This window comes from Bacillus sp. XT-4 (genome assembly GCF_050864245.1).
In the GTDB taxonomy this organism is placed as follows: Bacteria; Bacillota; Bacilli; order Bacillales; family Bacillaceae; genus Bacillus; species Bacillus altitudinis.
The window spans coordinates 56,146-113,816 of the sequence record NZ_JBPAFI010000005.1; the positions used below are offsets into that span (position 1 = coordinate 56,146).

The following is a 57,671-nucleotide window of genomic DNA, read 5'->3' on the forward strand; positions in this document are numbered from 1 at the left end:
CTTTCGCTAATACTTCTTTTTCTTCCGCACCATTTTCTCCGCCTTGTAAATCAAGCGAGTAGACGATAATTGAATCTTTAAGCAAACGCTGATTTCCTTGAATGAAATCCTCGATTTTCGCCTCTTCTAGATGCTTCAAATTATAGTTCACACCGATATTCCATGTGATCTCTTTTTGCTTTGCATCATATGTTCCATTCTTGAACCCATTGGACTGCGTGTATGTGTCAGGCGTAAAGACAGATTGGTTTTCCTTCGTCAAATCCTTGCCATCTTCATTTACCCATTCAAGTTTTACATGGTTACGCAGGTTCTTTTGATCTTTATCTGCTCTTTTTTCATAATCAAAAGACGTTGTATATGTGATGGTATGTTCTGTCTTGATTTCTTGCGTAAATTGAATATCAAATCCATTTGCATGTTCAACGATTTGATAATCTGTGCCTTCTTCAAGCACTGTATTACCTGTCGTCACCTTTAAACTATCTTTTTGCAGCGTCAATCCTTCGTTTGTAAACGAATCTTTTAATATTACGTTGTTCATGGTTTGTTGATCTTTGTTGAAGATGATACGCCATGGAATGGTCTTGTTCTTGTAATCCGGTGTTCCATGATTTTTCGTTAGGATTTGCTGGTCAATTCTTTGCTTCCCTTGTTCGCTCTCTTTGCCAGCTGTTACAGTATTGATAATGTCTTCAGCTTCGAAAATTCGCTCGGTTGCTTTTGTTTGATATGTGATCAGGTAAGCCGATTGGATATCTTGATTGAATTGCAAGGTAAACCCGTTTTGTTCATCCTTTTTTTGAGGTTGAACCACATAATCTTCAAACGCTTTTGTTCCTGATTCTTTGCCATTCTCATCAATTGTGACTTCTTTGACTTGAATTGAATCAGATATTAGCGCCTGTGTACCGTTAAAGAAGTCTTCTATCAAAGCATCCTTTTGAGCCAGCTTTTTTTCGTTATAGTTATACCGAATTTCCCAAGTAATCGTTTGAGTGACTGGATCGTAGTGGGCGGCTTTTTTATTTAAAGGACTGCCTCTTGTCACATTCACGGTTCCTTCTGCTGAACTAATCTCTTTATCAGCAGAGACAAGGGACGCTTTATTACGAAACACAGACTGATCTTGATTCGTAATGTCCGTTTCATACATTAAACGGTAAGCGAGATGCACGTCATCTTTAAATTCGATCGTGAAATCTTGACCATCTGCTGTTTGGCCGATGGTGTAGTGATTTTCGTCAAGCAGCTGTCCAAGCGATGTTTCACCATTTAGCTTTGTATCTACACGATAAAGCTTGATTGAATCTTTTTTTAACGCTTGACCTTCTTGAATCGGATCTAACAGTTTCGCTTGTTTCACATCATCTAAGTCCATATTAAAATCGACTGTCCATTGAATGGTTTCAGCATTGTAAGATCGATTGGGTTCTCCCTTTTTAGAGACATTCGGACCATTTGGAATGTATTGAATCGGAATCGATATCGTATCTTTGCCTTCAATCGGGGTAATCACCACTTCTTTTTCTTCAGTGATCACTGTTTGTTTATCTAATTGTGTCCAAACTTGAAGTGTTCCTTGGATATTTGAATATTGTTTAATAAAATCTGTGAATTCGATAGAGGCATTTCCGCTTTCATCTACAGAAAAATAACCGATGATCGATTGATTAAATTTCATCTCGAGACGATCGATTTTTTCGTAAATGACTAATTCCTCTGGAACCTTGAAATGGAATTCATCCCCGCCATTATAGTTATGACCATTCGGGATGGCCCACTTATAGTTAATGGAAATCAGTGAGTTGACGTCAGGCTTATCAACTGAATTACCTTCCTGATCTTCAAAAATTAATTTCGCGTCAGTAAGGAGATTTTCTTGTATCTGCATTTGTTTTGAAACACTTTGCAGCCCTACACGCTTAGACACGTTCACTTTGTTTTTTAGTAACTCATCTTCATCGCTTTGTGTCTTTTGAACAGTTTCTTGATTGTTAGCAGCTTTGTCTTTCTCCGATGAGGTTGAATCATCTTTTGAAAGATTTTCTTTATGCTCATTTTGCTTTGTTTTCTCTTTTTTCTCAGCTATACTGGTGACGTCAATATCTATAGATCCTTCTAAATTCGGATCAAGCTCAATATCCTTATTGAATGTGACCGTCACTTCATTTTGTTTTGAAACGGTATACTCACCAACAGGGATGTCATCGACAGTAATGAGTTCTTTCTGCTCTTTCTCTACCTGAATGACTGAAGGAAGAGAGAGAATATACGGATATTGCTTTTTGAGATCAATTCCTTTGATAGACCAATGCACAATGGCCTTTCTAACTTGCTGATCTTCTATGTTTGATAACTTGTTGCCTTCGCTATCAGCAAACTCAATATTCCCATAGATATTCTCTTGAATGTCTTTAGCTTGTGCCCCTGCTAAAGGCAAGATTCCTAATATACTAGACTGTATGACTAACACGGTCATCAGTGCCACCGATAATATTCTTTTCAATACATCCACCCTTTTCTACAATTATTTTTCAACAACAATTAAAAAATCATTTGTATACTGTCTGATCAATCACTCCGCTTCTGATCAAATTTTTCTAAAAATTGCATCTTAAGACCCTATGAATAAAATGAGTTGATCAACCATGAGTTTGAAAGGTCATCATGAGTAGTAGATATAGTAGCTGGATAGGGGTCTATAGCAATGGGGAATAGTGAGAGGGAACATGAAAAGAATAAATGTGAATTTTTCTATTTATACTGGAATGAACAACAAATGATTAGTACATGCATATATAAGCATGTATTCACATATAGAACGTTCATATAAAACAAGCATGACTCATATGGTATGTATGGTGAGATAGTTCAGCATCATATAGATCGCATTCCTTCTACTCCCTTCCATATGGTAATCAAAAAGCCGATGCTTTTTATTCTTACATTTACCGTTTGAGCAGCAAAAAAATAAACAAAATATCTAAAATGATCCATTTTTATAGGATTCTTGGCATATTTATCACCTTTCAATAGAAAAATATGGAGAATCAGGGCATAACATTTGTTTTCGTCTAATTTTTTTCTCTTTTATCATGAAAAGTGAAGACAAAACGATTTAGCCTAAACATTACAATCATTTCATGCCTATTTTGAGAATCAAATGTTCTTTAAGTGAACTTCATAATATAGAGGCAAGCTAAAGGAAGGAGTTAGTTGTTTGATGGAGCTCATTGATAATAAATCAAAGAGATGGATAAACATTTTAAAATTGCTTGTATCCAAAAATAAGTGGTGGAGCCTTCAAGAGATATCGAATGAACGTATCGGCTCGGTTCGTGCGATTCAAAGCGATTTAGAACAAATGAAATCGTTCCAAACAGAGAATGGAGAACCGTTAATCCACATAAAGCCAAGACAAGGCATATCCATTTGTAATACGCAGACGATACGCGTGGATTACTATATCAAAGAAATTCTAAAGGATACGATTGAAATTCGATTGATTGACGGCATTTTTTTTGAAGAAAACAGATCTTTCTATGAATGGATGGAAACGCTGAATATCAGTAGATCCACATTGTATAACACGATTCATAAAATCAACTCGATCCTTACATCCTATGACATCGAGTTACGCCCAGATAGTATGCAGTTTCATGGAAATGAGAAGGAGATTCGTCAATTCTTTGTTGAATTTTTATTTGAAGTGTATGGAAGCCGCCTTTGGCCATTTGATGATATTCAAAAACAAGACGCAGTGAATTTATTACAAGAACTATTTCAGGTGCTCGAAGTCAATGTACCAGATGTCGCGATAGATAAATACTGCCTGTGGCTCGGCGTTTCCATTCACCGAATGCGAAAAGGTTTTACAATCAGCCGTAAATATACATACTCAATGAATGAAGAAAAACAAACCTCTACAGCTAAAGGAATCTATGATCAAATTAGAAGATGGGAAGAGCACATCTGCCGAATGGCCAAAGACGTATTTGATGTGACGCTGGATCATCATGAATTTGTCTTTTTGCTATTGATCGAACCAGCTATTGGACACTTTAAATCAATTGAGTCTGTCGAAGAAAAATTGACGTTCTTTCAGTCGCATACACCACGCCTCTATGATGCCATTCATTCATTTATCACCCAGTTGGAGTCGATTTTTCATCAAGAAATAGCGAATCGTAAGGTGATGACACTCGTTCTTCTCCAATATTATGTGTATTCCAATGAAATTACCGTGAGAGATGGATTCCTTTTCAAAAAGAAATCGAGCTATTTATCAGAGGTGAAAAAACAGTTTCCCTACTTCTATTCGAGGATTAGTCATATCATCCAAGAGTTAAAAACAGACGATATCCTCGCTTCTTTTGTGAAAAATGAACGGGAATTGATTCGTATCATTACATCTTCCTGGAGAGGGCTTGTTCATTTGGAGATGGAACGGAGAAACGTGCTGAACATTTTTGTTACTTCAACATTAGGTTATTATCATAGTTTGTTTATTGCTGATTTAATTAAATTAAGTGTGCCTCCTCTCATTCACATTTTCACAAGTCCAGAAAATACGTTAAATGATGTCACGATGGATCAACTTGGGATTGATATGATTGTGACCGATACTGAGCTTCCTCTTCAGTTCGGGCGATCTACGCTGCTGATCAGCTCTTTTCCAACAAAAAAAGAATTGGACAACTTGCACCGCAGATTGGTTGATATGACAAACTGATGTTCATCATAAAAAAAGCTGCTGAGACAAGCTCAAGCAGCTTTTTGGTTCTGTATTAATGAAGCACGATTTGTTCATTCATCAAATCAATGGCGTAAAGCGATTGCCCATATTCATCTAATAGAAGGTATACTTTGAGCGGGGCAGTGGTTTGATCTGTTTGCTGCGTGAATAGGACACAAGTGAATTTTTCAATCCCATCTGGCAGCTTGCTTTTCAGAAAAGGATGAAGAATAGGAGAGATTCGAAGGGTATCAACATCTTTCAGCCAAAGCTCATCTTGTAACGCAGGATAATGGTCAACCAAAAACTGACGAAACACTTCCAATGTACTCAAGGTAGATATCCTCACTTTCTTCTAACTTGGCTTCAAACTCACCTAAAAACAAACGGAACCAACTCATCATATGATCTCGGTACACGTATTTTCGCATACGGCTTGAGACATGATCACTCACTTTTTAGACTTGATACTGTAGATCAACTGTACTGTCACGAATGTTCAATATGTATAACGTTTCCTATGTCTTCTCATTGACTCCACCACGAATCCAAACAATGGACCTATGATCATATTCTTACCTGTTTTCTTTCGTGATGAAATGACAACTTCCTGCTACAATATTCCATTTTACTTCAAAAAATAGGTGGATGAGACAAAAAAAAGAACAGCACCTGACTGTTCTTTCAATAGCGTAAAGTGCCAATTCAAATATCCTGTAAAGGAATGACTTCCCCGCTCACTGCATCCACTCCATCATGACAATCTAGTTTTCCACATAAGACATACTGCTTTTCTGTAAAATCATATACATAGATGGGGGTCAGCTCTAACCGATCTTTTAATTTTTTGAAGGCTTCTTGTTTTGTCATGGTGATTTTACCAGGAGGTTGGAGTTCATCCAACATGCCACACTCCTTAAACATTTCTTTTCTATCTATGTAATTAACGGCTTCAAATGTAAGGGCATCAATGAATATCAAGATTTTATCTGTAAGCAAGCTTCTCTCTTGTCTATTTGCTTTTACTGTTGCATGAATGTAATGATCACGATGAAGAGAAATGCAAACCCATTTTCCGGTGTCGTTAGGATATTCCTGACTCAACAAGTTTTGAACTGCTTTCAAACACTTATCTTTTTCTTCCTCTGTTATGGGCATTGTATCTGGTGAGGGTTCAATTGAAAAGGCTTGATCATCTGAGATGTCTTCTTGAATATTTAATTCCTTTCTTACAAAAGGTTCCGTTATTGGTTCATCCCATTTGATGATTTGGTTGATATTGAGACATTGGTGTTCCTGTATCGTACCTTCAAACGGGAGGATTCCGGTTCCATCATTCTTTACATACACTTCTTCTAACGCATAAATTGGACGAATTTTATTCTGATCAAAGGAAGGCCATTCGATTCGTTGCACTTGCTGAAGGGCTAAGCTTTCAATCTTCTCAATGAGCAGCGTATATTTTTCAGCCCTGTGCTTTTTTATAGAAACAAATGGGCCGTGAAGAACAAAGTAAATGAGTTGTCCATGTTCATCCCATTTCACATCAATCATGCCCGAAGGGGTCACTGGTACACCAGCAATTTTTTCTTCAAAAATAAGCTCCCCTTTCTCCTCTTTATGCAAGTGAAAGTGCTCTCCATATATCAACCCTGTTTCTTGTTCAATCCATTTGATGGCGTCATTCTGGGCGCTATCAAAGCACACACCCTCCTTTGCATATGTCTTACCCATGACAAAAACAGCACTCTCAACCTTTCCTGTATTCAAATTCACTTCTATCACGGCTGTGCCATCCGGGTTTAAATCTTCGTCCACAGGTTCCGTTTCATGTGGAGGAAACCATTCCATACACAATTTATAAATTGTTTCATTAAACATATCCACATTTCGGTAATACTCGTAGTTTTTTAAACGATAATCATCTAACCCGAACTTCTTTTTTGTATCATCTATTAGATGCTGTAGAGTTTCATTCATTTGTTTCACCTCAATCTGTTAAGTGATTATCTTATGGAAGGACGAAAATAATGATAAAGCCGAATAGGATGATAGCTGATAAAAGGCCTAAAACCAAACCCATCATATTTGATTCCTTTGTATACCCTTTTAATTCGTGTTCCTCAGTAGATCGATCAATTTTTCTAAAGCGAAAAAGCATGCTTACATTCATAATAACTAGAAACATAGCCACTAAGAAAAATAGAAATGCAGGTTGTATTTCAAAGAATGGGTTCGTTACATCTCGGAAGCTAAATGACTGAAAAAACATTAGACCACTCAACACTACTCTCGAAATATTTTCTGTTCTCTGTTCTTTCTCCCACTCTTTTCCTAACTTCTCTTTTTCATAAATAGCTACCTGCTCAAAAATGGGAATGAAAGATTTTGTTGATTTCCTTTTAAAAAATCCTAAAATACTTTGAAAGAGCATGACAATTCCTAGACAAAAAAACAAATGAGTTAATTGAATATGTAAGATTTGAAAAAAGATTGAAAACGTCACGATCATGATGCCAGCTATTAAATTACATGTGATCAATTGTTTTGTTCTCATCTTTTTCAGTGCTACTTGTTCCATACAATACTCCTCTCCGTCTCTATTGGTTCTAATAAAAGCTCTATCTGTACTACGTTTTTATCGAAAAAATGTTTCAATATTTTTCCTTTCTATTGTGAATTTGGTTTTTCACACGAAAAAAGTAAAGAGTAATCCCCTTTACTTTTTCGCTTGCCTCTATGGGTTTAGTCCTATTCTCAAACCGCTGAATTGACTGCTTACTCATTTTCATGGACTGTCTAATCAGTTGATATTAGTGTTTAAAAATTCCCCTTCACAATCGTTCTTTTGGCTTTCTTGACAATTCTGCTAGTTGCTTTTGTATCAGAATCTTTTAACCACTGTTCACACAGGGTTATGACCCAATTTGGTTGTGTTTTACTAGCGTCATTGAGCCAGTTTCCTACAGAATCTTGAACATATGTTGATGGATCAGATTTGAGCAAGTCTAGAATTGGCTGTGCCCTCATTGGCTCTTGTTTTAATGACTCAATATGCTTTGTCCAAACACCTCTTGGGCGAATAGCTTCTACTGAGAATCGGCGAATATTTTCATCTTTACTTTTAGCCCATGCTGTTAAATGTTCTATACTTTGATCGAGCTGATCCGTTAGACTTTCTCTCACTGACATCCACGCAATTTCTCGAACTCCAAAATGATGATCAGCTGCAAATGGCTGAATGTACGCCAATTTCTCTTCCAAAGTTGATAAACGTTGTTTGTTCATATAAGCAGCCCAACAGCGAACGCTATCAGATACGTGGTGAGTAAACGCCTGTAGCACTTCCGTTTGTTTTTCCCCATTCTCTTTCTGCAACACTTCATCTAACAATTGACCGATGAGACGAATTGCTTTCATTCCAGACTCAGCCTTTTGTTGAGTGATCTTAGATGTTAAACCGTCTAAATGATGGTCTAAACCAACTGATGGCAACACATGATGTAATAACGTCAGATGATTGACAGCCAGCCATTCAGTTAAATTCACACTCTCTATTTTTCCCTGATTCAAAAGGAACAAGACGTCATGAGGGATATCAGTCCCCTTTCGAGCACCTTTTCGATTGATGATCTCCTCGCTTATTTGCATTTATTTTCTCTCCTCGCCTAGTGGTGCTTTTGTTTGATATTCATCGTTTTTAAAAGAAATATATGAATGCCTTCAATCTTTGGATATTGCCCCCTATTGTATCAAATAAACAACTTTACTGGTGCATTCTTCAAATCAAAAAGGAACTACCCAAAATAAGTAGTCCCTTCCATACAAAATTGAATTTAAGTTACCTTCCTTGCTCGATCACCTTCAAACTCTTATGTTGAGAAAACCGGTCAAACGCCACCATGAGAATGGTCATGAGTAACGCAAGGAAAACCGTACCAGCGCTGATCCAGCTTAGGTTCAATACAGAGGTTCCGTTTAACACAATCCCCCCTAAACCCGACCCTAAAGCAAATCCGAATTGAATAAATGATGTATTGACACTTAATGCGATATCAGGAGATTTCGGAACAAGGGTTACAAGATATAGCTGCTGAGCTGGTGATGTACTCCATGTAGCGATCATCCATATCATGATAACAGCCACCATGACCACGAGATTCCCTGTGACAAATGCTAGTAGCATGAGCATCATGATTTGCAAAGTGATGCCAGAAAAAATCGTGAAGATTGGCCCTTTTTTATCTGCTGCCATCCCTCCAAGGCTTGATCCCAAAAAGCTGCATATTCCCGCTAGTAACAAAATGCCACTGATTTCTGTGATGTTAAGGTTTGCTGATGCTTGCAGGAAGGGCGTTAAATAGGTAAATAACGTGGAATATCCCCCTACATAGAATAACGTGACTGCCACTGCAAGTAATATACGCTTGTCTTTTAAAATCGATAATTGCATACGAAGCGTCACCGGTTCTTGTTCTTTCATAGAAGGGATCCGCCTATACACCACAATCAGCGGAATAAGCGTGATCACTCCAATGGCTGCGAATAATGCTTTCCATCCGATCATACTGCTTAGAAATGTCCCGATTGGAACGCCTAAAACCAAGGAGCTGCTTAATCCCATTAAAATGATGCCAATCGCTGTTCCTCTTTTTTCCCGTTCTACAAGACGAGTTGCAACCGCCATCGCCACTACAATCGCCGTTCCCCCACTGATTCCTTGTAAAATTCTTGTGATCATGACCATTTCAAACGAATGGCTGATACTTGTGATGAAGTTACTTAAAATAAAAGTGATCAGCGTCCATGTTAATATTTTTCTGCGGTCCATATTGATGGTTAGTGCGATGACAATCGGTGCACCGATTGCGGCCGAAAGTGCTAAAGATGTGACCAATAAGCCAGCAGTAGACGTTGTGACATGTAAATCATGTGCGACCATTTGAATAATGCCAGTAATGATGTATTCGATCGTTCCGATTAAAAAAGCTGCTAAAGCAAGTAAATAGACAACGGTTTTATTTTGCATCGTGACGTTTCTCCTTTGGGCCATGTTTACGATTTGATTTCATTTTTAATAGGAATTTGAATTTCAATGAGTCTGCCTTCTTCATTTTCTGACAATGGGTAATAGATTTCTCGGCCCGGCTGATCATCTTTCACGCGGTATCCGTTATGTTCGATCCATGTCGCCAGGTCAACACAAGCAGATTGTGCAAATGGGGATTGTGAATGAAATAATAGTGTCGCCATGGTTTCTTCAGCTGGTAACGTGCGCATCGTAATTCCCTGAGGAAGAGAGCCCCTTAACGCTTTAGCGGAATACCCAACCTCAAATTCGAACTCACTTTCTTTAGCAAGTGATTCCCTCCACAGCACGATTTGTGGCTCTGAGTTCAATTCTTGCGGGTGTTTATGTAACAAATGATGAAACGTTTGAAAGAATGATGGGATTTCATCAACAGTTCCGTTGGATTGAAAAGACATGATGCGTTTGCTTTCAACCGATTTGATGATGACCTCCTGTTCTTTTTCAACACACCCCTCTCGTTTGATGAGGTGCATCCGCTCCTTAATACGGGCTAATTTCTGTTGTTCTTTTTCGATCAATTGCTGAATCTCACTCTCTTTCAAGAGAAACATGCCCTGAATTTGCTCTACCGAAATATCTTCACGAAGAAGCTGCCCCATTTGCTTTAACGTAAAGCCTAATTCCTTATAGAGAAAAATTCGATTGACCTCAAGCAGCTGCTCAGCTGAGTAATAACGGTATCCCGAATCTTGATCGATCTGCTTAGGCTTTAATAAATCAATTTGGTCATAATACCTTAAGGTTTTGACAGGCACTTTACTTAACATAGAAAAATCGCCGATCTTGAACATCCTGCATCTCCTCCGATTTGTTGATCTGATCAAAGTATAAACCTTTCAGTAAAGGGGAAAGTCAATAGAAGATTTTCATTTGCATAATCATTTGATGAAGTTGAATAAATTTTTCAAAAGCGCAAAAAGCCTAGATTTCTCTAAAATCTAGGCTTTGCCCATTATCCTAACATTTTTTCTAACAATCCCATCTGCTCAACAATCTTCATATCATTCATAAATCGTTCCAAACTTACTTTATTCTCTTTTTGTAAGTCTGTTGAATAACCTAAGCATATATTAAAAATACGATCTAACCTTTTTCCGTCTCCACTATAAAAATAATTCGTCACTACTCCATTATTTTCACTTGCAAGAACCACAACTGTAGCCATCTCTAATACATACTCAATGTCTTCTTTAGAAATCGTTCGATCCTTTTTATTAGCATTCTTGAATTCATGACTATGAATAGAACGAATCCTACCTTCAAGTAAATTGAGTATAGATTTCTTATAAATGACATACACACTGTGAATATGACTTTTATCAGGACAATAGGGATCTTGTAAAATGAATTTTATACGTTCATCTTCTTTTTCAATTTTTATTGCATCAAGATCATATAATAAAATTTGATCAATTTCTTCTATTTTCATAGTAGGAAAAGTATCGACTGCATCTGTTTTATTTTTCATATGATCACTCCAATAATTGAAATAAACCGCTCTTACTCCAAACAATCCAATCTTTCGAGACACTTCAACATGTTTCCACTTTTAAAGAAATTGAATATGGCTCCCTCACTAAACCGCTCAGCTCTCAAAACCCCCATGATGAGAGCAAGTACACACTGCGCATTTAAATTTGAAATGTCCACATGCTCCATATCGTTCGTTCCCCATTCAATGCCATTTTCTTTGAGGATTTCTCTATAGTGGGTAAGTTCCATTTCTTGATGCTGTTCTGCAAAGGTATAGACATCTTCAATAAAGCGTTGGACCGTTTCTGAATAATTCACAAAAGGCATCTGGATTGGGCGTTCAGCTGTTCCATCATTTTCTTGATCGATCACCCATTCTCCGATATGATCCTCCTGAAGCTTCGGTATGTATTTTGTCAGAATCTCAAATTGACTCATCGTTATCCTCCTCTATTTTTTTAGAATGCTTTCAAGTCCGACAATAATAAAAGGAAACATTTTCAGGCCATGTATCGTGCATACAGGAATGACATTAGTTCAGAATTAAGCTGGAGCCTTCAAATAGATCGAAGGCTCCATTTCCAACTAAATTGCTTTAGCTAAAATCATAAATCGGTGTTGTTTTGCGTCAAAATAACCCTTTTGTTCAATGGTTTTATGAATGGTGTATAATTCATCCTTGAAATTACTTATTTCAAAACCTGGCACTTGCCAAGGAATTGCTTTTAGATAATACACCAATGCTCCGATATCATAAAATCTTAGAATGGGGAACTCTTCAGCACTTTTCAACACCTCAAAATGATTCTCCTGTATCTCTTTTAAAGCTAGCTTTAAGTTCCAATCAATAAATTCTTCATTTATTGGTACCCTTAGATTCTCATTAATCTCTATGCAATCGAGTCCACCGACTTGTTGAGTTAGAAAAATACCTTCTTTCGAGATAATTCTTCTCACCTCTTGAGATGAAAATGACTCATGTTGATTGATGATAAGATTAAATTTTCCAGTCTCAAACGGCAAATTTTCATCATTAGAAATTTGAACTACCTTAACTCCTAAAGGGGTTAATCGTTCTTTTGCGACAGGTACATTAGGTAAGTAACCTTCTGTAGCATAAACTGATGTTGGAAAAGGTCTTAATTTTGATAAAAACTCTCCACCACCTGTTCCCATGTCCAGCATTGATTTTGCACTTTGAACAAGAGAAGTAGCTATACTACCATATGACCATGAAAGCAACTCACTTTTCATTCTTCCAGTTTCAGATATGAATGAGAAATCCCACCCAACAAAAGGTTCATCTGCTTGTTTTATAAATGAAGAAAACTGTTTGTCATTCATCATAATCCCTCCAATTATCATTTTGCAGTTTTAATGATTAAATAATAGGTGGGCCTCTTACGAATATATAAAGTTGTTATATTTCATGTTCTTTTAGTCTCATATTCAATAACTCCCTGTAAGAATCTTGATTTTTGACATTCATTCCAAAATTCATTCAACTGATATTTGAGTAAGACATGATTTTGTTTGAGAATCGAGAGTTCATGATGGATGTCTCATTATAGAGGTCTAAGTACAATGATAGAAGAGAATACGAAAAAAGAGCTTAGGAAAAAATAGATTGTTAGTTAAAGTAAAACCCCTCCTGTTGGAAGGGTTTTTTCATTTAGTTACTGCCTTTTCTATTGCTGTTTTCGGTCCACCAATTTCGTCTGCTGTGGGTCCATATATAGTTGGAATCGTTTGAATGCATTTTGGTCTATCATAGCTGTCATTCCCTTTTTATTTAAGAGATAAAGACACTACACACTCCACATGCGCCGTATGCGGAAACATATCCACTGGCTGCATGTATTCGATTTTGTAGTCTTTTGACATGTATTCGAGGTCTTTTGCTAGTGTAGATGGGTTGCAAGAGACGTAGACAAAGCGTTTTGGTTTGACTTGTTTGACGGTGTCTAAGAAGGTGCGCTCGCAGCCTGTTCTTGGCGGGTCGACGACGATGACGTCAGGACGGAAGCCTTCTTTGACCCATTTTGGCAGCCAATGTTCCGCTGTTCCTGTGACATAGGTCGCGTTTTTCATGCCGTGTTTTTTGGCATTTTTCTTCGCGTCATCAATTGATTCTTTGATGACATCCATTCCTCTTACTTCTTTTGCGCCATCTGAGAGCCACATCCCAATTGTTCCAACGCCGCAATACGCATCGACGACCTTTTCTTTGCCAGTCAGTTTGGCCGCTTTTTTCGCTTCGTCGTAAAGCTTTAATGTCTGCTTCGGGTTCAATTGGAAGAAAGCCCGTGCACTCAATTCAAAGGAGACGTCTCCTAAAAATTCTTGGATGACCATGTTGCCAGCTAGGTGCGATGTTTTATGCCCAAAGATGACTGACGTTTTTTCGCCATTGATATTGTGCATAATAGACGTCACTTCTGGCAGACGTTTTTGAATGGCTTCGGCGATTTCTTTTTTCTTTGGAAACTCAGGCTTTGATGTGACAAGGACGACTTGTACTTCACCTGTTTCAAAGCCGACACGCACAACAATCGAGCGCACGTCGCCTTTTCTTGTCCGCTCGTTGTAGACAGATACGCCGAATTTCTCTAAAATTTTGCGGACGACGCCTGTTGTTTTGTTCGTTTTCGGATGCTGGACGATACATTCCTTGATCGGAACAAGTTTATGAGAATTCAGCCCATAAAGCCCTGCGATGATGTCGCCACTATGTGATCTTCCGACTTGGAACTGACTTTTATTCCGGTAGTGCCATGGATCTTCCATACCGATTGTTGGTCTAATGTCGATCTTTTCAACCGACAGCTTTGTATGACGCTCCATTGATTGAATGACAATATCCCGTTTTTCCTTTAACTGCTGCTCGTATGCCAAATGCTGAAGCTGACAGCCTCCGCACTCTTCGTATACTGGGCACGGCGGTTTCACTCGATGTTCTGAGCGCTTGCGGACTTTCCTCACCGTACCTTCTGCATATTTCGCTTGAACATTCGTTGCTTCAACTACTACTTCCTCACCTGGAAGTGCACCTGGGACAAAGACCACTTGCTTTTTAAAATAACCGACCCCTTCCCCATTAATGCCAAGGCGTTTAATGGTAAGCGGGAACTGCTGCCCCTTTTGCAGAAGGGCTCCTTGCTGTTTTTCTTTCACGTTTATTCTCTCCGTTCTATTTAAACCTTTATCGGTTGTCCTCATTTTATTCCATCTGAATAGTATATCACGACTTGGACGAAGAGAGAAAATGCCTTTCAATTATTTGTCTGTCTCAATACTTCTCCATAAATAAAGGGAGGCGTAGCTTAAATACGGTGCCCACTCCTTGCTTAAAACTGCCATCTCTTCTTTTGTTGGCTTTTCTGGCAGGTCAAAGTGACGTTTGATCGCATTTTGAATCCCGATATCTGCCATTGGAAAGAGATTTGGTCTTCCAAGTCCATTCATGAGGACATTTTGAACCGTCCAAGGTCCAATCCCTCTAATCGGAAGCAGACGTTCTTCAATTTCAATATCCGGTAAGTCGTGTAATTCTTCTAAATCCAGAGAGCCGCTCACTATTCGCTTTGAGACATCAATGACATATTCCGCTTTTCGCTGACTGAATTGCAGTTTTCTCAAATCATCGGTTTCAAGTGATGCAATGGTTTCCGGTAAAGGGTCAAACCAAACGCCGTCGATTTGCTCACCATACGTATGAACAAACCGTTTCGTCAGCTCATAAGCAAATGCAAGATTGAGCTGTTGATGAATGATGCATTTCATCAAGCAATGATATAGATGGAAATCCAGCATAAGCGGCGTTCCGATATGACGTTCAAAAATGGGCGCAAGATTTGTTTGAGCAAAATGCTCATGCACGGCATGTAATTGATGCTCCATGCCAAATATCCGCTTCACCTCAGAAAGGATGGCTTCCTCCGGCCCGTTAGCCTGTACCCGGAACGAAGGTGCTTCTTTTGTTCCTGTCGCTTGAACGACTGCAATGTACGGTTTATGATTCAGCCTCATCGGTACTTTGATTTCTCTTTTATCCAGATCGACCGCCTTTAATGGATCGCTCGACAAACGTCTCAGCACTTGATCGAAGTGATAGGGCGGTTCAACCAATAGGTGTTTTTCCCACATGTTTTTCCTCTTCCTTTCTGTCAACACACGCAGATGTGATTGTTTCACTTTGCATGAATGATTCTCTATATTGAATACTTTTAAATATAAAGAGTACAAGAATTTATCAGTTATATCTTCCTTATTTATGGTCATTCTCCTTTTGGATAGATGAAAATTTTTAGTCGAATTCAGCTAAAATTCGACAGCAATCTTCAACATTTTAGGATCATTTTCCTTAAATTAGAAATAGAACCTATGGGTGATATCTTCTATTCCAAAAATATTTGTATAATTATGACATATCAAGGAGGTGAACAAAGGAATTAGCGGATTAGGCAATCATTTGTTTCATCTTGCAGGAACATATTTACCTCATTGATAACCGGCTTCACCTAGTTTCACGTTTTACTAAAAGAAGACCCAAAATTTAAAAACAAAGGAGATCCGACCAATGAAAAAAACAATTCTTTCTGTTGCCCTTGCCACTGCTGTTTCTTCGACACTACCAGTATTCGCTGACGCTGCTGAGCAAAAAACTGCTCCAGTTTCAACAACTATTCAGCAAACTGTGTTAAACAAAGCTGCTGAAGGTAAAGCAACGACAAATGCGACAAATGTTAACATTAACTTTGACGTACTTGGAATTGCCAATGCATTAATTAATGCTGCAAATGCTAACACAAACCGTGAAGGCTTTGTCAAAGGATTAATGGAGTCTGCTTTCTATGCTGCTGGCGCAAAATACAATGTTATGGTATTTAACTTAAGCCAAGGCTATGAGACTCGTTTCAACGGTGTTAAAACGTTTGCTACTGTTAAATACGGAAGCATTACGTACGGAGTTTGGGTATTTGAAAATGGATCTTTCACAAACAAAGGTGATGGCGGTTACATCAACTGGGCATTTAGAGGTTGGTTCGACCGTAACGGTGGTTTCGTCAACTTCCGTCGTCCTTAATTCTCGCTTTATCCATCAATCATACACGCACATTGGACCGATCTCAGCGATGAGATCGGCTTTTTTATGGTGAAAACGTATAAGTTCACCGCTGCTGCTTCATGATATAATGCAAGTCTGGAGGGGTGCACATGCTGAAAAAACTTGCAGTGACAAAAAACGGCGACTTGATTGAACATGCAACATTGCAGCAGCTTTCAAGCCCCGATATTGCCTGGTATTGGATTGATTTTTATGCGCCAACGGAAAAGGAAGCAGCACTGTTAAAGGAATTTTTTCAGTTCCATCCGCTTGCGATTGAAGATTGCTTCCATTATTTACAGCGGCCAAAGCTTGATTTTTATGAAGGGTATTTATTTTTCGTCCTTCATGCCCTCAATCAAAAAACACTTCGATCTGAAGAAGTCGACCTGTTTGTTGGAGAAAACTATATCGTTACTTTTCATTTGAAGGAAGCGCCCTACATTGATCGAGTCATTCGAAAGCTCAAAGGGTCTGACAAAGCACGAGAGAGCGGTCCAGAGCATATGGCTTATATGCTGATTGACCAGCTCGTCGATGATTATTTTCCTATTATTTATCAAATTGAGGACAGGCTCAATGAAATCGAGGATGAAGAAGGGCATAAAACGTATGGTACATTAATGAACGAAGTATTCGGTATTCGATCCGATTTGCTCAAACTGCGCAGAACCATTATCCCGATGAGGGACCTCTTATATCGAATTGTGAACACGAATATGATGAAAAGCGATGCAAACCGGCAAGCATATTTTAATGATATTTATGATCATCTATTGAAACTAACAGAGATCGTTGAGTCAAACCGTGATATGACAGCCGATTTACGAGACAGCTATCAAACACTAAATTCCAACCGAATGAATGCCATCATGATGACACTGACCATTGTCTCGACGATTTTTATTCCACTCACCTTTATTGTTGGGGTGTATGGGATGAACTTTGATAACATGCCTGAATTACACTGGAAATATGGCTATTTTGGCGTACTGATTTTCATGGGTTTGCTTGTCTCAGGGATGCTTTTGTGGTTTAAACATAAAGGATGGTTTAGGATTTTCAAATAGTTTTTTGAGAGAAGTGCTTGAAAGGGAGATACTATGGAAAACTGGATTCCACTGACAGACAAAGAACTAAAGTACGCATGGAAAACATTTGATCAAGAGTTTAAATTTAACCCAAGCATCTCTCGCTTTCCCGGTTTTCAAGCACCATCTTCTTACATCACATATGATATCTCTGCTTATTTCGAGGACCCTTCTCTCCTAAGTACGGATGAAGACCTTGAAAAGAAGGCACTGCTGTCTTTTCAGGAGAATATCACCGGAACCGGCGAATATATGCAGGTACTTGATTGGCAGCACGAATGCTATTGGATCACACCATATGGCTCATTTGAAAAAGATGAATTTGGAGAATGGAGAGTTCCTGTGCTCCCAAATGGGGATTACTATTTCTTTTTATCAAAAGAGATGACCTGGGGTTTACTAGGACATCCTTGGGAGCAAAGCATCACGATTTTCGGTGAGGGCTTGATTGACTCCTTTACTCGTCATCGTCCCCTTTTGTTCCAGCGTAAAATAAGAGAAGGATAAGTCAAAAAGCTTGCAGTGTCTGCAAGCTTCGGATTGTTGACAAAGGGCTAAAATGTTGTTTATTTTAGCCCTTTGTCTTCTTTTCAGCGTGATAGAAAACCTTTGCAGCCCTAGGAAGGACGAGTACTGGCGCGGAGCGAATGTCACATTCGTGAGCACCAGCACGCAGGACTGACAAAGAATGCGAGGGTTTGTCTACACGCTGAAGCTTGCAGATGTCTGCAAGCTTTTTTCTATAGCTGAGGGAGATGCCATACTTTTTCAAGCATGAGATCGTCTAAGCTTTTAAAGGTATATCCTTGTTTTTTTAAAGCAGTGATGGCATCATCAAGTGCCTCGGCATTGTCCCTTGAGACGGTATGAAGTAAGTAAATGGCACCCGGATGCGCCTGTTTCATCATTTGATTGTACGCATACTGTTTTCCTTTTTGATGGTGGATATGCCAATCTACAAACGCTACTGACCAGAAAACGGTTTGGTAGCCAAGCTGTTTCGTTTCCTTTAGTACCCTTTCACTGAACACCCCGCGCGGTGGACGAAGGTAGAGGTTATCTTGTTTTCCTGTGATTTTGTATACCGCTTCATTGACACGATCTAGCTCTTCTTTGATTTCTTTCGTACTCTTTGTTGTTAAATCTGGATGGTGATAGGAATGGTTGCCAATAATATGACCTTCCTCTGCCATACGTTTGACGAGCTTGGGCTGGTCCTTTACGAAGTGCCCAGTCACAAAAAAGGTGCCGGGTACTTGATGCTTTTTCAGCACGTCCAAGATTTTGGGTGTGTACCCATTTTCATAGCCATTGTCGAAAGTAAAATAAATCTCTTTCTTTTTCGTATTTCCTAAATAGAAAGCATCATATTTCTTTAAGAGTGTCGTCAGTTCCTTGCCGGCATCTGCTGGCTTGTGCTCTTTGCTTTTAGCAAATCCCCAATGAATCGGCTGATTGGACACGGCTTCTAAGTTTGAAAAAGGCATCGATACAAAAAGCACACATAGACAGATCAGTATGCATTTTTTCATTTACGTCACTTCCCGGTTTTTCTTCTATTGTGCAGAATATACCGGGTACTCATACACTTTTTGACCTGCCAATTTAAAGAAAAAAGCTCGCATCAGCGCGAGCTATTCTTCCTTCCAATCGGTTTTAAATCGTTCATATTTCGCTTCTAGGTCGTCAATCATCTGGATGAGTCTGTCTATATCCTCAACGTCTGTGGATTCAGGATCTAATGAATCAATCACATTCATAAACATATCTAATCGGTTCTTTAAATAATCAACCTGCTGTTCTTTGCTGTCTGCTGCCTTGCCCATAGATACACTCCCTTTAGCATTTGTTTATAGCTTATCTTTTTTTCCTTTGTAAATCAATTGTGTCCCCTCTTGCGTATAACGGTGATGGGGCTTAAAATTAACTGTTGGCGGGTCTATGTTTGCCCGAATGAAAAGGAGATAGATACCATGAACCAAAAAACAGCACTTCGTCCGATTACACCTGCATTCGACCCTTGGGAAGCCTATCTCGATGTGCAGGATTACGGAGAAATGAAGCTGACAAATATTGAATTGACGACAACGACGTTGTGTAACATGAGATGTGAGCACTGTGCGGTTGGCTATACTTTGCAGCCAAAAGATCCGAATGCACTGCCACTCGATTTACTGCTTCGCCGTTTAGATGAAGTACCGCTCTTGCGTTCCCTTAGCATCACAGGCGGAGAGCCGATGCTGTCTCTGAAATCTGTACGGGAATATGTCGTTCCTTTATTAAAGTATGCCCATGAACGCGGCGTCCGTACCCAAATTAATTCGAATTTAACACTTGATTTGGCTCGATATGAAGAGATTATTCCATACTTGGATGTCCTACACATTTCACATAACTGGGGAACAGTCGAAGAGTTTGCTACGGTTGGTTTTGCAATGATGGACCGAAAGCCAACCTTTGAGCAGCGCGAGAAATTGTTTAACCGCATGATTGAGAATAGTCAAGCCCTTGTGAAAGCGGGTGTAACCGTATCTGCTGAAACGATGCTGAATAAGCGTACGCTTCCTTATATTGAACACATCCATCGTCAAATCGTGGACGAGATGAAATGCCAGCGCCACGAAGTTCATCCGATGTATCCAAGTGATTTTGCCAGCGCCCTTGAATCATTGTCGCTTCCACAAATGCGGGATGCGATTCATCAGTTACTCGATGTTCGTGATGAGAACACATGGATGCTGTTTGGCACATTGCCATTTTATTCATGCAGCACAGATGAAGAAGACCAGCGCCTCTTGACTCGATTGCGTCAAGCGAAAAATGTGACAGTACGAAATGACCCTGATGGCCGTTCACGGTTGAATGTGAATATTTTTGATGGGAATATTATTGTGACAGACTTTGGCGATACACCACCATTAGGAAATATTGAAACCGATACGTTGCAATCAGCTTATACACGCTGGATGAACACAAAATTGGCAAAAGAACTGAATTGTCATTGCCCAAGTGTGCAATGCCTTGGTCCGAATGTTCTTGTGAAAAACAGTTATTATCAAGATGTTGATTTTACTTCTCGTACAGCCAGGGGGTAACCGATAGATGGACGAAACATTTCTGACAGTGGTCAAAAACAAATACATTGAAATTCTCCTTGTTGGACTCATTCTTTGGCTTGCCGTCTTTATGATCAACAAAGCGCTTCAGATTTTCTTCAAACGAACTGAATTCATTGAAGATAAAAAGAAAAAAACGATTGAGAGCTTGGTCAAATCGGTTTCAAAGTATACAGCTTCCATATGTTTTGTCTTATATGTGATTTCTCTATTCTTTCATGACTTTGGGAAAATCCTTGCGGGGGCTGGTGTTGCTGGAATTGTCATTGGTTTTGGCGCTCAGACCTTGATTCGTGATATTTTAGCCGGCATCTTCCTTATTTATGAAAGGCAAATTCATAAAGGTGACTATGTGACGGTCAATAATCTTTTTAACGGAACCATTGAAGAAATTGGTCTCCGGTCTCTGCAAATTAGAGAATGGAGCGGCAAGCTGTTAACCATTTCAAACGGAGACATTCGTCAAATCCAAAACTACAATATGCACTACATGCGTATCACAGAGTCAGTCTTGATCAGCGCAAACCAAAATCCTGACATTGCTTTCAAGGCGCTAGAAACAGCATGTGATCAGTTAAATCAAACGCATCATGATTTACTGAAAAAAGATGAATTCCAAAACGCCATTGAACCTTTTCAGGTTCATGGCATTATGGGGCTCAATAAATTGAATCGCGGGATTGAGATCACCGTAAAAGGAATGGTCGAGGATGAAAAATACTTCGAAGCCGCCCTCGCTGTGCGAAAAGAAATGATCACACAACTTCATCAGCATGATGTGAAATTGCTTGAGGATCTCGTCTATCCACAGCCTACAAAATAACCTCATTTGTGATGAGGTTATTTTTTTGATTGTTTTTAGTTAACCAGTTAATTATAATATTATATAGTTCACCGGTTAACTAAAAGAAAGGATGTTTACATTGAGAAAAACTGAAGCGATTTTTTTTATTAAGCAAATGTATCAAGAGGTGTTAATCCAATTAGATATAGAAAAGGTGGAGACTTATTTTTCTTCAGATTATCAGCAAGTCACTGATGGAAAGGTCTCTTCCCTTGATGAATTTAAAAAGCATCTCTCCACATTAAAAGTCATGACCAAACAGCTCGACATCCCCGCCTTTCATGATATGTTGTTTGATGAAGAGACTCAGCAAGGGTGTTTTCGTTACACTGTACATGTTGAGCTGTCCACAGGAGACCATGGTCTAATAGATGTGATGGCGTTATTTACTTTATTAGATGGTAGAATCATTCGGTGTGATGAGCTGACTAGACCGCATGAGAAAAATAAGACGCTTGAACAACTTGGACATATCAGCTAAGGAATTCTTTTCTTTTCAGCCCTCTTACTTCTATCCTCTTGACTGATTCATGTATAATAGAAAGCAGATTGATTTCATGCAGCATGGGGACCCTCATACTGTGTATTTACTAATTGAAAGAGAGTGAATAAGATGGGTCGTAAATGGAACAACATTAAAGAAAAGAAAGCATCAAAGGATGCCAATACAAGTCGTATTTACGCAAAATTCGGGCGTGAAATCTATGTGGCTGCCAAGCAAGGTGAGCCAAATCCAGAATCAAACCAAGCACTTCGTTTTGTCCTAGAACGTGCAAAAACATATAGTGTCCCAAAACACATTGTGGACCGTGCGATTGAAAAAGCCAAAGGCGGCGCAGAAGAGAACTTCGATGAGCTGCGTTACGAAGGATTTGGTCCAAACGGATCTATGGTGATTGTTGATGCCCTGACCAATAACGTCAACCGCACAGCGTCTGATGTTCGTGCAGCATTTGGGAAAAACGGCGGAAATATGGGCGTCAGTGGATCTGTTGCTTACATGTTTGACCAAACAGCGGTGATCGGTGTCGAGGGGAAAAGTGAAGAAGAAACGCTTGAACTTTTAATGGAAGCAGACATTGATGTACGTGACATTATGGAAGAAGATGATACGGTGATCGTCTACGCTGAACCAGATCAATTCCATCAAGTTCAAGAAGCGTTCAAACAGGCAGGCGTAGAAGAATTTACTGTCGCTGAAATCACAATGCTGCCTCAAAACGAAGTGACATTAGATGATGAATCGAAAGCACAATTCGAGAAACTAATCGATGTATTAGAAGAGCTTGAAGACGTGCAGCAAGTTTATCATAATGTGGATTTAGGGGAATAATCAGCTAAGCCATCGTAGTTGTTGGGTTCATTCAACTTCTGCGTTGGCTTTTTTATTGTCTAGGTAAGGTTTACGTTCTACTCAAGACCATGTAATATGAAGAAAGAGTCGTTTCCACAAATAACCAAGGAGCTGAGTTTCATTTTTAAAACATGGTGGTTTTCGTATTATGGCTTTATGATCCTCCCTTTTATTGGCCTATGCTTAATTTTCAACAACTTGACGATATTCACTAAAGTCTTTCTCTTTCTTTTCTTTGTATGGGTTTTATATAACGCCTTTGATTTTTACATTCATGAAATGAAAAAGAAAAAAGATAGGACATCTTAATCAAAAAACAGTCATCTCCCCTTGGTAAGAGGAGATGACTGTTTTTAATTCATCCCTTGAAACCCAAACGTCAGGTGATCCTGAACAGGAATCCAAGCGCCGATTCCTTGTGAGGTCACATTTTTCACGACAAGTTTGCGTTTATTTCCCTTGAGCACAAGATACACTTCTCCGTATGTGACCTTTCCTTTTTCATTAATCGCTGGTGCATAGGCATGAAGCGATGCTGCTTTTTTCGGAGATACGTGGTAGGACTGATCTCGCTTTGTTCCTGCACCAATCACTGTGTCGAAGGCGAGCGGAAGTTTTGTTTTTTGGATGGCTTTTTGCATCATCAATGTTTTCACATCTTCTGGGTTTGGTACTTTTGCTGTGAGCCCTCCACTTACTTTTACTTGTTGCTTTTGCACATATTTGCCGATGGCTGTTTTGTTTCCGCCTCTATTATCAATGTGATTCGTGTTCACTTTTTTGTATTCCCAATTGGCGACGGTTTCGTTTGAATCATAGCTAAGTGCCCATCTTCCAAGAAAAATCGTTGCTCTGTAGCCAACTGCTAGCGGTGTACCTGAGATACTGGATTCATTCAGCATTTTAATCAAATGTGTATTTTCAATTGGTACACTTGTTGTTTTAAATAATTCGGCCGTCAGCTCGCTCGGCTGGAGCAGCGGTTGATCCTGTGACGCATTTGGATACGTATTTTCCTTTGAGATACTGGCGACAGACGATGGCACCTTAAACGGCTTTGCTGCCTCGGCTGGAAAACTGTATAGAAAACTTAAGGATAAGAGAACAACAAACATGATGCGGGGCATCTTTTTCATATCATCACTCTTTCTCATTCATTTTTCCATAGTATTTTCCCGAAAGACGTCCCTTATCCACAAAAGATTATAAAAGGAAAAATCCAATCGCCATAATGAAATAGGCAGCGAGCAATGTAGCACCTTCAAACCAGTTCGTATCCCCATCATTTGAAAGGATGACCGTTAGTAAAACAGAGGATGCCATGGCAATGAGCTCTGGTAATGAGAAGATCAGTGGCATTTGCTTTTCAAAAAACAGAGAGCTGATCACAAGGATCGGTGCGACCATCATGGCGACTTGAAGCGTAGAACCGAAAGCAATTTCGACCGCGACATCCATTTTGTTTTTATACGCCATAATGACGGCAGATGCGTGTTCTGCTGCATTACCGACAATCGCAACAATGATGACCCCGATAAACAGTTCACTCCAGCCAAACTGTTGTCCGACTGTGTCAAATGTATGGACGAGCCGCTCTGAAATATACGCCACAGCAATTGTCGCAAGGAGTAAAATCGCCGTGGCAAACTTCCCCGACCATTCTGGTGTTTCTTCTTCCGTCGCGGCTTTCCCTTCCGCAATTTCCTGCTTGGCAACATAAACACCTCTGTGGCTGACCAGTTTGAAATAGAGTGCTGCGACATAAAGCAAAATCATCACGATGCTAATGCCGATACTTAAAACAAATTGACGATCTTCTGCCATCCCCATGGAAAAGACTTCTGGAATGACAAATGCCACAATAATCGCAAACATAAGCAGCCCAGAGTTATGCCTTGCATCGTGGACGTTGAACTCTTGTCGTTTAAATTTCAATCCGCCAACGAAAAAGGACAGTCCAGCCACGAGCAGTAAATTGCCAATCACTGAGCCAGTGAGTGAAGCAAGGACAATGGCAGTGAGTCCTTGTTTTAATGCAAAAAATGAAATGATTAATTCCACTGCATTTCCAAAAGTAGCGTTTAACAAACCGCCAATTCTTGGTCCCGCTATAATGGCAAGACTCTCTGTCGCTCTTCCCATATAACTTGCAAGACCGATGATGGCGATACAATAGACGGCGAACATGACAGCCTGCGGGAAATGAAGAAAACTGCCAATTACAGATAATGGAACACCGATTGCGACAATCACTAGAAACAAACGATTCATACAGCCAATCTCCTTTACATCATATCTGACTGTTATTCTTTCGTGAGTGCCGGCATCATATACATTTAGATTCGTTCGTGTGAAAGGGTGATATCGATCGTTCCTTTCACGGATTGCACCATGGAACAATGCTTCAACGCAAGTTTCATTACTTTTTCCAGCTGTTCATCAGAGATGCTGATGCTTTCAAAGATCATATGTAAATGAATATGAGTGATTTTGTTTACAGTTCCTTCTCTTGTCGTTTCAGGTGTAATGGTCAGCCCTTGATAGAATATTCGTTTTTTTCGGCATACATGAATGACCATTTCTCCAAAACAGCCCGCAATAGCCGAGGTGAACAATTGATACGGCCTGTATCCCGCTTCTTCATTTCCCGAAATAGACAGCTGCCTTTGATCAGCATTTGCGACCCACCGATCATTTTCGTATATCAGCTTCATTCCTTTTCCACCTTTCTATTGAAACCCCTATGGTTCCATTGTACGATGAAAGCATGAACTTGTAAGGAGCTTCTTATGTCGAGAATTCATTTTATGATTTTAATTTTACTTGTATCCGTATCTGGTTTTTCACAGGGAGCGTTACTGCCAGTTATTTCGATTATTTTCGAACATGCCGGCACTTCCCCGACGTTAAACGGACTGCATGCCACCGGTTTATATATCGGCGTGCTGCTTGCGTCTCCTTTTATGGAAGCGCCGCTGCGCCGCTTCGGATTTAAACCATTGATCGTCATTGGGGGCGCTGCTGTCTTTTTAAGTTTGTTTAGCTTTGTCTTTATTGAATCTTATGTCGTCTGGTTCTTCTTGCGGCTGATGATCGGCATCGGTGATCATATGCTTCATTTCTCCACACAGACGTGGGTAACCTATGCCTCATCATCTAGAAATCGCGGGCGAAATATTTCATTGTATGGGTTATCCTTTGGACTCGGTTTTGCCGCTGGCCCTTTTTTAACACCACTCATTGAAATCAATCCATCCTTGCCGTTTATTGTGTCTGGTGCAGTTAGTTTGTGTATTTGGCTGCTTGTGTTTGTTTTAAAAAATACATATCCTGATACAGGTGAAATGCAGACGTCAGAGCAGACAAATAGTTTGAAGCGCTTCAAGAAGGCGTTTCAATTTGGCTGGGTAGCGTTTATGATGCCGTTTTGCTATGGCTTTTTAGAAACGACGCTCAATAGTAACTTCCCTGTGTATGCGCTGAGAAGCGGGGTGACGATAGATGCTGTTGCGTTTATTTTACCTGCGTTTGCGATTGGGAGTATTGTTTTTCAGCTTCCTCTCGGGATGCTGAGTGACCGTTTCGGCAGACGCCGCATGATTTTAGTCGTGACACTCGTCGGTTCATTCTTTTTCCTTTTAGCAGGGATTTTCATTCAGTCCGTTTTGGCTGTTGCGATCTGTTTCTTTATCGCCGGTATGGCTGTAGGTTCGACCTTCTCACTTGGCATCAGTTATATGACGGACTTATTGCCAAAGCATCTGCTGCCTGCTGGGAATTTGATGTGCGGGATGGCGTTTAGTGCAGGAAGTATTCTCGGTCCGGTTCTTGGCGGATTCTTTGTGCAGACGTTCGAGGGCATGAATTTACTTTACCTTGTCAGCATTGTGATTTTATTTGTGTTTTGTTGTGTTCGATTTGGAAAGACGCTGGCAGTGGTTGACACTCCAAACGAATCCATTTCTCATTAAAAACTCCCCTGCACCTATGCAGAGGAGTTTTTTCATCTAGTGATACCCATTTTGCCCATTCGCACTTCCGCTTGTTTTGTGCTTTGGCTGATGGCCTTTGTTTTGTTTTGTGTTGCTTCCGCCTTTTTTCGATTGTTTAGACATTCGGTATTCCCCCATCCGTCAAGATTGAACATGTTCGTTCTCCTTTAGGATGCCCGGATTTCTTCACACCTTGCCTGGTACGATTTTACGCTTATGTAAAAGCGCATTGAGCTCGCCGCCGAGGATGATCATAATGCCGGTTAAATAAAACCAGATCATTAATATAATGATTCCCCCAATGCTTCCGTACATCGCACTATAGTTGGCAAATTCGCCTACATAAAATGAGAATAGCATGCTGACGAGAATCCAGCCAACAGAGGCAAATATGGCACCCGGCAGCACAAATTTCAATTTCAGCCTGATGTTAGGGGCAAAATAATATAGGGATGTAAAAACAATCAGTAAAATCAGTGGACTAATAATCCATCTCATGGCGGTCCAAATGGTGAGAAACGCATCTGACTGCCCTACTAATTTGGCAACGAATAAACCAAGCTCTTTTCCAAAGACAGGCAGCATCAAGGCAAAAATAATCGTAAGCACCATCGCAATGGTTAAGATGATCGATGTTAAACGTACGAGAATGAAGGAACGATTTTCCTCAACTTCGTAAGCGTGGTTAAATGCTCTGACCACCGCATTAATGCCGTTTGATGCAGACCAGAGTGCCGCAATAATCCCGAATGACAACAATCCGCCGTTACGGTTATTCAGCGTCTCTTCGGCAATGGATTCAATCATCGAAAGCGCTCCCTCTGGCGCATAACCAGAAATGACACTTAGAACATCCTTTGATGTCAGCGGCAAATAACCAACAAGCGTCAGCACGAAGATGAGAAACGGAAATAATGAAAGCAAAAAGAAATACGCAAGTTCAGCTGATTTTGCTGGTCCTTCATGCAGCAAAAAGCGTCCTATTAACGCTTTAACAAAACCCATACGCCTCATCTCCAATGATCAATCTTTCTGTTTCTTTTGAAAGTGATCCTTTGTTTCTTCAATAATCTCTAATACCTTTGGTGTTGTTTCCTTTAACTGATTCACCTGTTCATTCAGAAAAGACAAATCATCTGAGACCGTTCTCATCAATTGCTTCGTATCTTCCATTTTTTCCTTCACGCAAGCAGACATCTTGCCAGGCTCTAGGCGGTATTCATCCAGCTTTTGCTGGCAGTCATTCCATTTTTCTTTCAGTGCAGTTCTTGTTGGACGATGAAATAATGTCAGCAATATGCCGCAGGCTGCGCCTATAACAGCTCCCCGAAGCACGATTTGTTTGTTCTCTTCCATCTCATCTGATCTCCTTTCAGTTAAAGGTGTTTCTCTTTTTTTACATACGTCAAAAAACGATCAATTCCTGTTTCAATTAAATCATGTACTTCCTCAAAGTTCCCAGTGTAATAAGGATCTGGCACATCGTCTCGATCGTCGTCTTCTACAAAGTCAAGAAGACGGCCAATAAAGTGATGTTTTCCATAGCCGGCTAAACTGCGGAGGGCGCCAACATTTTCAGCATCCATCGCAATGATATAGTCGTATGTGGTGATATCCTTATCCATGATTTGTCTTGCAGTCATTCCTTCATAGCTGATACCCTTTTCATCAAGCAGCTTTCGTGTTCCTTCATGCGGAGGACTGCCTTGATGCCAGCCACCAATGCCTGCTGAATCAATCACAAAGTGTTCACTCAGCCCTTCGTCTTCGACTCGTTTTCTAAACATCGCCTCTGCCATCGGTGACCTGCAAATATTGCCGAGGCATACAAATAATACATGAATCATCCTTCATTCTCCTCCTATCTTTTCCCTAAGAGTCCCTTTGGAAAACCTTTTCTCTATCATATCAAGCCCTTTTTCTTTTGGAAACTTTGCAAGAAAAACTCCCATCGGCATTGACAAATTACACAAAAACAGGAGAAACTTTAGGAGAATTACACAAACAAAGGGGGACATTAGATGGGAATCATTGAGCAATTTGTCACGACGATGAACAATTTTTTGTGGGGGCCTCCCCTGTTGATTTTAATTGTTGGTACTGGAATCTACCTCACCTTTCGCGTTCTCTTCATTCAAATTAGATTACTTCCTTATTCTTTAAAGCTCGCTTTTTCAAAACAAGACAAAACATCAGAAGGAGATATCTCCCATTTCCAAGCATTAATGACGGCTCTTGCTGCAACTGTCGGTACAGGGAATATCGTCGGTGTTGCCTCAGCTGTCATTGCAGGTGGTCCTGGTGCAGTATTTTGGATGTGGTTTGCTGCATTTTTCGGGATGGCCACCAAGTTTGCAGAAGCTGTTCTGGCTGTGAAATACAGGGTCAAAAACGAAAAAGGCGAAATGTCTGGCGGACCTATGTATTATTTAGAGCATGGCTTAAAACAGAAATGGCTAGGGGTGCTATTTGCTGTTTTCGGTGCCAGTGCTGCCTTTGGGATCGGCAACCTGGTACAGTCTAATTCCATCTCAGGCGTCATGAATTCTACTTTTCAAATTCCAACTTGGGTAACAGGTATCATCATTACCGCCTTTACGGCACTCGTGATTTTAGGCGGAATTAAAAGTATCGGCCGAGTGACATCTATTTTTGTACCAGTCATGGCTTTATTTTACGTCATTTGCGGGCTCATCATTCTTGTCATGAATGCTGATCTTGTTCCTGGCGCAGTCAGTCTTATTTTCTCAGATGCTTTTACAGGTCAAGCCGTGGCAGGTGGTGCGATTGGAACCGTTATTCGCTGGGGTGTTGCACGAGGCGTCTTTTCCAATGAAGCTGGTCTTGGATCAGCACCAATTGCTGCTGCGGCTGCGAAAACGGATATGCCTGCCCGTCAAGCTCTCGTCTCTATGACACAAGTGTTTATTGACACCATCATTGTTTGTTCTATCACTGGCATTACGATTGTCATGGCAGATATGTATTTAACAGAAAAAAGTGATGCGCTTACTTCGTTATCCTTTGCTCACTTCCTCGGTCCAGCTGGCTCAACCATCGTGGCAATCGGGCTGCTCCTGTTTGCTTATTCAACCATCATTGGCTGGTCCTATTACGGGGAAAAATGCTTTACATATTTGGCGAAGGATTCGTACGTCATGTATTATCGTATCGTGTTTGTGATAGCTGTCTTTTTCGGTGCCGTGTTTAAGAATGACTTCGTCTGGGGCGTAGCAGATATGCTCAATGGACTGATGGCCATTCCAAACTTAATTGGACTCATCGGTTTATCAGGTGTTGTGGTGTTTGAATCCAAACGAATCATTGATAAGATCAAAGAGGAGAAAAAGGAAAAAAACATTTCAGTGTCGTCATAATAGCCCTTTTATTCTTTTGCTTTTCTGTTAAAATAGACATATTATTCGACACATGCAGGAAAGGACGTGCCGCCCTTGTCACAGCAAAAAGCGGCTGAAGTCAATCAGCTGATTGAAGACATTTCGCAAAAGCTCAATATGCTGAATATTGGAGTCATCAAAGCAGAAGACTTCAGTCCAGATAAGTATGAAGATATTGAATTTCTTCACCAAATGGTGATGAAAAAATCTTCATTCAGCCCAAGTGAAATGCAAGCCATTGCAAGCGAGCTGAAAAGCTTAAGAAAATAATCGTGCACCTGATACTGAATTGCGGTTGACGCCGCTTTCTTATATCCATGCACAGAAAAAGCCAGCACCTCGCAAGGTGCTGGCTTTGTTTATCCTGTCAAAACTACTTATTTGGCGAGCAGTTTTAATGATTCACGGTTAAATGCTGGAATGTCATCAGGTGTACGGCTTGTGACAAGCTGATCCTGACAAACGACGACTTCTTCATCTTTGAATTTGGCGCCTGCGTTTTCCATATCTACTTGAATGGATGTATAGCCGGTCGCGCCTCTTCCTTCCAGCGTCTTCGCTGTAATAAGCAATTGCGGTCCATGACAGATCGCAAATACTGGTTTTTTCTCGTCCATAAAGGCTTTTGTGAATTGCACGTAGCGATCATCCGCACGCAGAATGTCTGGTGAGAAGCCGCCAGGAATCAGAAGTGCATCGAAGTCTTCTGGTTTCACGTTATCGATAGACGCATCGACTCTTACTTCTGCCTCTCCTTGCTTTCCTTTCACTGTTTTTCCTTTTTCGTTTTCAATGACTGTGATCTCATGGCCTGCGTCTTTAAAGGCTTTTGCAGGCTCGGTGAATTCAACATCCTCAAAGTAATCTGTTAAGACAACTGCAATTTTCTTACCCATGAGAAACCCTCCTGCTTGATTATCGTTTACACTACACACTATACCCCCGCCAATTGAAATCAAACATCCTATCCCTATGAGAAAACCCCCTTTCAGAAAAATAAGCATTTAGACTCATTCACATTCCCTTAACAAGGTAATTCGTATGATTTATGTTATCTTTACAATAATCTGCAAAAAATAACTACAAAAGTTAACGAAACATTTCTACAATAGGTATTGTGGTCAAAAAAATTAGAAAGGCGGAGATCAGGTGAAGAAGCAAGCACATAGGTCTAAACGAAGGAAAAACCTGTCTATTCTGCTCACTTCCATTATGTTGATTAGTCTCATTCTCCCAGCAGTACCTACTCATGCAGAAACAGAAAGCGGCAGTGCCGTAAAGGTCAGTATCTTAGCCACAACGGATGTTCATGCGAACATGATGAATTATGATTACTACAGTGACAAAGAAACAAATGAATTCGGTTTGGCAAAAACAGCCGAGCTGATTGACAAGCACCGTTCACAAAATCCCAATACACTCCTTGTTGATAACGGAGACCTGATTCAAGGAACCCCTCTTGGAGAATACGTTTATAAAAATGAAAAAGACAGCATCATCAATCAAACAAAGGTTCACCCCATTATTCATACACTCAACAAATTAAAATATGATGCAGGTACACTCGGCAATCATGAATTTAACTACGGTTTATCTTTTCTTGACGGTACCATTGCGGGCGCCAACTTCCCGATTGTCAATGCGAACGTCAAAAAGTTAAACGGAGAACACCGATTTACTCCTTATGTCATTCAGGATAAAACCTTTAAAGATGCAAACGGAGCCTCCCAAACTGTGAAAGTCGGTTACATAGGATTCGTACCACCACAAATTATGACGTGGGATAAGAAACATTTAGATGGACAAGTTCAAGTGCAAGATATTGTGGAGTCTGCCAATGAAACCATTCCAGAAATGAAAGCAAAAGGCGCAGATGTCATCGTCGCTCTTGCTCATACAGGAATTGAAAAAACAGCTTCACCTAAAGGATCAGAAAATATGATCTTTGACCTTGCCACGAAAACAAAAGGCATTGATGCGATTGTGTCTGGCCACCAGCATGGCACATTCCCAAGCGCTGAATATAGCGGCGTCGACAAATTTGATGTCGCAAAGGGAACCATTAATGGCATTCCTGTCGTCATGTCAAAAAACTGGGGAAGCTACCTCGGAGTCATTGATTTAACACTAGAGCCAGACGGCAGCAACTGGAAAGTCACAGACGGAACAGGCAAAATCGAATCCGTTGCCGGGGTGACATCTCAAAACAGTACAGTGAAAAATGCCATTCAAACAACTCACCAAAACACCCTAGATTACGTCAGAAAGCCAGTTGGAAAAACAGAAGCAGACATTAACAGCTTTTTCGCTCAAGTAATGGATGACCCTTCTATTCAAATCGTGACAGATGCCCAGAAATGGTATGCACAAGAAAAAATGAAAGATACTTCGTACAAAAACTTGCCGATTCTCTCTGCGGGTGCGCCATTTAAAGCCGGCGGACGCAACGGTGTGAACTATTATACAAATATCGCAAAAGGTGATTTAGCGATTAAAAACATCGGCGATCTCTATCTTTACGATAACACCGTACAGATTGTAAAACTAAAGGGCAGTGAAGTAAAAGACTGGCTTGAAATGTCTGCAGGTCAGTTTAACCAAATCAAACCAAATACTTCAAATGAACAGCCTATTTTAAACGAAGAATACCGCTCATATAATTTTGATGTGATCGATGGTGTGACGTACCAAGTAGATGTCACACAGCCTACTAAATACAGCACAACGGGCACACTTATTAACGCTAGTGCGAACCGCATCAAAAACTTGTCTTACAACGGAAAACCCGTTTCTGACAATCAAGAATTTTTAGTCGTGACAAACAACTACCGTGCATCTGGCGGCGGAGGCTTCCCGCACCTCACACAAGATAAAGTCGTGCTTGCCTCAGCAGATGAGAACCGCCAAGTGCTGATGGATTATATTATTGAACAAAAAACCATTAACCCAAGCGCAGATCAAAACTGGTCCATTGCACCAGTAAAAGGCGCAACAGTCACCTTTGAATCTTCTCTACTTGCAAAACCGTTCGCAGAGAAATCAAGCAGCGTCGACTTTATTCGAAATGCCAGCACAGACGGACTTGGCGTGTACAAGCTAGCGTTTAAAGATGATGGTACAACAGAACCACCTGCAACAGACAATTGGCATTTAACGGTGATGCATACAAACGATACACATGCCCATCTGGATGATGCAGCAAGACGCGCAACCAAGATCAAAGAAGTTCGCGCCCAAAGTGAAAACAATATTTTATTAGACGCTGGAGATGTCTTCTCTGGTGATCTCTATTTCACAAAATGGCAAGGACTTGCCGATCTGAAACTGATGAACTTAATGAAATACGATGCCATGACGTTTGGGAATCATGAATTTGACAAAGGTCCATCTGTCCTTCGTCAATTCCTGACAGGTGATGCATCCAGCGTAGATGCTAAAAACCGTCACCAGTTTGAAAAACCGAACTTCCCGATCGTGTCATCAAACGTGAATGTCTCTAAGGAAAAACAGTTAAGCGATTTAGTGAAAAAACCAGCAACATTTAAAGCTGGTGAGAAAAAAGAAGCTGGCATTTACCCTTACATTCTACTTGACGTAAATGGTGAAAAGGTCGCTGTATTCGGTCTAACCACTGAAGACACAGCCATTACATCCAGCAGTGGTCCCAACATTCAATTTCAAGATGCATACAAAAAAGCAAAAGAAACAGTCAAAACCATTCAAACTGAGGAAAAAATCAATAAAATTATTGCGCTCACACATATTGGCTATAACCGTGATCTAGAACTGGCTCAAAAAGTAGATGGCATTGATCTCATCATTGGTGGTCACACCCACACCCTTGTTGAAAAATTAAAGGTCATCAATAAAAAAGAACCAACGATTGTTGCGCAAGTAAAAGACTACGGACAATTTTTAGGAAAAGTAGACGTGGCCTTTGACAAAAAAGGCGTCGTACAGCCAAAAGAATCTTCTTTTGACCTCATCACGATCGACGACTCTGTGAAAGAAGATGCGGACGCAAAAGCGATTCTTGATCAGTACAAGGCAGATATCCAAGATTTAAAAACCGAAAAAGTCGGGACGTCAGATGTCTTTTTAGATGGACAACGTGAACACGTCCGTGCAAAGGAAACGAACCTTGGAAACTTTATTGCAGATGGCATGTTAAAGAAAGCACAAGAATCTGCTGGGGCTGACCTTGCCATTACAAACGGTGGCGGTATTCGAGGCAGCATTGAAAAAGGAGATATCACATTAGGGGATATTTTAACGGTGATGCCTTTTGGAAACACACTATATGTCGCAGATTTAAAAGGCAGTCAAATTAAAAAAGCGCTTGAACAAGGTCTTTCAGGCATTGAAGAAGGCGGAGGCGCATTCCCTCATGTAGCTGGCATTGAATATACGTTTACACTGAGTAAACCGGCTGGCAGCAGACTGATTGATGTCAAATTGAAAGATCAAAATGGCAATCTGACTGACATTGATGATCAGAAAACATACCGCGTGGCGACTAATGCATTTGTCGGCACAGGCGGTGATGGCTACAGCGTCTTTACAGAAGCGTCTCATGGTGAAGACTTAGGCTATGTTGACTATGAAATTTTCAAAGAGCAAATTGAACAGGCAGACGGTCATATTTCTCCAGTCATCGACCATCGAGTGAAAGAAGTATTCCTTCCTCGCTTGAAAGGAAAAGGCGCCTATGACATTCAAGATGATGAGAAATTCCAAACGTATGTGCAGCATACGAACAAAGCATTGCTCTATTTAGACAAAGCAACCGAAGCGAAAAAGGTTCAATTGTCTCTATCAAAAGGGCAAGTAGCTGAACTGAAGAAACGAGAGCACGATCCAAACGTCACCATCTATCATGACAAAGTCGGTCTAGCATTACCGCTCTCCAATTTGTCAGAGCAACAAGCAGATATATCAATGGCAAAAACAAATAAGGTGAAAAACGCATTAACCGACACTTACGATTTCCAAATCAAACAAGATCAGAAAAATGTGTCTACCTTTAAAGATCCCGTCACACTGTTCTTTACATTAGATGCGCCTGAAAAAGCGAAAAAACCAGGTGTCTATTATGTCGATCGTGAGAAAAACCGCTATGCCAAAACAAGTAACGGTTCATTCGTAAACGGGATTGTCTCAGGTAAAACGGAGCACTTTAGTGAATACACCGTACTCAATCAAAGTGAAGCGGCTGGAACAGCTCCAGACCAAACTGGCGGAGACGGTGGAACTTCTGCTCCAGGCGGTTCTGATCCAAATCAGGATGGAAGCGGCTTACCAGGCGGCACACTGCCGAATACCGCAACGATGATGTATACAGCGGTATTAATTGGCTTGCTCATGCTTGCCTCAGGCGGTATCCTTTATTACTACCAGCGCAAGCGCACACGAGACAAAGTATCATCTTAATAGAAAAGGACAGAGCATTGGCTCTGTCCTTTTTCCATCTCACTATCAATCTTGGGATAAATACATCCAATGACGGTCATCAAATTCTTTCACATCCTCTGACCCTATATGACGCAGCATTCTATTAAAGAACGTGATATCATCTTCATCATCAACGGCATATAAATCCTTTTGAACATATTCTCTCGTAATGAAATTCGTTAAGTTCGTGTTATTCACAAATTCAGCAAAGTAGGATTTCACAAGGGTTAAATCTTCTTCATTTAATGTTTCATCACTGATAATTGAAATATGAAACACATTCAAAATCGCTTGAATGTCTTCTTCATCCATATCACATAATGGCTCTAATTTTCTATCTTCTTCCGTAAACGGTTTTCGTGTGTCTTCAATGATGACATAACATAAAATCCTGTGATCTTTCATCACGCTAAAAATTTCTAAATCTCGTAATTTGAGTGGTCTATTCAGTCTGATCATTTGTCCTCCTAGAATGTTGCTCTTGTTTCCCTAAAACCTGAAATAGACAGAGCCTCGGCCCTGTCTACTTCTCTCTTCTAGCAAAATCCACGAATCTGAAACGATCTAGCCGGTGGCGGCTTTCGGTGTATTGGAATAGACTCGTATCCTCCAAGAACACATAATTTTTCACCACCACCACATGATCAAACCCGTTCAAATCGAGATACCTTTCATCCTCTTCTGTACATGGCTCGACCACAAATTCCTTTTGTGCGTAGCTAATCGAAACCCCAAGTTCTCCTTCAATATACTCGTAGATCGATCCTTCACAAATGTCCTTAGACAAGACCTGCACATGTTTTTGCAAAAAGTAATCTTTGTCTAAAATGACTTCTTCTCCGCTAATATTGCGAGAGCGAATGACTTCCCAAACGTCCTCCTGCCCACTGATTTTCAGCTGAGACTGAATATACTGATCTGGCTTGATTAAACCGAACTCATGAACCGTTGTTACCGTCTTGCGTCCAAGCGTTTGGGAAAGCTCTTTAAAGCTGACAAGACCCGAAACTGGGAACTGCATTTTCTCTCGGTTCAGCAATACTGAGCCTTTCCCACGAATTTTTTGGATATAGCCATTTTGCACAAGGATGTTTAATGCCTTTCTCACCGTCTCACGGGATGTGTCATACATGACAGACAGCTCATGTTCTGATGGGAGGATGCCTTTATCCTGCCATTCACCTTGTTCAATTCGTCTTGCGAGCTGATCATAGATCACTCGAAACTTATTCTCTTTCATTTTCCTTCCGCCCCATTTACTAGCGTTTGGTTAAATGATAAACGATTGACTCATATGGACGCAACGTAAATCCCTTGATATCTGCCGGCACATCCTCATAATTGGACAGCAGAACTTGCCCTTCCATTTCATTGACATCCTTTGCAAGCTCATCTGGAAGAGTAAAGTCCGTCTCGCCTGCATAAAAATGGTTGATCACGAGAATCTTCTCATCTTTGCCTTCTCGGACATACGCAAACACCTTTGGATCATCTGCCAGCAGTAAAGTAAAGCTCCCATAGGTGATTACATCAAGTTCCTTACGAAGCCTGCAAAGGGCTTGATAATGATAAAAAATCGACGTCTCATCTTTTAAGGCAGCTTCTACTGAAATGCCGTTTTGAGCTGGTTCAATCCAAGACGTACCTTTTGAGAACCCCACATTTTTTTCCGACGTCCATTGCATAGGTGTCCTTGCGTTATCTCTTGATTTGACCTGTAAAATCGCCAAAGCTTCTTCCTTTGTTTTCCCTTTTTCAAGCATGACTTCGTACATATTGAGTGATTCGATATCGCGGTATGACGAAATATCCTCAAAGCGAGGATTCTTCATCCCAATTTCTTCACCTTGATAAATATAAGGAGTGCCTTGCATCAAATGAATGGTGGTCGCCAGCATCTTCGCTGATTGCTGATGGTACGTGCCATCATCACCGTATCTAGACACGATGCGTGGCTGGTCATGGTTGCACCAAAAGAGTGCGTTCCAGCCGCCACCCTCATGCATTTTCATCTGCCATTCTGACAGAATGGATTTCAACTCTAGAAAATCAAATGGCGCAATGGCCCACTTTTCACCGTTAGGATAGTCGACTTTTAAATGATGAAAATTAAACGTCATATCCAGCTCCTGCCGATCAGGTCTTGTATACCGAATGCAGTCTGCGATATTCGTTGAAGACATTTCCCCTACGGTCATGCTATCGTATTTCGAAAACACTTCCTGGTTCATTTCATGCAAAAATTCATGAATTCTCGGCCCATCTGTATAGTACATACGTCCATCACCTTGCACTGATTGCCCGGCATCATCTAAAAAGCGTTGATCCTTTGAAATGTTATTGATGACATCCAGTCTGAATCCATCGATCCCTTTTTCAAACCAAAAGTGCATGATGTCATATACTTTCCTGCGCACTTCATCATGTTCCCAATTGAGGTCTGCCTGGGTAACATCATATAAATGAAGATAATAGTCACCTGTCGCTTCATCTAATTCCCACGCTGGCCCGCCAAACTTTGACTGCCAATCATTCGGAGGAGAGCCGTCCGCTTTCGGCTCCTTCCAAATATAATAGTCTCGATACGGGTTCTCCTTGGACTCTCGGGAGGCTTGAAACCACTCATGGAAAATCGACGTATGGTTCACGGCTAGATCCATGATGACACGAATCCCTCGTTCATGTGCTTCTTTCAGCATGTGCTCAAAATCGGCCATTGTGCCGTACATGTCATGTATTTTTGTATAATCACTAATATCATAACCGTTGTCATGCTGTGGTGACTCATACATAGGGGTCAGCCAAATACAATCCGCCCCTAGCTCTTTGATATAGTCGAGCTTTTTCGTCACGCCATTGATATCACCTGTACCAGAGCCTGTTGTGTCTAAAAAGCTCTTCGGATAGATTTGATAGACCACGGCTTTTTTCCACCACGGTTCGTTTGTTTGTTGATTCAATTTCCTTCACCACCACTAGTTAAGTTCTTGTGATACATCCTTCTTTTTAAGTTTTGCATATAAAAGGGTACCAATGAATGGGACGATCAGCACAATCACCATTCCGATGGCAAATGCCCCCCAATATTTCGGAATGATCGAGAAGATTCCTGGAATGCCTCCAACGCCGACTGAACTTGCCAGTACCCCTTGTGAGGCAATAAACATACCAGCTATCCCTGAACTGATCAGGGCAAAAATAAACGGGAATCTATAGCGCAAGTTCACCCCAAACATCGCCGGTTCAGTAATGCCCAAGTAAGCAGAAATACTTGATGTCAGCGAGAGCCCTTTTTGCTTTTCATCTTTTAAGACAAACATCATCGCAAGTGCCGCTGATCCTTGAGCAATATTAGACAAGGCGAGCATTGGCCATAGGAACGTGCCGTGCAGTTTTGAGTTAATCAGCTGAATATCGACTGCTAGGAACGTATGATGCATCCCTGTAATGACTAACGCTGCATACAATCCGCCATATAAAAGACCGCCAAGTGCTGCGAATTGCTGGAATACGGTGACGAGTCCAGATGTTAAAACGTTTCCGATCGCAAATGTAACGGGACCAATGACGATAAATGATAAAAATCCAATGAGTAATAATGTAATTGGTGCAACAACTAACAGCTGAATACTTTCAGGTGTCCGTTTTGTTATAAATAATTCGAGCTTTGCGAGTAAATAGGAGGCGACGAGTATCGGAAGAACCTGCCCTTGGTAACCTACCTTTTGTACTTCAAGTCCAAACAAATTCCAAACAGGAATGTCACCTGTCTTTTCCGCCGCTCCATACCCCCACGCATTCAACAGATCTGGATGTACAAGCATCAGTCCAAGGACCATCCCTAAAAGTGGATTACCTCCAAACCGCTTGACAGCCGACCAGCCGATTAATGCTGGCAAAAAGGTAAAGGCAGTACCTGCAATCAAGTTGATCATATTTGCTAAATCCGCCCATGCCGGATACACATCCACAATGGATTTTTGATCAAAGAAAATATCAGGAGCTGTTAAAATATTATTAATCCCCATCAATAAACCGGCTGTCACGATAGCTGGAAGGATTGGAATGAAGATATCTGCAAGCGTTTTCACCGCACGCTGTAAAGGATTTAATTTCTGATCAGAGGCACGCTTGACGTCCTCTTTTGTCGCTTCGCCGATTCCCGTCTGTTTGACCATTTCGGCATAAACCCGATTCACCACTCCTTGACCAATGACCACTTGGTATTGGCCATTCGCTGAGAAAGATCCCTTCACTTCATCAATTTGTTCTAGTGCTTTCTCATCCACCTTACCTTCATCTTTTAGCACAAAACGAAGTCTTGTCACACAATGTGTGGCTTGATCAATGTTTTCTTTGCCGCCAATGGCTTTTACAATCTGATCTGCCGCTGCCTGATAATCAGCCATGCTATCCCCTCCGAGATCGTTTTTTTATAAGAAAAAAGAATCAAAACTTGTATATACATGTTCACCTCATATTTTATATTTGTATATACATGTAGTCAATAAGAAAATGTAGCGCTTTCATAAAAAAAGCTCCCTCAATGTGCTCAGAGAGGCAGCGTGTCATCATCTTTTTTTATGCTCCGTTAGTTTTTCGTAGACCCTATTCTTATAAAAGGAGGAGGCTGGACGAGCAAACGTTTGGCGCTTGGATGTGAGTTCATCGAGGCGTTTCTGTTTTTCCTCACATATGAGAGAGAGTTTTTTTCTTTCTTCTCCATCTATACTCGTTTTCAGTAATTCTTTGACCGTCATTAGTTCTTTTTTCAAAGCGGTTTCTTCCCCGGCAAAGCCTGCATTTTTCATGATTCGATAGCCCATCCTCAGCTCTTCAGGTACATGAGCAGCATCATCCTTTGGCAGAGGTTTCCCAAAGCCTGATAGTCTTTCAAAAGCTCCATGGTCCATCGCCTGCCTTTTTGATCCGTTCTTCTGACAATCTCTGCGCAAAATCCATGACACGTCTCCTTTCAGATCGTCTGATATTTGGTTAAGCATAGCAAAAAAGCTGACTCTCTCACAAGAGCCAGCTTTCTCGTTATTTTTTGTCGATTTTAAAAGTAGATACCATTTGTGCCAAGTCCTCTGACATGTCAGAGAGCTGTTCAATCGCACTTGAAATTTGCTGCATGCCAGCACTTTGCTGTTCTGTTGCTGCCGCTACTTCTTGAGAGCTTGCCGCATGTTCTTCTGACACGACCGAAATTTGTTCAATCGATGTAGAAATTGTTTGATATGCTCGTTCTACCTGCTGAATAGATTGAAGCAAATTGTTCGTTCTGCTTGCAAATTGAGACACTCCATCATAAATACCAGCGAAGTTCTGCGAGGTGCCTTTCATTTGCTCCCGGCCTTCTTCCACCGCTTTACTGCTTTCCTCCACGCTTTCAAGGACACGCTGACTATTTTCCTGTGTGCCAATGACTAAGTCTGAGACCGTTTTAGCTGCATCAGCTGACTGTTCAGCTAACTTACGGACTTCATCAGCCACAACAGCAAATCCTTTTCCTTCTTCTCCTACACGTGCTGCTTCAATAGAAGCATTCAGTGCAAGCAGATTCGTTTGCGCTGAAATGTCCGTAATAATGGAGATGACACTTTCAATTTCTGTTGAATGTGATTGCAATTCTTCTGCCGCTTGCTTGGAGCTTGTCATCATGTCGTGTAACATGTTGAGATGTTCAAGCACATGCTGCACCAATTTTTGACCAGATTCTGACTGCTCTTGTACTTTTGATGAAACAGATTTCATTTCATCCACTTCTTTTGTCACGCCTTCGATTTGAGTATCGATTTCCGCAACAGATGTTGTGCAGTCTGTAATGTTTGCAACTGAATCATTGATTCCTTCACTCATATTCGTCATCGCTTCTGACACTTGTTGTGCACTTTGACTAGATTCCGTTGTCACTGTGCGAAGCTGTGAAGACATTTTCGACACTTCACTTGATGAGTTTGAGATCTGTCCAATAAGCTCTTTGATCCGTCCCTGCATTTTCTGGAAGGAAGCCGCTAATTGACCGATCTCATCTTTACTTTGAACTTCTACCATGCCAGTTAAATCACCATCTGCAATTCGATCCGCTGATTCCATTAATGAGCGTGCTGGTTTTGCAATTCTTCTTCCCATGAAGAATGAGAAGAGTAATCCGCCGATGAGCACAATCGCAGATGCTACTGTGATATAAATTGTCAGCTTTTTCGTTGTTGCTGGAACAACAGAGGCATCTAAGTCAATTCCTAAAATCCCCGTGAGTTCACCGCCTGAATCTTTAATTGGTAAAAAGACGGATTTATGAGTCCCATACGAATCAACGTAAATGTCACTTTTGACCATTTTATCTTCAGAAAGAGCTTGTTTCATTTCATCTGAAAAGACATAATCTTGATCAAAATCATTGTCTTGCCCTGTTAGTACGATGATTCTTTCTTTGCCGCCCTTATTTGATAACACGTATAAGTTCTCAAGCGTATGATCTTTTTGTAGTTCTGTGAATTTCTTTTTGATCTCCACATAAATGGGATCATCCTTCCCGCTAATGCTAAGGACATTTCCATCAATATTATCGATTTCTTTTTTCGCTGTATCAATATCTGTTGTTAATCGATAATCAAATTGCTTTAATAATTGGGAAGATAAATCCTGGCTAACTAAATAAAATGTTAGAACGAATAATGCAACGGTTGCGAGTAATGTTACGACAACGACTGACATGATTTTGGAGGATATCGTAAGTCCTCCAAACTTCCTTTGTTTCGCCATTTTTTTCTACATCTCCACTCTCAATTTTAATTTAAGCCTCTACACTTTCAAATTGTCCACAAACAGATGCAATGACATCTTTTAAATAAGATACGATATGAGGGATATGCTCCGGTAACGTATAAGGTGAAATCACAAAAAATTTACTCACACTTAGATAGAATTCTTGACCTTCTTTGGCATTGACTTGTAAAAACTTCGTTGTATCACCAAAGAACATTTCGTCTCTTTTCTCTCCAAGCTTTTCAAAGAGGATTTTGTTCAAATCATTGTTGCGCTCAATTTCCATAGCAGTTGCTTCTCCAGATATTTCTTCCTTAAAACGAGGAGAGCCGTCTAGGTAAATTCTAAACAATGTAGCCATTCCGACATTGTCATCATTGACGACTTCTGCTTGTGGAATTTCCTGACGAAGTGCTTCTCTAAATGCAAGGTTCACCTCTAAAAATTGACCGAGCAAGCGCTGGTATCCTTCAACTCCAAACGTTAGCAGCACACTTAGCATGCTGATGGAGCTTCCCATTCTTGAGCATTCCAGTGTATAACCCGTATGGTATTCGCCGTATCCTCTATGTCCAACATATGGTGTCTCTTGTTCTTCCAGATCTAAACGCTTTAAGTCAGCAGCGTTTTTCACTAAGAATAAACTAGATGTGTATGGTGTTTGTCCGAGTTTTTGAAAGTCAAAACACATCGTGTCAGCAAGAGAAAGATGCTGGAATTTCGCTTTGATTTCTTTTAGCATACGAAGAACACCGTCTGAGAATTGCAGCGGGTTTTCAGATACATCATACTCATTAAAGAAAGCAAAGAATCCACCAAGCGCCGAATCTGCATGAATATGCGGCACCTTGAGACCATACTTCTCAGCAATGGCTTCTGCCGTTTCACGCACCCCTTTTACATCATCAATTGCAATGGCATCTGTTGTTCCGGTTGTTGCCACAATATAAACGGGAATTCCGCCATTTTGTGCAACACGTTCCATTTGACAACGCAAATCTTCCATATCCATCGAATGATCTTTATTCGTCTTAATTCTGATTAAGTTGTCTGTGCCAATCCCTGTTGCTTCCATTGACTTAAATAAGCTGTAATGTGCTGCATCAGAACAAAACGCATAAAGATTTTGCGGGACGCCTTTTCGTAATGACTCCGGTGCAACTTTCGCAATCGCTAAACGAAGCCCCGAGAAAATAGCCCCTTGACCTCCCCATGTTGTGTAGCCCCCGCTCACATTTGGATCATATCCGATGAGCTTAGACATCATTGAGACCACTCTGACCTCAGCTTCCGCACCTGCTGGTCCATACACATCCCAAAGGTTGTTTCCGTTAACCAGCATAGCCGTCAGCATGCCTAGAATTCCTGGTGTACTTGCCATTGGCAAAATGTTCGTGAAGAAATACTTCGTGTGGTATGGATGATTATGTAAAAGCTTCAGTAATTCTTCATTCACAAGTTCCGCTTGTTGTCCGTTCATCGGAATTTGACTTGTTTCAGTGAGCTTTTTGTAAAAGTCCTCCTCGCGATTCTTTTCACCTTTTAGGTGAGCACGGTTCGGATCCTTCAGGTCATCGACCCCTGAAATGATCTGTTCCATTAATTTAATGAGTTCTTTCCGCTCTTCTGCATTTCCGTCCTCACTCGGAAACCAGTTCTGAACGAGGTTCTGTGCTCGTACAGTCATATACTATCAATCCTTTCAATGGAAGATTTCCTGTCACTGTCTATATCGACCCCATTTCAAAAGTTTATAGTGTCGAACTGTTCACTTAAGTATATTTAGATAATTTGTTCACCCTTCAAAAAGAATAAAACCCTTACAATACACATCAAAACCATTATGTTTGTGAAACAACAATATATATCAATATACTTTCTTGAAGGAATTATTATCCAGACAATTCAGCGGTTTATTCATTCATTTTTTTTACTTAACCTGCATAAACATTAATAAACACTGGAAATACGCCTAAATACACCATTGTAGAAATCAAATTAATTCTTTAGACTTGTGTCTTTTTACCTGTTTTATTGATATAGCAACAGGAAAAATACAGAATTTTCTGTAATTATTAGGATGAATTTCACAAAAAGTTTTTCGGAGATCGAATATTTTCGATGTCTTCCCATTTCTAGCTCGGACAGGTTGCCTTAGGTGCTCACCGGTTATGACTTTTCTATTTGTGCATTTCATGGTATATTCTAATGGTTCGTTTTCTTTCGTTCCGCCTCTTCCGTTTAACGGAGAAAAGGAGTGTTTAAATGAAAACATTTATTCAAAAAAGGGGCCTCGGCTTCTTTGTAATTGCAGCCATCTTGTTATGGCTCAAGACGTATACAGCTTATTTAATCGAATTTAAACTTGGTATATCAAATGTGCTTCAGCATATTTTGCTTTTTGTGAATCCTATTAGCTCCAGCTTGTTCTTTCTTGGCTTTGCTTTATTGTTCAAGAAAAAATGGCAGCCTGCCGCTATCATTGTGATTCACTTTTTCATGTCTTTTTTACTTTACGCAAATATCGTGTACTATCGATTCTTCAATGACTTTATCACGCTGCCTACAGTGATGCAGGCAGGAACGAATGGCGGACAATTAGGTGATAGTGCATTTTCACTCATGCGTTGGACTGATATGTTTTACTTTCTCGATACCATCATCTTGATCGTACTCGCAGTCCGCATGAAAAGACAGCAGCAAACAAGTACAGCGACAGTACCTGTTCAAAAAACAAAATCGTTTAGACTCGTTCTTGTGTCCTCTGTTCTGATTTTTGTTGTCAACTTAATCGCAGCAGAAATTGATCGCCCAGAGCTTTTATCAAGATCGTTCGACCGCAATTATTTAGTCAAATACTTGGGTGCTTATAATTTTACGGTGTTTGATGCCATTCAAAATGTGAAATCAAACAGCCAGCGTGCCCTGGCAAATTCAAGTGACGTAACAGATGTAGAGAATTATCTAAAGGCGAATAGCGCTGATCCAAACCCGGCTTATTACGGGAAAGCGAAAGGCATGAACGTCATTACAATTTCTCTTGAATCACTGCAAAACTTTGTCATTGATTACAAGGTGAATGGAAAAGAGGTCACTCCTTTCCTCAATTCATTAGCCCATGACAACAAAACGTTTTATTTTGATAACTTCTTCCATCAAACAGGACAAGGAAAGACATCTGATGCGGAATTTATGATGGATACGGGGCTTTTCCCATTATCACAAGGCTCTGTGTTTATTAACAAAGCTCAAAACACATATCAGGCACTTCCTGGCATTTTGAAAAAGGACCAATACACGTCCGCAGAATTCCACGGGAATACGAAAACGTTCTGGAACCGAAATGAAATGTTTAAGTCCTTTGGATATGACAGATTTTACGATTCTGAGTACTACGATATGAATGAACAAGATACGAAGAACTATGGATTGAAAGACAAACCGTTCTTCAAAGAATCCATGCCAATGCTTGAAAATCTGAAACAGCCGTTTTATTCAAAATTCATTACGCTGTCAAACCACTTCCCATTTGGTATGGATGAAGGTGATACTGATTTTGAACCTGGCGACTTCGGAGACTCCGTCGTTGATAACTACTTCCAATCTGCTCATTATTTAGATGAAGCCATTGAACAGTTCTTTAATGACTTGAAGACATCTGGTCTCTATGACAATACCGTCGTCATTATGTACGGTGACCATTACGGCATTTCAGAAAACCATAATGAAGCGATGGAAAAAGTGACTGGCGAAAAAATTGGAGACTATGAAAATGCCCAGCTTATGCGTGTGCCGCTCTTTATCCATGTGCCAGGTGTAAAAGGCGGACAGATTCATAAATACTCTGGTGAAGTGGATGTTGCGCCTACCCTTCTCCACCTGCTCGGAGATGATACAAAGAACTATTTAATGTCTGGTTCTGATATCTTATCGAAGAACTTTAAAGAGCTTGTGCCATTTAGAAATGGAGACTTCGTGTCTAAGGACTACACGAAAGTAGGCAACAACTATTACAGCAACAAAACAGGTGAAAAAATCGAGCCGACTGAAAAGGCATCACAAGAAAACGAAACGGTGAAAAAGATGCTAGAGACATCTGATAAGATTGTCACGGAAGATTTACTCCGTTTCTACAAACCTAAAGGCTTTACACCAATTGAGCGAAATGATTATGACTACACAAAGAAAGTACAGGATGAAAAAGATTCCTCTTCCGCCAAAGATGAATCCAGCTCGTCTTCCAAATAACTTTCTCATTTAAGGCCCCAGCCGATCCAAGATCAGCTGGGGCTTTTTACGTTTGATCCGCATGACACCGGGTATAGTTGAAGAAGGAGGGATTGATTAATCATGAAAAAAACAGCAGCTTTTGTTGTGACCGCTTCACTCGCTTCTTCCACCTTATTTGCTTTCAGCCCATCGATTTCAGCGCACGCCATGACCCAAACGCAGGCAGAACAGTCCATTCCTCAAGGGCCGAATGCAGCGCTAAACAGCATCTATCAGCTGGCGCATAAAGGACAAATGCCATACTATGCAGAAGGACTCAAAATAGGGGTTCAAACAAAAAAAGACGTTCGGCATAAACTAGGACAGCCTTATCCAGAAACGGGTCAAAGCGGCTTTGATTTGTATCATGCTGAGATGGGCAACCCTGGATTTGCTTTTCACTATGACAAAAAAGGCAAGATTAACGAAATCCGTTATTTTGGAACAAATGTAGAAAAAGAAACGAATATCGGAGGAATGACTCCTTCCCTATTAAAGAAACATCTTGGACCAGCAGATTCAGTCAGCACCATCCCACAAACAAAAGAGAAGAAATACGTTTATCAGACCGGTGATTATGAGCTCGAATTTATCGTCGGACATGATCCAGATATCAGTCAGCACGAGCTGACTGTGGTGCATATTAACCTCATCAAAGCCAGTTCCTAAATAAAAAGCATCCTGAGTTTTCGCTCAGGATGCTTTCTTTTATTAAGATGCCACTTCTAAATGCGGCTTTCTTTTCAGTTTTCGCTTAAGGACTGGACCTGCTACATAATCAAGGCCAAGTTTTCCGGCATTTCCTTTCGCTGCCATAATGAAGACGGCGATCAGAAGAAGAAGCGGGTTAACAGAAACGGTTCCAGCTAGTAAGAAAGAGACATTCATCACGCTTCCAAAAAAGGCTGCTGTTGTTGTGAACAATCCAACAATTAGTCCTAGACCAACTAAGATTTCTCCCCACATGACCATGGCACTGAAGAGTCCGGCATTTGGCAACGCGACATTTTCTAAAAACCAGACATAGAACGGATAAACAAGATGTCCATCTTTCACAACAGGTTCAGCTATGGCAAATTGCAAATATCCTGATGCATCGAATCCGCCTGTTAGTTTTCCAATACCAGATGTCAGCCAAGTCCATCCGATATAAAGTCTTGCTGCCAAAAGGATAACCGCTGCCCATACATTCGTTTGTAAGAATTTTGTAAACATGATGATGCCTCCTTTTAAATTATGTGAAATATTTCACATTTTCTTTATGATCTTATTATACTACTTAATATACATTTGTGATCCTTTTCACATATATATTCACAAATTGTTCATGAATATCTAGTCGAGGTAAACTTTTCTCTCGTTATCACCGTCTCAGTAATTCAGACAGTGAAAAGGGGTTACATTTTGTATGAAAACATTATTGCAGAGGCTGGGATCTGATCTGGATTGAAGATGATGAGGTAACTAATGAGACTTTTGAAGTCATTGCGCATTGGCTGTTGGTATCAATAATTAAATAGTTGCTAAGGAAAAGCAGGCTGACTGGAGCCTGCTTTTTTGTCTTTGATAACAAAGATCTTATTAATTAAGATTTACTATGTTTTTTTCTTTTATTTTTATATTAGATGACTTTTCAGAATCTTGATTTTTCCACTCTATTTCTATTTCTAATTTGTGTCCTTTTATTTTTTCTTCTGGTATGAAATCAAATGTTGTTATATGATCTGGAGCATTTTCAGATTTATCTGTGGCATATTCCGCCAAGTCATAGTTCTCATTTTCTTCATATACTTTTCCATCTATTTTTAGTTTTAATGTTTTAATTTTTATTTCTTTTTCTATATTTTTGTTTCCTTTCCAATAAAGTTCCAAATAATAGTTTGGGCCTATACTTGTCTTGTCACTTCTCGTTAGTTCTGCTTTCCAATACTGATCTTTACTTTCACCCATGAATTTTGGGTAATTGTTTTTCGCATAAATTATTACGCATGTTGCGGTAATAAATAGAATGAATATGGTTGATAGAAGAATGACTTTTTTAATTTTCATATTTTTCTCCTTAAATTTAATCAAAATAAATACAAATATACCAAAGTTATATTTAAAATATAAGGGTGAATGAGATTTTTTTGCTCCTAATTGTTGAATATCCAAAAACAGCCGTTTCCTTTCAGGTCGGTTCATCGACCTTTCGCATGCCGCTTGTTATCTCGTTTTTGCTGATTGGCTTTTTTATTTGGGTGGCCGAAAATGTCACGACCTTTTTAGGAGCATGGCAATATCCAAATCAGCAGCATGCTTGGTCTCTCGTCCATCTTGGTAAAATCAGTTCATGGTTTTTACTTGTTGTCATCAGCATTGTACTGGTGATCGAACAGCGAAAACAAAAAAACGTTCAGCCCATTTGATCTGGCTGAACGCTTTTTTTAGTCCCGATCGACTTCCTTGCGAAGATCATCGGCGACAAATTCGACATTTGTTCCAATGATGATTTGTACGGAAGTTTTTCCTGACGTCAGTACCCCTTTGGCACCTGCTTTTTTCAATGTACCTTCATTTAATAAATCGGTATCTTCTACTGTTAAACGAAGACGGGTCGCACAATGGTCAATTGTGGTGATATTGCCTTTGCCGCCTAGTCCCTCTACGAGCATACTTGCTCCGGCAGTATGTGTATCATCCCCTGAAATATCTTCGATGTCATCATCTTCCCTGCCCGGTGTTTTTAGCTTTAACAATTTTATCAGGAAATAGAAAACAACAAAGTAAATCACGCCATAGATGACCCCAACCACAAGTAACAGAATGGGTTTTTGCGCAATTCCAAAACTTAAAACGTAATCAATCGCACCCGCTGAAAAAGCGAAACCGCTATGAATGCCTAAGGTGTTGACAATAAAGAGCGAAAGACCAGTTAATATCGCATGAACACCATATAAAAGTGGAGATAAAAACATAAATGAGAATTCAATTGGTTCTGTGATTCCTGTAATAAATGACGTCAGTGCCATTCCAATCATAAGACCGGCTGTTGCTTTTCGTTTTTCAGGCTTTGCGGTCACAACCATCGCGAGACATGCCGCCGGCAGCCCGAACATCATCACTGGGAAGAAACCAGTCATAAAGACACCTGCACTTGGATCGCCTTTGAAGAACCGCGCTAAATCACCTGTCGCTCCGCTGAATTCACCGAATTGAAACCAAAATAGATTATTCAACACATGATGAAGTCCTAATGGAATGAGCAGGCGGTTAAAGAAGCCAAACAGCCCGGCACCCGTTGCTCCAAGACTTAAAATCCACTCCCCTAAATCATTGATCACACTTTGAATTGGAGGCCATACATAACCAAAAACGGCTGCTAATAGAATGGTAAAAAGTGCTGTCATAATAGGCACAAGCCGTCTTCCACTAAAGAAACCTAAGTATTCAGGCAGTTTCGTGTCCTTAAATTTATTGTAAACGTAACCTGCCAAAAGTCCGCACAAAATACCACCCAATACCCCCATATTGTTGGTCGAATTGATCGACGTGGTACCAGCTGACAAAATAAAATAAGAGATCGCTCCAGATAACGCCGCTGCCCCGTTACCGTCCTTTGAAATACCAATCGCTACACCCATAGCAAAAATTAAAGCCAAATTCGCAAAAATTGCATTTCCTGCCGCATGAATAAACGGGATGTTGAATACATCTTCTCGCCCAATAGCCAAAATGATACCCGCTGCAGGAAGCACAGCGATTGGAAGCATAAATGATTTTCCTAACTTTTGAAAAAACTGAAACACCATCTTATTTCTCCCCCCTTCGTCATCACCATGAACAAATCTCTCATGATGTTCATAAAAAATATATCATATGCACATCTAGTTATCTATACCAATTTGTCCACACCTCACCCGAATCTCAGCCTTTACTCTTTTGGCGTAAAATGTGGTAAGCTATTGAATAGAATGAAGTTATAGAAAGCGGGAATGAACAGTGATTGTCAAATATGATCATGAGTTAGAAGCCTTAAAAAAAGTCGGCCGAATTGTCGCTTTGGCAAGAGAAGAAATGAAAAGCCAAGCGAAACCAGGCATGTCTACAAAAGAATTAGATTTGATTGGGAAAAAAATATTAGAAGAGCATGGAGCCAATTCAGCTCCTGAAAAAGAATATGATTTCCCCGGTACGACTTGCATCAGTGTCAATGATGAAGTCGCACATGGCATTCCAAGTGAAAAAACCATTTTACAAGAGGGCGACCTCATTAATATTGATATCTCAGCAGAGCTTGATGGATATTATTCCGATACTGGGATTTCATTCGTTTTAGGTACAGGAGATGCTCGTCTTGAAGCATTATGCCAGTGTGCAGAGGATGCATTCCTTGAAGGATTAAAGCATGCGAAAGCCGGAAAAAGACAAAATCAAATTGGCCGTGCGGTCTACAATACGGCGAAAGAACAAGGATTTACCGTCATTAAAAACCTGACAGGACACGGCATTGGGAAAAGCCTGCATGAAGCACCTAACCATATTTTGAACTATTATGATCCATTCGATAATGCTTTGTTTAAGAATGGGACAGTGATCGCCTTTGAACCTTTCATTTCAACAAATGCTGAATCGATTTATCAAGCAGATGACGGCTGGACATTTAAAACACCTGATAAGAGCCTGGTCGCACAGATTGAACATACGATTGTGATCACAAAAGACGAACCGATTATTTTAACAAAGCTGTAAGCAAGCAGGTCCCCTCCTTCACTGGAGGGGATTTTAGCGTGTAGACAAACCCCCGCATTCGGTGTCAGTCCTGCGCGCCAGTACTCGTCCTTCCTAGACTTCAAAGGTTTTCTATCACGCTGAAGAGAAGACAAAGGGCTAAAATCAAGTTCATTTTAGCCCTTTCTCAACAATCTGCAATCCCTTTCACGAATCTGTCACGACTAAACAAAAATGCCTGTGGTAAAATAGGCAAAGATATGCGAAAGGGGTCTTATTTGATATGTGGTTCATCATCATCGGTGTTATCTTCTTTATTGAAAGTATTATTTTAACGGTTGTAGGTATTAAGAAAAAACAATCCATGATGACCTACCTCGGTATTGTCATCATGATTATGACAGTGGGCATGATCATCGTTACCCTCAACCCGCCAAATTCATAAATAATTATTTCCAGCATATACATGGATCATAGGCAGATAGAATCAGTTTTCATTTCTAAACACCTGCACACTTTTCACGTCCTTTTTTGAGATGTTACAATGCAGGCAGTTTCCATTGAAAGGAGTTTTCTATCATGCATTATGGTAGCAAAGGCTGGTATGTCGAAGAATTAAAGAAGCTTGGTGTGACCAAGCATGAAGGAAGAAAGCTTCAAAGCTTTAAAACTTATTTCCTTGCAAATCTTCTTGAGCAAAAGAAAACGAGCTCTTAAATGTTGAAAAGCCGTACATCCATAGCAGATGTACGGCTTTTTTATATGGGCTGAACACGTTTTTCTAAAGATTTTCTGACCACATCTGCTAAGGCATCTACTTCAAGAACTGCTTTCAGCCTGTTTTGATCTACTTGACGGTATTTGACTTCATTGACTTCGTGGACTGTGATGGGATGGGGCGCTTTTTCGACTAACACAAGAGCTTCATCAGGAGAGACCATTCCTTCTTTCAGCACACGCAAATAAAAACCGGTATATCCCGTTTGCTGCACTTCCTTCACAAGCTTCATGTTTCCATGCTTAAGAGAGAGCTTCACACATGGCTGTCTTGGCTGGCTGACCTCAACAATCGCTTCCCCAAACTGAAATACATCACCAATACGAACTTCTGTCTCTACAAGCTGATGCACGGTCACGTTTTCACCGAAGGCTGCCTCCTGTAACGGCACCCCTAAAAATTGCTCAAAGTAAGTATAGTGATCATATGGAAAGACGCAAATGGCTTTATCATCACCTCCGTGATGGACCAAATCACCCTGGCCATCTCCATCAAAATTGAGCTTACTCAAATAAACAGGCTCGTGAATACGCTTTTTGTTGATGGCTGTTTTGATTTCTTTACCATTCACATAGGTGGTGATAGGTTGTCCTACTTGAATTCCTTCGATGTCGTACCTTGTCTGCCCCACTCTCGCCATCTCCTTTGATTGTCTGATTGCTTTTATTTTACATGGTTTGACAGTCAAATCATAGTCGGTACGTGAAGGACCGAGACAGGTTATGGTACGATGAGAAAAAAGGAGAGATGACATTGGTTCATTATCACGCTATTGTAAAAGGACGAGTGCAAGGAGTCGGTTTTCGATATTTTGTTCAAGGAGAAGCCGTCAATCGAGGGATAAAAGGCTGGGTCCGCAACACAGATGAGGGTCACGTGGAGTTAAAAGTAGAAGGAGAGCAGCAGGAGGTGTTTGACTTTTTAGAGACCGTCCGTAAAGGCAGTCCTTTTTCAAAAGTCACACATTTGGACATGGAGCCGCTCACCAAGTTCGCCCATTATCAAGACTTTCGGATTAAAGGATAGTTGATGTGTATCCTTTATTTCACAACAGTAAATGAGTTTGCAACATAATAACCAATCAAGGTTGTACGTGAAGCATCTTTGTAGAGACTCACATGAACATCATAGTTGACTGATCCACTGTTAGGAAGTAATAAACGAGTAGGTGCTGCGAAAGCGTTTTGTCCAGAGATAGACCCTTCGTGTGTAAAGACTGGTGTCACTGGGAAAGTAAGTTTTCGAATAGCAGCTGTATAATAAAGTGTTTCATTTGTTATTGCTGTCATGTTGACGTTGACCTGAGGATGAAGCGAAGTATAAGTTGAACGATCGGTTGTCACCTTTAAATCGATGTCATTCTGAACCATTGCTCCAGTCGTTGCTTTAGCTCTTTCATCACCTAGTGGTAGAAATCCGTTGAAACTGAATACAGCCAAAAATATGAGCAACGTCATTTTTTTCATCTATATTCCCCCTTTTTGATTTCACCGCCATTAAACCATCATTTTCCAAATCAAACAACATTCCAAAGACTCATTTCATACAAAAAAACCTAGCTTTTCGCTAGGCTCTTTCCGTCCCGTGGTAGGGTTTTTCCTGATAAAAATAATTCGGTTTCACGATCGTATTGTCATAGTGACGATGGAAGATATGCGTAGCAGCTGGTGATACTGGCGGAATCAGCCATGTCCAATCACCAGTCAGCTTACGATCAGCTTTTTCTTCCTGTTTTTCAAACTGCTTGAATTGATGGGCTGCTGTATGGTGATCTACAATGGTTACCCCTGCCTCGCGATAAGAGTGCAGAACCGCGACATTCAATTCGACAATGGCTTTGTCTTTCCAAAGTGACGAATTTTTTGTTGTATCGAGCCCTAAAATAGAAGCGACTTTTTTCAGCATATTGTAGCGGTTTTCGTCAGCTAGATTTCGTGCGCCAATTTCTGTTCCCATATACCATCCATTAAACGGTGCCGCATTGTAATGAATGCCGCCAATTTCTAATTTCATATCAGCAATGATCGGAACAGCATACCATTTCAGTCCTAAATCACCGAACCCATCATATTCAGGATGAGTGATCTCTACCTCTTGAACGATTTCTTTCGGAAGATCATACAAAACCGGCGGCTGATCTTTTAGCTGAAACATAAGTGGCAGAAGGTCAAAATGCGTGCCTTCGCCTTTCCAGCCATGCGCTTCACACAACTTGGTTAATTCAAGTGATGCCTCGTCCCCAATGATGCCATATTCCGACTCATATCCCGCATAACGAACGAGCTGATGATTATAAATAACGACTTCCTTCCGTCCCTTGTTCTCTGGTGGGAAGATGGTAATGGACGGTTTGATTTTACCCCCATTTGTCGCATACTCAATATGATGAAAGAGTGCCTCTTTCACCTCATCTTCTGTTGTCACGTGCCGGCAGTCATGCACATGCAGTGTTGACCAAAACAAGCGCCCAATGCACCGGTTGCTGTTGCGCCATGCCATTTTTGCCCCGTGAGCTAATTCTTCCTGCGTATGAGTATACATGCCGTCAGACTCAATTTCTTGTTTTATTTCATGCAGACGTGCTGCTTTTTCTTCATTTGACTTGCCTAATTCTTCATAGCATACAGAAATAAAAGCTTCTGCTTCATTCCACAACGCTTCTTGGTTACTCAAACATACTCGCCTCACTTTAATACGAATATATCCATTGTAGCGGTTTCTATTGATAAATTCACTTGTTTCAAACCATTTTTTATCATATCGTGCGACGATTGTCCTTAGACAATGGATGAATCAATGACTTCAAGGGTCTTTTGGAGCCAGCGAACATACCCTTTTTCCCTTTCAATTGCTCTTGTCAGCACTAAATAATGCCCGAATTGTGTTGAATGCAGTGATTGGGCAGATGGATCTTCTTCTGTTAAAATGTTCAGTTTCTGTTCAAGCATCTCTACTTTCTTTGTTCGCTCCTGCAGCTGATGTGAGAAGAGACCGGCCGCTTCTTTTTGATCCATAGATGAGATAAAGAACGTTTTTAGCATAAATTCATCTTTTGTTGTGTCTGGAATCGGGCCTTTTTTCCTTAACCACTGATGCAGTTCTCTTTTTCCTGCATCAGTGATTTGATAAACCTTCTTCTCTAGCTTCTTTCCTTGTATGTGAATATCAAATTCAATAAAACCCTCTTCTGTTAGCCGCTTTAATTCAGGGTATATTTGACTATGCTTCGCACTCCAAAACTGTCCAAGGGAATCTTCAAAGTGTTTCTTCATATCGTATCCTGTCAGCTCACGCTGATCTAGTAAGCCAAGAATGGCATATTTCAGTACTCTCATGACATGCCTCCAACGCATATTCTTTGACAATAGTATACCATACACCCTAAAATAAACATGTAAATCATGACATGTTTGAAACAACATCATTTTAATTGAAAGAAGGAATAAACATGGATCAATTCGTTGGACTTCATATGATTTATACGTATGAAAATGGCTGGGAATATGAGATTTACATTAAAAACGATCACACCATCGATTACCGCATTCATAGCGGAATGGTTGGAGGCCGCTGGGTTCGTGATCAAGAAGTGAATATTGTGAAGCTGACAAAAGGGGTATACAAAGTTTCCTGGACGGAACCGACTGGGACAGACGTGTCTTTAAACTTTATGCCTGAGGAGAAACGCATGCATGGGGTCATTTTCTTCCCAAAATGGGTGCATGAACGTCCAGATATCACCGTTTGCTATCAAAATGACTATATCGACCTCATGAAAGAATCCCGTGAAAAATATGAAACCTATCCGAAGTATGTCGTACCAGAATTCGCAGACATTACGTACATCCACCATGCTGGGGTAAACGATGAAACGATTATCGCAGAAGCACCGTATGAAGGCATGACCGATGAGATCAGAGCTGGACGAAAATAGAAAAAGCGGCACGCACTGTGCCGCTTCTAGGATGGTTGACAAAGGACTAAAATGAACTTGATTTTAGTCCTTTTTATTTTATACCTAACGTCTTTTGAGATAACAGGAATCGGTAAACTGGTAGTTCATCGCCTACTTTTGATGCAATAAAACCTGATGACATATAGCTGTCTTTTGATTCTGGTTCAAGGGCAAGTGACAACAAATTGGTCTCTGGCTGTGCAGTCACATATACCTTTGTTCCTTTTGGCAGCTGACGTTTCTTTTCAACGAGTCTCGTTTCAAGCTGAATATCTGTTTTGCTTGTTTCCACTCGTTTTGTTACCTGATAGGCTTGTACAGGTACTTTCATGCCAACAGGAAGTGTCACACTTTTTAACCCTAAAGTTCTGAGCTTTCTATCTACTCCTTCATGTCCTGGGAGAATAAGATAAGCTGTCGGCCGTTCTCTTGTCAATACAGGAACCGCATCACTTGCACTATGAAAACGTACCGGGACATTGGTGGTTTGTCCTTTCTCAATATCCACCATTTCAAGTGAATCGTTCACAGGCGCCTTGAAAGCATCTTGAATGACCACTTGATCATCATCGTTTGATTGAAGACCTTTTTTCACAAGTTTCAGCCGCTCCGTCACCATTTGCTGCTTCACCTGCTTGGCATGCTTCACTGTTGTCTCAATGATTTTTTCATGAGTGGTGACTTGTGCTGCCACGCGCCGGGTAAAGTCCTCTCTGCCAATTCCAATCCCCCTACTTTCTACAAGAAATGAAATAGCTGGTGAAAGCGCTAGGGCATTTCGGCCAATTCGTGCATCAGTTCCGCCTTCATAAAGATCGATTTTTCCGTCCTTCCCTCTTGTGTTTGTATAATATAAATCGTTGGAAAATCCCTTATTCGTCAATGTTTCACGCACTCCGTTGACGTACAATTCATTTGACGTGAAACGAATACTTTCAGGAATGTTCAAATTCTTACCGGATAATATCAGCAAATCGTGATACTTGAGAGCACCTGATGCACCGATGTCTTCAAACTGCTTTTGACCGACATCATATTCATGGGCATCGATGACGACCTCGGGCGCAAAGCGATTAAATTCTTGATGAAGGGCTGTCAGCTCTGGAGATTCTAGTGTCATGTGGTCACGGTTGCCATCCATTCCGTTTGCAAGCCTGCGGTCAAATGCATAAGAACCATCTGGGTTGATTCTTGGGACAATGATGACGTTGACATGGCTCAGTATACGCTCTCCTTCATCACCTGCTAGTCGTTTGGCGATGACAAGGGCAGATTCACCGGAGGCTGGTTCATTTCCGTGTATTTGTGCTTGAAGCCAGATCGTTGGCTTTTTTGACAGTGGAGAGATGTGACGATCCTTTGTAAAATAGAGGGCTGGAATGGATCTGCCTTCAATGGATGTTCCAATCTGTTTCTGCGTGGCGTAAGGACTTTTACTGACAATGTCACGTAAAAAATCTTGAAGCTCTTCTTGTGTGGTAAATGCTTCTCCTTTTTTCTGAAAGGCAGGGGTATCAAACGTTTCGTCAGGC

General features: G+C 40.6%; 54 protein-coding genes and 2 pseudogenes (2 of these 56 only partly in view). 20 read left to right on the top strand and 36 right to left on the bottom strand.

Going from position 1 to position 57,671, the window contains the following annotated elements; all coding sequences use genetic code 11:
- Nucleotides 1-2,509: the 5' portion of a SpaA isopeptide-forming pilin-related protein gene (locus tag ACRRMM_RS14295; protein WP_432450827.1), read on the bottom strand. It extends 3,635 nt beyond the left edge of the window; only the first 2,509 of its 6,144 coding nucleotides appear in the window; its start codon is at nt 2,507-2,509; the stop codon falls past the left edge of the window.
- Between the two features lie 717 nt (nt 2,510-3,226).
- Between ACRRMM_RS14295 and ACRRMM_RS14300 the strand changes: the two genes are divergently transcribed.
- On the top strand, nt 3,227-4,735 hold the full coding sequence (locus tag ACRRMM_RS14300) for a helix-turn-helix domain-containing protein (protein WP_017366848.1): 1,509 nt from the start codon (nt 3,227-3,229) through the stop codon (nt 4,733-4,735).
- Nucleotides 4,736-4,790: 55 nt separating this feature from the next.
- Here ACRRMM_RS14300 and ACRRMM_RS14305 read toward each other — a convergent pair whose 3' ends face one another.
- The 11 genes from ACRRMM_RS14305 to ACRRMM_RS14355 form a co-directional block, all read right to left on the bottom strand.
- Nucleotides 4,791-5,072, bottom strand: a complete 282-nt coding sequence (locus ACRRMM_RS14305; protein WP_017366847.1) for a hypothetical protein — start codon at nt 5,070-5,072, stop codon at nt 4,791-4,793.
- Between the two features lie 371 nt (nt 5,073-5,443).
- Nucleotides 5,444-6,718: a hypothetical protein gene (locus ACRRMM_RS14310; RefSeq protein WP_017366846.1), complete on the bottom strand. Its 1,275-nt coding sequence runs from the start codon at nt 6,716-6,718 to the stop codon at nt 5,444-5,446.
- A 31-nt stretch (nt 6,719-6,749) separates the two neighbouring features.
- Entirely contained in the window at nt 6,750-7,319 is a 570-nt protein-coding gene (locus tag ACRRMM_RS14315) for a hypothetical protein (RefSeq protein WP_017366845.1), read from the bottom strand.
- Nucleotides 7,320-7,558: 239 nt separating this feature from the next.
- Nucleotides 7,559-8,389, bottom strand: a complete 831-nt coding sequence (locus ACRRMM_RS14320; protein ID WP_202734646.1) for a DNA alkylation repair protein — start codon at nt 8,387-8,389, stop codon at nt 7,559-7,561.
- Between the two features lie 190 nt (nt 8,390-8,579).
- On the bottom strand, nt 8,580-9,767 hold the full coding sequence (locus ACRRMM_RS14325; RefSeq protein WP_428828828.1) for an MFS transporter: 1,188 nt from the start codon (nt 9,765-9,767) through the stop codon (nt 8,580-8,582).
- A 26-nt stretch (nt 9,768-9,793) separates the two neighbouring features.
- Nucleotides 9,794-10,621 carry a MerR family transcriptional regulator gene (locus ACRRMM_RS14330; protein WP_243173163.1) on the bottom strand — a complete coding sequence of 276 codons (828 nt, stop codon included), beginning with the start codon at nt 10,619-10,621 and terminating at the stop codon, nt 9,794-9,796.
- A gap of 161 nt (nt 10,622-10,782) precedes the next feature.
- A complete protein-coding gene (locus ACRRMM_RS14335; RefSeq protein ID WP_272511859.1) occupies nt 10,783-11,298 on the bottom strand; it encodes a hypothetical protein in 516 nt (171 codons plus the stop codon).
- A gap of 32 nt (nt 11,299-11,330) precedes the next feature.
- Nucleotides 11,331-11,741, bottom strand: coding sequence for a DUF6508 domain-containing protein (locus ACRRMM_RS14340; protein ID WP_113747774.1), 411 nt, complete (start codon nt 11,739-11,741; stop codon nt 11,331-11,333).
- A gap of 147 nt (nt 11,742-11,888) precedes the next feature.
- Nucleotides 11,889-12,650 (bottom strand): methyltransferase domain-containing protein, encoded by a 762-nt coding sequence (locus tag ACRRMM_RS14345; RefSeq protein ID WP_377837153.1) that lies wholly within the window; start codon nt 12,648-12,650, stop codon nt 11,889-11,891.
- Between the two features lie 441 nt (nt 12,651-13,091).
- The gene (rlmD, locus tag ACRRMM_RS14350) at nt 13,092-14,477 is read right to left on the bottom strand and encodes a 23S rRNA (uracil(1939)-C(5))-methyltransferase RlmD (protein ID WP_375831777.1); all 1,386 of its coding nucleotides are present in this window, start codon (nt 14,475-14,477) and stop codon (nt 13,092-13,094) included.
- Nucleotides 14,478-14,579: 102 nt separating this feature from the next.
- A complete protein-coding gene (locus tag ACRRMM_RS14355) occupies nt 14,580-15,449 on the bottom strand; it encodes a DNA-3-methyladenine glycosylase family protein (RefSeq protein WP_048002092.1) in 870 nt (289 codons plus the stop codon).
- A 433-nt stretch (nt 15,450-15,882) separates the two neighbouring features.
- Here ACRRMM_RS14355 and ACRRMM_RS14360 point away from each other — a divergent pair, with 433 nt between their 5' ends.
- From ACRRMM_RS14360 to ACRRMM_RS14370, 3 genes are all read left to right on the top strand, one after another.
- Entirely contained in the window at nt 15,883-16,389 is a 507-nt protein-coding gene (locus ACRRMM_RS14360) for a hypothetical protein (protein WP_007496625.1), read from the top strand.
- 131 nt (nt 16,390-16,520) lie between these two features.
- A complete protein-coding gene (gene corA / locus ACRRMM_RS14365) occupies nt 16,521-17,480 on the top strand; it encodes a magnesium/cobalt transporter CorA (RefSeq protein ID WP_007496624.1) in 960 nt (319 codons plus the stop codon).
- Between the two features lie 33 nt (nt 17,481-17,513).
- Entirely contained in the window at nt 17,514-18,008 is a 495-nt protein-coding gene (locus ACRRMM_RS14370) for a DUF2716 domain-containing protein (RefSeq protein WP_048002091.1), read from the top strand.
- A gap of 233 nt (nt 18,009-18,241) precedes the next feature.
- On the opposite strand, the gene pdaA is transcribed toward ACRRMM_RS14370, so the two are convergent.
- Both pdaA and ACRRMM_RS14380 read right to left on the bottom strand, forming a co-directional pair.
- A complete protein-coding gene (gene pdaA, locus ACRRMM_RS14375; RefSeq protein WP_017358800.1) occupies nt 18,242-19,033 on the bottom strand; it encodes a delta-lactam-biosynthetic de-N-acetylase in 792 nt (263 codons plus the stop codon).
- A gap of 102 nt (nt 19,034-19,135) precedes the next feature.
- Nucleotides 19,136-19,327, bottom strand: a complete 192-nt coding sequence (locus ACRRMM_RS14380) for an SE1561 family protein (protein ID WP_003218031.1) — start codon at nt 19,325-19,327, stop codon at nt 19,136-19,138.
- A 147-nt stretch (nt 19,328-19,474) separates the two neighbouring features.
- Here ACRRMM_RS14380 and yfkAB point away from each other — a divergent pair, with 147 nt between their 5' ends.
- From yfkAB to ACRRMM_RS14400, 4 genes are all read left to right on the top strand, one after another.
- On the top strand, nt 19,475-20,596 hold the full coding sequence (gene yfkAB, locus ACRRMM_RS14385; RefSeq protein WP_017358799.1) for a radical SAM/CxCxxxxC motif protein YfkAB: 1,122 nt from the start codon (nt 19,475-19,477) through the stop codon (nt 20,594-20,596).
- Nucleotides 20,597-20,603: 7 nt separating this feature from the next.
- Nucleotides 20,604-21,440 carry a mechanosensitive ion channel family protein gene (locus ACRRMM_RS14390; protein WP_144610621.1) on the top strand — a complete coding sequence of 279 codons (837 nt, stop codon included), beginning with the start codon at nt 20,604-20,606 and terminating at the stop codon, nt 21,438-21,440.
- Between the two features lie 91 nt (nt 21,441-21,531).
- On the top strand, nt 21,532-21,942 hold the full coding sequence (locus ACRRMM_RS14395; RefSeq protein ID WP_224562626.1) for a nuclear transport factor 2 family protein: 411 nt from the start codon (nt 21,532-21,534) through the stop codon (nt 21,940-21,942).
- Nucleotides 21,943-22,074: 132 nt separating this feature from the next.
- Nucleotides 22,075-22,794, top strand: a complete 720-nt coding sequence (locus ACRRMM_RS14400; protein ID WP_007496614.1) for a YebC/PmpR family DNA-binding transcriptional regulator — start codon at nt 22,075-22,077, stop codon at nt 22,792-22,794.
- Between the two features lie 374 nt (nt 22,795-23,168).
- Here ACRRMM_RS14400 and ACRRMM_RS14405 read toward each other — a convergent pair whose 3' ends face one another.
- The 3 genes from ACRRMM_RS14405 to ACRRMM_RS14415 all read right to left on the bottom strand — a co-directional run bounded on the left by ACRRMM_RS14405 (nt 23,169) and on the right by ACRRMM_RS14415 (nt 25,529).
- Nucleotides 23,169-23,951 carry a YfkD famly protein gene (locus ACRRMM_RS14405; protein WP_017358796.1) on the bottom strand — a complete coding sequence of 261 codons (783 nt, stop codon included), beginning with the start codon at nt 23,949-23,951 and terminating at the stop codon, nt 23,169-23,171.
- A 67-nt stretch (nt 23,952-24,018) separates the two neighbouring features.
- Nucleotides 24,019-25,086 carry a calcium/proton exchanger gene (gene cax / locus ACRRMM_RS14410; RefSeq protein WP_428828827.1) on the bottom strand — a complete coding sequence of 356 codons (1,068 nt, stop codon included), beginning with the start codon at nt 25,084-25,086 and terminating at the stop codon, nt 24,019-24,021.
- Between the two features lie 65 nt (nt 25,087-25,151).
- Nucleotides 25,152-25,529 (bottom strand): OsmC family protein, encoded by a 378-nt coding sequence (locus ACRRMM_RS14415; protein ID WP_428828826.1) that lies wholly within the window; start codon nt 25,527-25,529, stop codon nt 25,152-25,154.
- Nucleotides 25,530-25,604: 75 nt separating this feature from the next.
- On the opposite strand from ACRRMM_RS14415, the gene ACRRMM_RS14420 reads away from it, so the two are divergent.
- Nucleotides 25,605-26,786 carry an MFS transporter gene (locus ACRRMM_RS14420; RefSeq protein WP_046342950.1) on the top strand — a complete coding sequence of 394 codons (1,182 nt, stop codon included), beginning with the start codon at nt 25,605-25,607 and terminating at the stop codon, nt 26,784-26,786.
- A 207-nt stretch (nt 26,787-26,993) separates the two neighbouring features.
- Here the strand turns inward: ACRRMM_RS14420 and ACRRMM_RS14425 are convergent, their stop codons facing one another.
- From ACRRMM_RS14425 to ACRRMM_RS14435, 3 genes are read right to left on the bottom strand one after another with little or no spacing between them, the layout of a single operon-like run.
- Nucleotides 26,994-27,812 carry a YihY/virulence factor BrkB family protein gene (locus ACRRMM_RS14425; RefSeq protein ID WP_008341753.1) on the bottom strand — a complete coding sequence of 273 codons (819 nt, stop codon included), beginning with the start codon at nt 27,810-27,812 and terminating at the stop codon, nt 26,994-26,996.
- A gap of 18 nt (nt 27,813-27,830) precedes the next feature.
- Nucleotides 27,831-28,163, bottom strand: coding sequence for a hypothetical protein (locus tag ACRRMM_RS14430; protein ID WP_428828825.1), 333 nt, complete (start codon nt 28,161-28,163; stop codon nt 27,831-27,833).
- A gap of 20 nt (nt 28,164-28,183) precedes the next feature.
- On the bottom strand, nt 28,184-28,654 hold the full coding sequence (locus tag ACRRMM_RS14435; RefSeq protein WP_008341755.1) for a low molecular weight protein-tyrosine-phosphatase: 471 nt from the start codon (nt 28,652-28,654) through the stop codon (nt 28,184-28,186).
- A 174-nt stretch (nt 28,655-28,828) separates the two neighbouring features.
- Between ACRRMM_RS14435 and ACRRMM_RS14440 the strand changes: the two genes are divergently transcribed.
- Nucleotides 28,829-30,184 carry an alanine/glycine:cation symporter family protein gene (locus ACRRMM_RS14440; protein WP_007496593.1) on the top strand — a complete coding sequence of 452 codons (1,356 nt, stop codon included), beginning with the start codon at nt 28,829-28,831 and terminating at the stop codon, nt 30,182-30,184.
- 75 nt (nt 30,185-30,259) lie between these two features.
- Nucleotides 30,260-30,475 (top strand): DUF1128 domain-containing protein, encoded by a 216-nt coding sequence (locus ACRRMM_RS14445; protein ID WP_008341757.1) that lies wholly within the window; start codon nt 30,260-30,262, stop codon nt 30,473-30,475.
- A gap of 107 nt (nt 30,476-30,582) precedes the next feature.
- On the opposite strand, the gene ACRRMM_RS14450 is transcribed toward ACRRMM_RS14445, so the two are convergent.
- The gene (locus tag ACRRMM_RS14450) at nt 30,583-31,101 is read right to left on the bottom strand and encodes a type 1 glutamine amidotransferase domain-containing protein (RefSeq protein WP_007496591.1); all 519 of its coding nucleotides are present in this window, start codon (nt 31,099-31,101) and stop codon (nt 30,583-30,585) included.
- A 253-nt stretch (nt 31,102-31,354) separates the two neighbouring features.
- Between ACRRMM_RS14450 and ACRRMM_RS14455 the strand changes: the two genes are divergently transcribed.
- The gene (locus tag ACRRMM_RS14455) at nt 31,355-35,635 is read left to right on the top strand and encodes a multifunctional 2',3'-cyclic-nucleotide 2'-phosphodiesterase/3'-nucleotidase/5'-nucleotidase (protein WP_428828824.1); all 4,281 of its coding nucleotides are present in this window, start codon (nt 31,355-31,357) and stop codon (nt 35,633-35,635) included.
- Between the two features lie 45 nt (nt 35,636-35,680).
- Here the strand turns inward: ACRRMM_RS14455 and ACRRMM_RS14460 are convergent, their stop codons facing one another.
- The 7 genes and pseudogenes from ACRRMM_RS14460 to ACRRMM_RS14490 form a co-directional block, all read right to left on the bottom strand.
- Entirely contained in the window at nt 35,681-36,115 is a 435-nt protein-coding gene (locus ACRRMM_RS14460; RefSeq protein WP_428828823.1) for a terpene synthase, read from the bottom strand.
- A 64-nt stretch (nt 36,116-36,179) separates the two neighbouring features.
- The gene (gene treR / locus ACRRMM_RS14465; RefSeq protein ID WP_007496585.1) at nt 36,180-36,896 is read right to left on the bottom strand and encodes a trehalose operon repressor; all 717 of its coding nucleotides are present in this window, start codon (nt 36,894-36,896) and stop codon (nt 36,180-36,182) included.
- Between the two features lie 19 nt (nt 36,897-36,915).
- Nucleotides 36,916-38,616 (bottom strand): alpha,alpha-phosphotrehalase, encoded by a 1,701-nt coding sequence (treC, locus tag ACRRMM_RS14470; protein WP_428828822.1) that lies wholly within the window; start codon nt 38,614-38,616, stop codon nt 36,916-36,918.
- A gap of 15 nt (nt 38,617-38,631) precedes the next feature.
- Nucleotides 38,632-40,065: a PTS system trehalose-specific EIIBC component gene (gene treP / locus ACRRMM_RS14475; protein WP_017358785.1), complete on the bottom strand. Its 1,434-nt coding sequence runs from the start codon at nt 40,063-40,065 to the stop codon at nt 38,632-38,634.
- 162 nt (nt 40,066-40,227) lie between these two features.
- Nucleotides 40,228-40,618 (bottom strand): annotated as a pseudogene (locus tag ACRRMM_RS14480) (DUF1992 domain-containing protein).
- An 81-nt stretch (nt 40,619-40,699) separates the two neighbouring features.
- The gene (locus ACRRMM_RS14485; RefSeq protein WP_341002467.1) at nt 40,700-42,424 is read right to left on the bottom strand and encodes a methyl-accepting chemotaxis protein; all 1,725 of its coding nucleotides are present in this window, start codon (nt 42,422-42,424) and stop codon (nt 40,700-40,702) included.
- Between the two features lie 31 nt (nt 42,425-42,455).
- Complete coding sequence (locus tag ACRRMM_RS14490) at nt 42,456-44,114, bottom strand: pyridoxal phosphate-dependent decarboxylase family protein (RefSeq protein ID WP_216943055.1); 1,659 nt, start codon at nt 44,112-44,114, stop codon at nt 42,456-42,458.
- Nucleotides 44,115-44,692: 578 nt separating this feature from the next.
- On the opposite strand from ACRRMM_RS14490, the gene ACRRMM_RS14495 reads away from it, so the two are divergent.
- Both ACRRMM_RS14495 and ACRRMM_RS14500 read left to right on the top strand, forming a co-directional pair.
- A complete protein-coding gene (locus ACRRMM_RS14495; RefSeq protein WP_008341764.1) occupies nt 44,693-46,675 on the top strand; it encodes an LTA synthase family protein in 1,983 nt (660 codons plus the stop codon).
- 102 nt (nt 46,676-46,777) lie between these two features.
- The gene (locus ACRRMM_RS14500; protein WP_268358981.1) at nt 46,778-47,365 is read left to right on the top strand and encodes a YjgB family protein; all 588 of its coding nucleotides are present in this window, start codon (nt 46,778-46,780) and stop codon (nt 47,363-47,365) included.
- Between the two features lie 42 nt (nt 47,366-47,407).
- Here the strand turns inward: ACRRMM_RS14500 and ACRRMM_RS14505 are convergent, their stop codons facing one another.
- Together ACRRMM_RS14505 and ACRRMM_RS14510 are read right to left on the bottom strand one after the other, a co-directional pair.
- Nucleotides 47,408-47,911 (bottom strand): DoxX family protein, encoded by a 504-nt coding sequence (locus ACRRMM_RS14505; RefSeq protein WP_007496570.1) that lies wholly within the window; start codon nt 47,909-47,911, stop codon nt 47,408-47,410.
- Between the two features lie 366 nt (nt 47,912-48,277).
- Nucleotides 48,278-48,745 (bottom strand): DUF4944 domain-containing protein, encoded by a 468-nt coding sequence (locus ACRRMM_RS14510; protein WP_008341766.1) that lies wholly within the window; start codon nt 48,743-48,745, stop codon nt 48,278-48,280.
- Nucleotides 48,746-48,825: 80 nt separating this feature from the next.
- Here ACRRMM_RS14510 and ACRRMM_RS14515 point away from each other — a divergent pair.
- Nucleotides 48,826-49,104 (top strand): annotated as a pseudogene (locus tag ACRRMM_RS14515) (DUF817 family protein); the annotation flags it as partial.
- A gap of 18 nt (nt 49,105-49,122) precedes the next feature.
- On the opposite strand, the gene nagE reads toward ACRRMM_RS14515, so the two are convergent.
- On the bottom strand, nt 49,123-50,487 hold the full coding sequence (gene nagE, locus ACRRMM_RS14520) for an N-acetylglucosamine-specific PTS transporter subunit IIBC (protein ID WP_008341768.1): 1,365 nt from the start codon (nt 50,485-50,487) through the stop codon (nt 49,123-49,125).
- A gap of 190 nt (nt 50,488-50,677) precedes the next feature.
- Between nagE and map the strand changes: the two genes are divergently transcribed.
- From map to ACRRMM_RS14535, 3 genes are all read left to right on the top strand, one after another.
- Nucleotides 50,678-51,427, top strand: a complete 750-nt coding sequence (map, locus tag ACRRMM_RS14525) for a type I methionyl aminopeptidase (RefSeq protein WP_343489544.1) — start codon at nt 50,678-50,680, stop codon at nt 51,425-51,427.
- A 262-nt stretch (nt 51,428-51,689) separates the two neighbouring features.
- The gene (locus ACRRMM_RS14530; RefSeq protein ID WP_008341770.1) at nt 51,690-51,851 is read left to right on the top strand and encodes a hypothetical protein; all 162 of its coding nucleotides are present in this window, start codon (nt 51,690-51,692) and stop codon (nt 51,849-51,851) included.
- A 134-nt stretch (nt 51,852-51,985) separates the two neighbouring features.
- Nucleotides 51,986-52,123 (top strand): YflJ family protein, encoded by a 138-nt coding sequence (locus ACRRMM_RS14535; RefSeq protein WP_008341771.1) that lies wholly within the window; start codon nt 51,986-51,988, stop codon nt 52,121-52,123.
- 41 nt (nt 52,124-52,164) lie between these two features.
- Here ACRRMM_RS14535 and ACRRMM_RS14540 read toward each other — a convergent pair whose 3' ends face one another.
- Nucleotides 52,165-52,815 (bottom strand): MOSC domain-containing protein, encoded by a 651-nt coding sequence (locus tag ACRRMM_RS14540; protein ID WP_060780871.1) that lies wholly within the window; start codon nt 52,813-52,815, stop codon nt 52,165-52,167.
- 122 nt (nt 52,816-52,937) lie between these two features.
- Between ACRRMM_RS14540 and ACRRMM_RS14545 the strand changes: the two genes are divergently transcribed.
- Nucleotides 52,938-53,210: an acylphosphatase gene (locus ACRRMM_RS14545; protein ID WP_035391366.1), complete on the top strand. Its 273-nt coding sequence runs from the start codon at nt 52,938-52,940 to the stop codon at nt 53,208-53,210.
- Nucleotides 53,211-53,224: 14 nt separating this feature from the next.
- Here the strand turns inward: ACRRMM_RS14545 and ACRRMM_RS14550 are convergent, their stop codons facing one another.
- The 3 genes from ACRRMM_RS14550 to ACRRMM_RS14560 all read right to left on the bottom strand — a co-directional run bounded on the left by ACRRMM_RS14550 (nt 53,225) and on the right by ACRRMM_RS14560 (nt 55,519).
- Nucleotides 53,225-53,650, bottom strand: a complete 426-nt coding sequence (locus ACRRMM_RS14550) for a hypothetical protein (RefSeq protein WP_428828821.1) — start codon at nt 53,648-53,650, stop codon at nt 53,225-53,227.
- A gap of 100 nt (nt 53,651-53,750) precedes the next feature.
- Nucleotides 53,751-54,857 (bottom strand): nitric oxide synthase oxygenase, encoded by a 1,107-nt coding sequence (locus ACRRMM_RS14555; protein ID WP_007496564.1) that lies wholly within the window; start codon nt 54,855-54,857, stop codon nt 53,751-53,753.
- A 104-nt stretch (nt 54,858-54,961) separates the two neighbouring features.
- Entirely contained in the window at nt 54,962-55,519 is a 558-nt protein-coding gene (locus ACRRMM_RS14560; RefSeq protein WP_017366806.1) for a PadR family transcriptional regulator, read from the bottom strand.
- 113 nt (nt 55,520-55,632) lie between these two features.
- On the opposite strand from ACRRMM_RS14560, the gene ACRRMM_RS14565 reads away from it, so the two are divergent.
- Nucleotides 55,633-56,118 carry a phenolic acid decarboxylase gene (locus ACRRMM_RS14565; protein ID WP_008341777.1) on the top strand — a complete coding sequence of 162 codons (486 nt, stop codon included), beginning with the start codon at nt 55,633-55,635 and terminating at the stop codon, nt 56,116-56,118.
- Nucleotides 56,119-56,191: 73 nt separating this feature from the next.
- Here ACRRMM_RS14565 and ACRRMM_RS14570 read toward each other — a convergent pair whose 3' ends face one another.
- On the bottom strand, nt 56,192-57,671 hold the 3' portion of the coding sequence (locus ACRRMM_RS14570) for a M14 family metallopeptidase (RefSeq protein ID WP_428828820.1). It continues 152 nt past the right edge of the window; only the last 1,480 of its 1,632 coding nucleotides appear in the window; its start codon lies off the right edge, out of view — the gene reads right to left on this strand; its stop codon occupies nt 56,192-56,194.

Coding starts and splice junctions, on each gene's coding strand:
- ACRRMM_RS14300 (WP_017366848.1), top strand. CDS start 3,227: ATGGAGCTCATTGATAATAAATCAAAGAGATGGATAAACATTTTAAAA.
- ACRRMM_RS14310 (WP_017366846.1), bottom strand. CDS start 6,718: ATGAATGAAACTCTACAGCATCTAATAGATGATACAAAAAAGAAGTTC.
- ACRRMM_RS14315 (WP_017366845.1), bottom strand. CDS start 7,319: ATGGAACAAGTAGCACTGAAAAAGATGAGAACAAAACAATTGATCACA.
- ACRRMM_RS14320 (WP_202734646.1), bottom strand. CDS start 8,389: ATGCAAATAAGCGAGGAGATCATCAATCGAAAAGGTGCTCGAAAGGGG.
- ACRRMM_RS14325 (WP_428828828.1), bottom strand. CDS start 9,767: ATGCAAAATAAAACCGTTGTCTATTTACTTGCTTTAGCAGCTTTTTTA.
- ACRRMM_RS14330 (WP_243173163.1), bottom strand. CDS start 10,621: ATGTTCAAGATCGGCGATTTTTCTATGTTAAGTAAAGTGCCTGTCAAA.
- ACRRMM_RS14335 (WP_272511859.1), bottom strand. CDS start 11,298: ATGAAAAATAAAACAGATGCAGTCGATACTTTTCCTACTATGAAAATA.
- ACRRMM_RS14340 (WP_113747774.1), bottom strand. CDS start 11,741: ATGAGTCAATTTGAGATTCTGACAAAATACATACCGAAGCTTCAGGAG.
- ACRRMM_RS14345 (WP_377837153.1), bottom strand. CDS start 12,650: ATGATGAATGACAAACAGTTTTCTTCATTTATAAAACAAGCAGATGAA.
- ACRRMM_RS14355 (WP_048002092.1), bottom strand. CDS start 15,449: ATGTGGGAAAAACACCTATTGGTTGAACCGCCCTATCACTTCGATCAA.
- ACRRMM_RS14360 (WP_007496625.1), top strand. CDS start 15,883: ATGAAAAAAACAATTCTTTCTGTTGCCCTTGCCACTGCTGTTTCTTCG.
- corA (WP_007496624.1), top strand. CDS start 16,521: ATGCTGAAAAAACTTGCAGTGACAAAAAACGGCGACTTGATTGAACAT.
- ACRRMM_RS14370 (WP_048002091.1), top strand. CDS start 17,514: ATGGAAAACTGGATTCCACTGACAGACAAAGAACTAAAGTACGCATGG.
- pdaA (WP_017358800.1), bottom strand. CDS start 19,033: ATGAAAAAATGCATACTGATCTGTCTATGTGTGCTTTTTGTATCGATG.
- ACRRMM_RS14380 (WP_003218031.1), bottom strand. CDS start 19,327: ATGGGCAAGGCAGCAGACAGCAAAGAACAGCAGGTTGATTATTTAAAG.
- yfkAB (WP_017358799.1), top strand. CDS start 19,475: ATGAACCAAAAAACAGCACTTCGTCCGATTACACCTGCATTCGACCCT.
- ACRRMM_RS14390 (WP_144610621.1), top strand. CDS start 20,604: ATGGACGAAACATTTCTGACAGTGGTCAAAAACAAATACATTGAAATT.
- ACRRMM_RS14395 (WP_224562626.1), top strand. CDS start 21,532: ATGTTTACATTGAGAAAAACTGAAGCGATTTTTTTTATTAAGCAAATG.
- ACRRMM_RS14400 (WP_007496614.1), top strand. CDS start 22,075: ATGGGTCGTAAATGGAACAACATTAAAGAAAAGAAAGCATCAAAGGAT.
- ACRRMM_RS14405 (WP_017358796.1), bottom strand. CDS start 23,951: ATGAAAAAGATGCCCCGCATCATGTTTGTTGTTCTCTTATCCTTAAGT.
- cax (WP_428828827.1), bottom strand. CDS start 25,086: ATGAATCGTTTGTTTCTAGTGATTGTCGCAATCGGTGTTCCATTATCT.
- ACRRMM_RS14415 (WP_428828826.1), bottom strand. CDS start 25,529: ATGAAGCTGATATACGAAAATGATCGGTGGGTCGCAAATGCTGATCAA.
- ACRRMM_RS14420 (WP_046342950.1), top strand. CDS start 25,605: ATGTCGAGAATTCATTTTATGATTTTAATTTTACTTGTATCCGTATCT.
- ACRRMM_RS14425 (WP_008341753.1), bottom strand. CDS start 27,812: ATGGGTTTTGTTAAAGCGTTAATAGGACGCTTTTTGCTGCATGAAGGA.
- ACRRMM_RS14430 (WP_428828825.1), bottom strand. CDS start 28,163: ATGGAAGAGAACAAACAAATCGTGCTTCGGGGAGCTGTTATAGGCGCA.
- ACRRMM_RS14435 (WP_008341755.1), bottom strand. CDS start 28,654: ATGATTCATGTATTATTTGTATGCCTCGGCAATATTTGCAGGTCACCG.
- ACRRMM_RS14440 (WP_007496593.1), top strand. CDS start 28,829: ATGGGAATCATTGAGCAATTTGTCACGACGATGAACAATTTTTTGTGG.
- ACRRMM_RS14450 (WP_007496591.1), bottom strand. CDS start 31,101: ATGGGTAAGAAAATTGCAGTTGTCTTAACAGATTACTTTGAGGATGTT.
- ACRRMM_RS14460 (WP_428828823.1), bottom strand. CDS start 36,115: ATGATCAGACTGAATAGACCACTCAAATTACGAGATTTAGAAATTTTT.
- treR (WP_007496585.1), bottom strand. CDS start 36,896: ATGAAAGAGAATAAGTTTCGAGTGATCTATGATCAGCTCGCAAGACGA.
- treP (WP_017358785.1), bottom strand. CDS start 40,065: ATGGCTGATTATCAGGCAGCGGCAGATCAGATTGTAAAAGCCATTGGC.
- ACRRMM_RS14485 (WP_341002467.1), bottom strand. CDS start 42,424: ATGGCGAAACAAAGGAAGTTTGGAGGACTTACGATATCCTCCAAAATC.
- ACRRMM_RS14490 (WP_216943055.1), bottom strand. CDS start 44,114: ATGACTGTACGAGCACAGAACCTCGTTCAGAACTGGTTTCCGAGTGAG.
- ACRRMM_RS14495 (WP_008341764.1), top strand. CDS start 44,693: ATGAAAACATTTATTCAAAAAAGGGGCCTCGGCTTCTTTGTAATTGCA.
- ACRRMM_RS14500 (WP_268358981.1), top strand. CDS start 46,778: ATGAAAAAAACAGCAGCTTTTGTTGTGACCGCTTCACTCGCTTCTTCC.
- ACRRMM_RS14505 (WP_007496570.1), bottom strand. CDS start 47,911: ATGTTTACAAAATTCTTACAAACGAATGTATGGGCAGCGGTTATCCTT.
- ACRRMM_RS14510 (WP_008341766.1), bottom strand. CDS start 48,745: ATGAAAATTAAAAAAGTCATTCTTCTATCAACCATATTCATTCTATTT.
- nagE (WP_008341768.1), bottom strand. CDS start 50,487: ATGGTGTTTCAGTTTTTTCAAAAGTTAGGAAAATCATTTATGCTTCCA.
- ACRRMM_RS14530 (WP_008341770.1), top strand. CDS start 51,690: ATGTGGTTCATCATCATCGGTGTTATCTTCTTTATTGAAAGTATTATT.
- ACRRMM_RS14535 (WP_008341771.1), top strand. CDS start 51,986: ATGCATTATGGTAGCAAAGGCTGGTATGTCGAAGAATTAAAGAAGCTT.
- ACRRMM_RS14550 (WP_428828821.1), bottom strand. CDS start 53,650: ATGAAAAAAATGACGTTGCTCATATTTTTGGCTGTATTCAGTTTCAAC.
- ACRRMM_RS14560 (WP_017366806.1), bottom strand. CDS start 55,519: ATGAGAGTACTGAAATATGCCATTCTTGGCTTACTAGATCAGCGTGAG.
- ACRRMM_RS14565 (WP_008341777.1), top strand. CDS start 55,633: ATGGATCAATTCGTTGGACTTCATATGATTTATACGTATGAAAATGGC.